Genomic DNA, 42,196 nt, shown 5'->3' with positions numbered 1-42,196 from the left:
CTCACCTCGAATCCCGAGCTTGAATTCGATGGTCGACATCCACTCCGCCGATCCGAGATCCGGGCCGTGCCCCTGTCCATCTCCGGACTGCACGATCTCGTCGACCTTTTCGTACCAAGCGTCGGAACACGGCGGTTCCGGCATCGCCTCAGGACTCTGACTCTCTTGCCCGTAGACGACTCCCGCCGCCAGGATCAAGAACACCAATGGTAGAAGCCGCTTCATGATGCCTCCTTGAGCTCGTTGATTCTCCCGACACCACGCCAAACCGTGGCTCGGATCGAGGGGCGTGTTCGAGCCTGAAAGCCCTAGAGCCCTAGAGCCCTAGAGCCCTAGAGCCCGCAGAATGAATCGATAAGCAAAAGGGTACGAAAGCGCTGGACTCTCTGCAAAGAAGGTCCAGAATCTTCACCACCGCCCCGGCGCCGGTCGCACGCTAGAACGGATTCGTAGCAAACACCGAGAACTCCGGGATGAACCCCCGGTCGTCGACCTTCAGCGCCCCGACGATGGCGTCGGCGATTTCTTGGGGGCGGAGCTTCTTGGGGGAGGCCTCCTGCTGATAGCCGGCCTTGGAACCGAAGTCCGTGAGCACCTCGCTGGGGTTGACCAACATCACCCGCACATTGTGCCGGCGGAGCTCGTCGCGCCAGCATTCCGTCATGCCGCGGAGAGCGAATTTGGATGAGGAATAGGCGGTGCTGCCGCGGCCGCCTTTGAGGCCGGAGGTCGAGGAGATGTTGATCAGATTCCCCGACTCCTGGCGAACGAAGACCTTGGCCGCTTCCCGCGCCATCAGGAAAGCGCCGAAGACGTTGGTGCGGTAGACCGCTTCCAGGTCCGACAGCTCCATCTCCACCAGCGGCGCGAAGACGCCGAAGCCGGCGTTGTTGACCAGGATGTCGAGGCGTCCGTGCTGGTCGACGAACTCCCGAACGGTGCGCACGGCGTCGTCTTCCTTACCCACGTCCCCGACGCTCCAACCGACCCCGATCTCTTCCGCCGCCGCCTCGAGCACGTCCCCCCGCCGGCCGGTGATGACTACGTCGGCTCCTTCGTTCTTGAACGCCGCGGCGATGGCCTTGCCAATGCCTTCGCTGCCGCCGGTGATGAGTGCCTTGGCTGCTTGAAATTCCATATCTTCCAACTCCTTGCTGTGCTGATCTTGGTGTCTGGGCTTGCTCTCTGGGCTTGTGGATTGAGCTCGATGCTGGGGCTCGCTAGGAACTACTTTCCCACCCGCTTCTGCAGGTCCTCCGGGTAGCGGTCCCCGTGAATCTCCACCTGGTCCCGATACGGCGCTAAAGCCTCCCCCACCAACTCCTCGTTGGTGAAGGGACCGTAGACCTCGGCGGTGTCGAAGAAGGTCACGCCGCGGTCGACGGCGGCCCGGAGCAGGCGAAGGCCATCCGCCTTGTCGGGGGTCTTGCCATAGGCAAAGCTCAAGCCCATGCAGCCGAGGCCGAGAGCCGAAACTTCCAAGCCATTGCGACCGAGTTGTCGATGCTTCATCGTCTGCCTCCTCGTTCGAAAGTCTTTTCCAAGGCCCATCAGCCCGCCGGCGCATGGCGCGCCCGCCATTCACCGGGAGGGCTGCCCTCCCAGGAGTGGAAGGCGCGAAAGAAGGAATGGGCGTCCTCGTACCCCAGCAGGTAGGCGGTTTCGTTGAGCTCCAGGGAGGTCTCCAGCAGATAGTGGCGGGCGAGCTCCCGCCGGGCTTCCTGGAGCAACTCCTGGAACGAGCTCCCCTCCTCCGCCAGCCGGCGCTGGAGGGTGCGCGGGCTTATGTGGAGCTCCCGGGCGACCTCGGCGATGACCGGGCGGCGGCCCGCCAGCTGCTGTTTGACCATGCCCTTGACCTGATCGCCGACGGCCCGGGAGGCCAGGGCCTGCTCCAGCTCCGCCTCCAGCTGGGGCACCAAGATCGCCAGCAGGTCGGCGTTGTGGGTGAGAAACGGGCGATCCAGATCGGCCTGGTCGAAGACGATGGTGTTGGTGCCGCTGCCGAGGCGCACGGAGCAACCGAAATGCTGCTCGTAGATCTCCCGTTCCCGGGCTCCATCCCGCAGCTCGATACGCCGGGGCTGAACAACCCCGCCGGTGCCTCGGCGAGCGATACCGGCAACCCAGGCGAAGCAGAGATCCACCAGCACCGGCGGCTCCGTCTCCTCCGCCAGCAGCCAGAGGAACTCCACCCGCGCCTCGTCGCCGCTCTCCGTCAGCTGAATTTCCTCCGGGCAGGTCAGCTGCTTGAAGCGGGAGAGTCGCGTCAGCGCGTCGCGGAAGGAGCGGGCGGAGACGGCGGCGATGGCGATGGGGTTGTAGCGCTCCAGGCGCTCCTCGGTTCCGATCTCCAAACCGATGGAAGGGCGCGGGCTGGCGCTCTCCAGCCCGCGGTAGAAAGCAAAGAGCTCCTCGGTGGAGACCATGACCTTCTCCTGCTCGAAGAGCCTCGGCGGCAGACCGGCATGGCACAAGACCTTCGCCGTCGACACCCCCAGCTCCTCCAGCTTGCGGCGGAGGGAGGTGGCGATGCGAAAGCGAGTGACCATGATGGGTTGCTAGTTCGTCCTGGAGAGGGCTTTTCGCCTCAGGCCGACTGCAGGCTGGCCATGTCGATGACGAAGCGGTACTTGACGTCGCTCTTCAGCAGCCGGTCGAAAGCCTCGTTGATCTTCGTCATAGGGATCAGCTCGATGTCGGCGGTGATGCCGTGCTCGCCGCAGAAGTCGAGCATCTCCTGAGTCTCGGCGATACCGCCGATGAGGGAGCCGGCGAGACGGCGGCGGCCGAAGATGACGCTGAACACGCTCACCGGCAGCGGCGTCTCCGGAGCGCCCACCATGGTCAGGGTGCCGTTGCGCTTGAGCTGCGCCAGATAGGGGTTGAGGTCGTGCTCCGCGGAGACGGTGTTGAGGATGAAGTCGAAGCTCCCCTGGTGCTGAGCCATCTCCTCCTCGTTCTTGGAGATCACCACCTCGTCGGCACCGAGCCGCAAGGCGTCCTCCTTCTTGCTCGGGGAAGTGGTGAAGACCACTACCCGGGCACCGAAGGCGTGAGCAAACTTCACCGCCATGTGACCGAGACCGCCGAGGCCCACGACGCCGACCTTCTGGCCCTCGCCGACGCCCCAATGGCGCAGCGGCGAGTAGGTGGTGATGCCGGCGCAGAGCAGCGGCGCCACCCCCGCCAGGTCCAAGCCCTCCGGCACCCGCAGCACGAAGTCCTGGTCGACCACCACGCTCTCGGAGTAGCCACCGTAGGTGACCCCTTCCAGGTGGGGATCGGGAGAGTTGTAGGTGAAGGTGGAGGGGCCGGAGCAGAATTGCTCCTCACCGTCCTGGCAGGCCTCGCAGGTGCGGCAGGAATCCACCATGCAGCCCACCGCCGCCACGTCGCCGGCCTTGAACTTCGTCACGTCCTCGCCCACCGCCACCACCCGGCCGACGATCTCGTGGCCCGGCACGCAGGGGTAGACGGTGGGCATGGCGTTCTGCCACTCGTCCCGCACCTGGTGCAGATCGGAGTGGCAGACACCGCAGAAGAGAATTTCCATCTGCACGTCCGTCGGCCCCGGAGTCCGGCGGGGGATGCTCGCCGGAGCCATGGGCGATTCGGCGCTGGCCGCGGCGTAGGCGCGGGCCTCAAAGCTCTTGGCTCCCGAAGCGGTGGTGGTCTCGGTATTCTGGGCTGTATCGGTCATAGATTTCCTCCTCAGGTTGATCTTCAGAATAGGGTCTCCCAAAGAGGCCGTCATTAGCAAAGTACGCCAAGCTAGTAACAAAAGGCGTCAAGGGCCCGAAGAATGCGCCAGCGACCGGCCAAAACCTCGTGCGCCAGCCGAGACCGGCCGCGGGGTGGACACCGCCGGCGAGTCTGGCCGCCCGTCCCTCCCCTGTGATCAAATCCGCCCATGCTCTCTTTGGTTGGTCACTGGCGGGGCTTGGTCCTCGTCGCATGCTGGTTGTGCCTGGCAGGCTGCGCGCAGGAGGTACCATCCCATCAGGACCCGCCCACCGAGCCGACTACCGAGAGGGCTGAGGCTGCGCAGGTTGCGTCAGCGGGAACCGAGAGCACCGGCGAATGGCTGGTGGACGTCACCGCGGCTGCCGGCATCGACTTCGTGCACTCCCACGGTGGCAGCGGGGAGCGGTACATGGTGGAGACCATGGGGTCCGGAGGTGGCTTCTTCGATCTCGACGGCGACGGCTGGCTCGATCTCTACCTGGTCCAGGGGGCGCCGCTGCCGGGCTTCGAGGGAACGCCTCCGGGGCCGGATCGGATCTACCGCAATCGGGGTCCGGATGAGGAGACCGGCGGGCTGGCCTTCGACGACGTCACCGACGAGGTGGCCGGGGAGAACGCAGATTTCGGAAGAGGCTACGGCATGGGGGTGTGCTTCGGTGACGTCGACAACGACGGCTTCACCGACGTCTATGTCACCCACTACGGCCCCCACTACAGCACCGACCGGCTGTACCGCAACGACGGCGGCCGGCGATTGGTGGACGTCACCGCGGCCGCCGGCATCGACAATCCGCAGTGGGGAGCGAGCTGCGCCTTCGCCGACGCCGACGGCGATGGCTGCCTGGACCTCTACGTGGTCAACTATGTGGACGCCACGCTGGAGAACCACCGGCGCTGCGAGGAGAACGGCCTCCACGTCTACTGTCACCCCGACGTCTACCGCGGGGTTCCGGACCGGCTCTACCGCAACCGCTGCCAGGGCCCGCCGAGCTTCGAGGACGCCACCGCCGCCCTCGGCCCGCAGGACGCCGCCAGCGCCAAGGGCCTTGGGGTGGTGTGGACGGATTTCGACGACGATGGCGACGCCGACATCTACGTCAGCAACGACTCGACCCGCAACTTCCTCTACGCCAACGAGAGCAGCCCCGGCACGCTGCGGTTTCGCGAGGTGGGCGTCGCCTCCGGCACCGCCTTCAACGATCAAGGGGTCACCGAGGCGGGCATGGGGGTGGATGCCGGGGACGTCGACGGCGACGGCCGCTTCGATCTCTTCACCGCCCATCTGGACTTCGAGACCAACACCCTCTACCGCAACCAAGGCGGCGGTTTCTTCCTCGACGCCACCGCCCAGGCTGCCCTCGCCGCGCCGTCGCTGCGCAAGGTGGGCTTCGGCAGCAATTTCTTCGACGTCGACAACGACAGCGATCTCGACCTCTTCGTCGCCAACGGCCACATCCTGGACAATATCGCCGAGCAGAAGCCCAGCCTCTCCTACGGCCAGCGGGATCAGCTCTTCGTCAACGACGGCAGCGGGCGGTTCTCCCCCGCCGGGCCCGGCGCCGGCAGCCACTTCCAGCGCCGGTGGGTGGGCCGCGGCTCCGCCGCCGGGGATGTGGACAACGACGGCGATCTCGATCTATTGATCACCCACTGCGGCCAGCCGGCAGTGCTGCTGGAGAACCGCATCGGCGACCGGAAGCCGGGGCTGATCCTGGCCTTGGAGAGCCGCCATGGAGGCCGCGACGCCATCGGCGCCAAGGTCACCCTCACCACCGCCGATGGCCGGCGGCTGGTGGAGGAAAGTCGTAGCGGCTCGAGTTATCTCTCCCAGGGGGACCTGCGGGTCCACTTTGGATTGGGTGACAGGACCGCCATCGAAAGCCTGGAGATCCGCTGGCCCGAAGGCGAGATTCAGCGTCTGGACGGCACCGAGCTGGGAGACAATGGGATCCAGGCCATCCGCCAAGAAACCCCATGAAGACCAGGACACCCCATGAAGACCAGGACACTCCATGAAGACCAGGACACTCCATGAAGCACTCGACCCGATGAAGCAAGCCTTCGTCGTCGTCGTCCTGGCCCTCGCTCCCGCCACGATGCTCAGCGGCTGCTCGGACCCTGGGCCGAAAGTCACGGACTCTACGACGGAAGACTCGGCCCGGCCTGCGGCGGATCCGGCTTCTTCGAACCGGCCCGCCCTCGACGCCGCCACCCGGGAACTGCTGCGGGAGACCGCCGAGCTGCACCGCCAGGGTCGTTTCGAGGAAGGGTTGGAGCGTCTTCGGCAGGAGATCGAACGCGATCCGAACCGCCCCCGCCTGCACTACAACCTGGGCGTCTTCCGCGCTTCCCTGGAAGACTACGAGGGGGCCACCGCTGCCTTCGAGGAGGAGCTGGAACGCTTCCCCGACCACGGGGAAAGCCACCGCGCCCTGGCCACCGCCTACACCCGCCTCGGGCGCCTGGACGAGGCGGTGCTGCAATATGAGGCCTGTCTAGGGGACCTCCCCGACGATGCCCTGTGCACCTCGGGTCTGGGACGCAACCTCTCCGCCCTCGGCCGCACCGACGAAGCCCTCCCCTTCCTGCAGCAGGCCGCCGACGAGGCGCAGGACGCCGCCGCCTACGCCGAGCTGGCCCTTCTCCATCGGCGCCGGGGCGACCTCCAGGAATCCGCCCGGGCCTTCTCCCGGGCGCTGGCGGACGACCCACGGCATCTGCCGACGCTGCTCGGCTACGGTCAGGTTTTGAACGCTCTGGGACACCGGCAAGACGGTGCCGCCCTCCTCGATCTTCATCAGCACCTCTCCACCCTGCAGGATCAGCTCGACGCCTTCGAACGCGCCCGGCGCCAGGGCACGCCGCCGGTCCAGGCCTATCTGGACTTGGCCCACATCCATCTGCAGCGGGACGACCGGACGGCGGCCATCGACGCCTACCGGCAGGCTCTCGATCTAGCCCCGGACAATGCCGCCGTGGCTCTGGAGCTGGCGGACCTCTACCTCCAGGGCGGCCAGGCGGTGGCCGCCGAGGCCGCCGTCCGGCAGGCCCTCGCCACTGACCCCCAGGGCTCGGGGCCCCACTTTTATCTCGGCGTGACCCAGGTCTTGACCGGCGAGCGGGAGCTGGCTCAGTCCTCCTTCGTTCGCTCGCTGGAGGCCGGGGACTGGCCGGCCCCGGCGTTCCTGGACCTGGGAGCCGCGTTCCAGGAGGTGGGCGATCTGGAACGGGCCGCCGCCGCCTACCTGGAGGCTCTGCGCCTCGAGCCGGAAAATCCCCGAGTGCACTTCGGTCTTTCCGGTGTGCTCCGCCAGCACGGCGACCGAGAGAACGCATTGAAGGCAGCGCAGAAGGCGGTGGAGCTAGAGCCTTCCTACGGCGAGGCCTGGGCCCTGCTCGGGGTCCTCCGTTCCGAAACTGGGGATCCCGCCGGCGCCGAGGCCGCCCTGCAGCGATCCCTCGAGCCCCGGCGCCCGACCCTGCTGCGGGCCGAGGGCGAGCACCTCCTGCTGGCGGCCCTTCCCAGCGAAACGGCGGACCCGGCCCGAGAGCTCTTCCGGCGCCTACTGACGGAGTATCGGGAAGAACGGCCGTTCCTCGCGCCGGAGCGCAGGGCTCCTTGAGATCGACGGACCTTGCAATCCCCGCAGCCTCGATAAAGCCAGTAGAAAGACAAAGGGCGAAGCCCGCACGCAGCGAGCTCCGCCCCTTGCAGAAGCGTCGGAATCCGCCGGCGGATCAGCCGAGGCGGTGTGCCGAACGGCGCAGCACCACTAGCCCCCCGCCCACCAGCAGCAGCACCAAAGCGGCCAGGCCCATCGGCGACAGGGTCGGGATGGCAACGAGCGGCAGCGGCAGGGTCACGGTATCGGTATCGGTGACCTGCCCGCCGGTAGGAGTCATCCCGTCGGCGGTGGCGACGTTGACCACTTCGCCGGCGTCGATGTCCGCCTGTTCGAGAACGTAGGTCCCATCACAGACCACCGTCTCGCTCACCGACAGGGTGGCGATGGGCTGCCCGCCGGGGCAGTTGATGGGCGTCACCAGCGGGTCGCTGACGGTGACGTTGGAGAGATCCACCGTCCCGATGTTCGTCACTTCGAAGAAGTAGGTAATGGTCTCGCCCACCTGGGCCACACCGTCGCCGTTCTCGTCGTTGAACAGGCCCGTCTTGATCAATTCGAGAGCCGGGGAACCCACCACCGGGATGTCCACCGAGGTGGGATCGTCCTCACCGGGATCGCTGGGATCACCGTTGCCTCCCGGATCCGGGTCCGTACCGTCGTCGGAGACGTCCTGGGTCGGCGTGCCGCCGGGGCTCTCGCCGCTCGCCGTCGCCTGGTTGAAGAACGGTCCGGTGGCCCCGTTGGGGTCGATGCGCACCGTCACCGTGATGGTCGCCGAAGCTCCCACCGCCAGCGTCGAAGCTCCCGCGTTGAGCAGGTTCGGGTCGCCGCTGCCGTTGAAACCGGCATTGGCCGTCAGCGTACCGGTAGCCGCCGGGGCCACCTGAATGCTGTAGGTCACCGGCGCCGGGAAGGTGGTGTCCAGGTCGTCCGTCACCTGCACATTGGAGAGATCCACGTTGCCCAGGTTCTCCACCACGAAGGAGAACGCCACGTCGAAGAGGCCACCGCCGGCGTCCGTCACCGACGTCACCACCTTGGCGACGCCGATCACCGGATTCTCCGTGATGGTCACCGTCGTCGGATCGTCCTCATCCGCGCCGCCGGGATCGCCGTCCCCGTTGGGATCCGGGTCCGTGCCGTCGTCGGAGACGTCCGTTGGGGTCGCGCCGCCGGGGCTGTCGCCGCTCGCCGTTGCGGTGTTCTGGAACGGTCCCGAAGCCCCGTTGGGGTCGATGCGCACCGTCACCGTGATGGTGGCACTGGCGCCGATGGCCAGGGTCGAGGCACCGGCGTTGAGCAGGTTCTGATCCCCGCTGCCGTTGAAACCGGCGTTGGCCGTCAGCGTGCCAGTAGCCGCCGGGGCCACCTGGATGCTGTAGGTCACCGGCGCCGGGAAGGTCGCGTCCAGGTCGTCCGTCACCTGCACGTTGGACAGCGCCACGTTCCCCAGGTTCTCCACCACGAAGGAGAACGCCACGTCGAAGAGACCGCCTCCCACATCGGTGATGGAGGTCAGCTCCTTGGCGACACCGATGATGGGATCTTCGGTGATGTCGATGGGCGTGGGGTCGTTCTCTCCCGGCTCGTCGGCGGTGCCGTCGCCATCCGGGTCCGGATCGGTTCCATCGTCGGAGACATCCGTGGGGGTCGCGCCGCCGGGGCTCTCGCCGCTGGCGGTGGCGGTGTTGGAAAACGGTCCCGGAGCACCGTTGGGGTTGATCCGTACGGTGAAGGCAATGGTTCCGCTGGCGCCCACGGCGAGGGTCGAAGCACCGGCGTTGAGCAGATTCTGATCCGCACTACCGTCGAAACCGCCGTTGCCCGTCAACGTGCCGCTGGCCGTAGGACCGGCCTGAATGCTGTAAGTCACCGGTGCCGGGAAGGTCGCGTCCAGATCGTCCGTCACCTGCACGTTGGACAGCGCCACGTTCCCAAGGTTCTCCACCACCATCTCGATACCGATGTCGAAGAGGCCACCACCGGCGTCGGAGAAGGAGGTCACGCGCTTGGCGAGACCGATGGCCGGTTCTTCCGCCACCGTCACGGTGGCCGTATCCGTATCCATCACCGGCCCCAGCGGGCCGTCACCGGCGGCGGTCACCGTATCCATGAAACCCGCCATCACATTGTTGATGTCGCAGGTGTAGATCCAGGTCTCGTCGGGGGTGAGGATCGAGTCGTTGTTGGTGTCGCCCATGGGGCCGACGAGGGTGTCGCAGGATGGGTTGTCGCTCACTACCACGTTGGTGACCGTGGTCTGACTGGTGACGGTGAAGGTGAAGGATGCAGTTCCGCCCAGCGGCACCGATTGGGTGGCGGGAGCCTTCACCACGGTGATCTCCGGCGCCGGCGGAATACCCAGCTCTACGGGATCGTCCGGGTCCGTGCAGCTGCACTTGGAGTTGGTTCCCGGAAAGGCATCCACCACGGTCGTACAGGTACTGCCGGAGTTGTTGTCCCAGCTGGTGCACACCGAGACGTCGGCACTACCGTCGCCATCGGAATCGATGCAGGCGAAGCGCAGCGGTGGCAGGGTCTTGAAGACCTGAGTGCTGGACTCGATATCGCCGCAGGAATCGCCGTCGTCGTCCCACCACGGACCGCCGGTGATGTCCGGAACGGTATCCGAGTTGGCATCCCCGTAGGTCGGGGTGGTGGTCAGGGGCGGCTCGAGGAAATCGTGGTAGCAATTGTCGCCATCCCGGGCGCTCCCGCCGTCGAGGGCCAGGAAGAGGCCGATGTCATAGCGATCCGGCGAGCCATCGGAGGAAACCAGGGTCTCGAAGACCACCTCCGTCTCCCCCGGAACCCCGCTGACGCAATCCTCGACCACCGAGACCACGGTCAGAGCTTCGATTCGTACATCGTTGGCGGTACAAACCGCCCCGCCGCGATAGTCGCGGACGCAGACGTTGCCCGTTTCTCCTTGCGCGAGAGCGCTCTGGGGCGCCATCAGCAGACTAAGGAGGAGAGCGAGAAGGAGCCTTCGGAGCTTTTTATTATAAGACATAATTTTCCCCTAGTTCGTCTCGTATATCCAGATCCTCATCAGCTCTTTCCAGGCGTCCAGTAGGACTTGGAAAGATTTGCATATCGCACACAAAAAATTCTCTCTAAAGAATATGAAGGAATAACACGAGCATAGAGGTCCCCCCAGACCTTGTCAACGCTTGACATCTTCCCCCAACTTCACTCGGTCCTCATCCACAGTTCTCGGCGACGCGCCAAGTCCACAACAGCCACCCCACGGACAACTCGAGCAGCGGCAGCCCCCACCACTGCCAGGGCGGGAAGACTCCGAATCGGGAGGGGGAATCTCCTCCCGCTTGATCTAAGTCAAGGTGCACGCTCTGGATTTCCGGCAACCTTCGCTGGTCGCCCAGGGACGCCGTTCCCACCTGCCGAGAAGCCAAAACGACCGCCAAGAGCCCAAACCGCTGACCAACGATCCGCCCCCGGAAGGCTACGGAGACGATGAAGACTGAAACCGCCGCTGCAGCACCTGCAGCTTCCGGACTCGAAGACCGTGAACCGGACACCGCTGCCGCGCCGAGGATCCCCGTGGTGATCCCTACCATCACCGAGTCCGGCAAGCAGCCGCGGAGGAAGAAGCCGCGCTTCGGCCCTCGCTTCTTCCGCATCTCCCGCTGGCTCCACGTCTACACCTCGACGGCCCTCTTCGGCCTCCTCGCCTTCTTCTGTCTCACCGGCATCTTCCTCAATCACGGCTGGTACGGCGACGACGACCCGCGCATCACCGTCCATCGGCAGCCGCTGGGCGAGGAGCTACGCCGCCTCCTGCCCGCCGGCGAGGTCCCCGATACCCGGGAGCTCTCCCAGGTCCTGGAGAACCGTCTCGGCCTTGGCGCACCGGCGTCCATCGACGTCGACGTCGAATATGGGGAGGTCGTGGTGAACTACGACGTGCCCGCGGGCTACACCACGGTGCTCTTCGACCTGCCGGCCGGCGAGATGGAAGTCGAGCGCCAGCACGGTTCCGCCGTGGGCATCCTCAACGATCTGCACAAGGGGCGGCACTCCGGCACCGTGTGGAGCTGGATCATCGACGGCAGCGGCGTTCTGATGCTGATCTTCGCCCTCACCGGGATGATTCTCCTCTTCCAGAACAAGCGCATCCGGCGCCCCGGCCTGTGGGCTGCTCTCTGGGGGTTGCTCACCCCCGTCTTGGTCTACCTACTCTTCGTTCCCTCCCACTGAACGTCTTTTAGCCGAAAGCGAGACAAGTATGGTCAAAATGACTCCCTCGAGGGCCCATTGGGGCTGGCTGCCCGTCCTGGCGATGGCGGCGACCATCGCCGCCATCCTACCGGGCCCCCTCGATGCCGCCTCTCCCGCCGTGGAAGCACCGCCGCTGGAGCTGGTGGTGACGATTCCGCAGATCCAAGCGCACCCTTACCACCGCCCCTACATCGCCGTCTGGATCGAGACACCGGAACGCAACGTCGTGCGCAATCTGGTGCTCTGGTATGAGGAAGACACCTGGCTCAAAGATCTGCGCCAGTGGTGGCGGGTCTACGGCCGCTACGAGGGACACGACGCCGAGCAGAAAGGCGTCGACGGCTTCAGCGGCGCCACCCGGCGCCCGAACCAATACACGGTGGACTGGAACGGCCTCGACGACCGTGGCGCGGCGGTGCCCGCTGGACGCTACGTGGTGCGTTTCGAGGCGTCACGGGAGGAAGGCGGCCGATCCTACTTAGAGCTGCCCATCGAGGTGTCGGAGGAAGGCACGGTCACCGCCGCCACCCCGGAGGTCGAAGCCGATGGCGAGCTCGGCCCGATCACAGTTCGAAACCCCGCTTCACGGAAGGAGTCCGCACCATGATTGCCTCGAACCTCTTCTCCATAGAGTTGTCCGCCCCTCCCCGCCGGCGCCCGTGGCAGGCCCTGGCCGCCCGCGGCCTGGTACTTGCCGCCGCCTGTCTGCTCACCGCCTCGGCCTTCGCCCACAGCCGTTGGATCGAGCCCAGCCATACGATCTTGTCGGGAGACGAAGCTCAGGGCGTGACCTTCGACCTCAGCGTTTCCAACGACATCTTCCATCCCGATTTCCCCTTCGGCGGCCCGACCATGAGCCGCAGCCCGCTGAGCCGCGCGGTGCCCACCGTCACCCGGCCCGACGGATCGGTGGACACCTCTGCGGTGCCCGAGCATTTCGCTCGCAAATCGGTCTTCGACGTCGATCTGGCTCAGGACGGCACCTACACCGTCGAGGTGGCCTCGGAGCCGATGTTGCTCACTTTCTGGGGCCGTCCCGGCGACCAGCGGGGCGGCCGCGGCTTCGGCTCCAAGGAGCAGGTGGCGGAGCAGATTCCGGACGACGCCGTCGACATCACCACCCGCCGCATTCACACCCGCATCGTCACCTGGGTGACCCGCAACGCCCCAACGAAGCCGGCGCTCTCCGGCCAGGGCCTGGAGCTCGCCGGCGTCCATCCCAACGACCTCTTCGCGGGGGAGAGCCTGCGTTTCCGCCTGCTCCTGGACGGCCAGGCGGCGCCGGCGGGCACCGAGATCCAGCTGACCCGGGCGGGGACCCGCCACCGCAACGACCGCAACCGGGTCCGCGCCCAGACCGATGCCCAGGGCACCTTCGAGGTGACGCTGCCGGAAGCTGGCTATTACCTGCTGGAAGCGGAGACCGAGACGAAAGGAGCAGGGGGAACGGAGGGCGTCGACAGCGAGACCTACTCCCTCTTCGCCACCCTCGAGGTTCAGCCTCAGTGAGCCCGCGCTAAACCCGAAGGACGGCTGCCTCCAGCGTCAGCAGTCGTCCTTCGCCGATTCCTGCTGCCCAAAAAGAAAAGGGACCGCCGAAGCGGTCCCTTTTCAATTAGCTGATTGGATCGAACCGATCAGAAGGTGTAACGCACACCCACCTTGGCCCGCCAGCGGGAGTTGATGTTGTGGATCTCGAAGAGATCGTCCCGCCCCCGGGTGATGTTGGCGAGGGAGATGATCGGCGTGCCGTCATCGGTGAAGCCCTCGATCTCCCACACCTCCTTGGCGTTGAAGTTCACGTAGCGCACCTGACCGGAATCCGAATCCAGCAGGTTACCCAGGTTGATCAGGTCGAAGGTCAGGGCCAGGTTGCCCGGACCGATGGGCAGCGCCTGCTCCAGGTGCAGATCCAGCGTGTGGCTCCAGGGAGCCAGGTCGGAGTTGCGCTCCACCGAGCCACCGCGGGCCGCGTCGAGCACAGGGTTGGCGCTGATGAAGGCGTCGAGCTCTTCCCAGGTGCCGTTGGTGATCACCACGTCGCCCTCGTTGGCGGGAACCCAGGCCAGGTCGTTGCCATCGGTGCCGTCACCGTTGTAGCTACCACCGAAGCCGAAGTTCACGAAGTCCGAGCCCTGGATCCACGAGAACGGCCGTCCGGACTGGTGGTTGTAGAACAGGGACACGGTGGTCGGGAAGCGGGTGTCGCGGTTGAACCGGTAGGACAGCGAGGCGTTGAAGCGATGCTCCACCTCGAAGTCGGAGGTGGAAACCCCGGCGTTGTTGGGGTCGAAGGCCTCGTTGAAGCGGTAGTTCGACACCGCACGGCTCGAGCTGCCCTCGTTGACCACTTCGGAGTCGTTGTAGGCGTAGGAGACGTAGCCCCAGACACCACCGGAGTACGGACGCTCCAGCTTGACGGCGAAGTTGGTGGCCTCACCCTCGGAGGTGTTGGTGATCAGGAAGGCGTCGCCGCCGTCGTCGTAGAGCGGCCGGCCGTCGAAGGTGGTACCGATCTGAGTCAGAGCGACGTTCTTATAGTCGATCTCCTCGATGGAGTCGGTGTAGACCACCTCCGCCGAAGCCACCAGGTTCCACCAGGGGAGCTGGCGGTCGTAGGCCAGGTTGTAACGCGCCACCTGGGGATACTGGAAGTCCGGCGAGATGAAGTTGAACTCACCGCCGCCCGGATTGTCGAGACCACAGGAGGGGTCCTGGGTGTCGGGATTCGGGTTGAACGGCTGGTTGTTGCAGTCGATGAAGAGCTGGGAGATACCGGTACGGGCGTACTGGTTGGAGATCCAGACGTAGGGAGTACGACCGGCGAAGATACCGGCGCCACCGCGCAGCTGGGACTCGCCGTTGCCCTCGATATCCCAGTTGAAGCCCAGGCGGGGCTGCCACAGCTGCTCGCCGTCGGGGATGTCGTCGGTGCGGAAGCCGAAGCGCTGCTCGGTCACCGGGTTGCGGTCCGGGGAGTCCGGGAAGAACGGCGCGTCCACCCGCAGACCGTAGCTGAGGGTGAAGTTGCTCTTCACCGCCCACTGGTCGCCGAAGTAGAAGCCCAGCTGATTGACGTCGAAGTCCTGGGTCCGGGACTGGCCCGGCGGGATCACCGTGTAGTCGAAGTTGCGGGCGACGCCAGATTCCAGCTGATCCAGGTCGGAGAACTGGTAGGAGCCAAAGGCGTTCTGGATGAACAGGTTCGAGAAGCTGAACAGCTCGTTGTGGGTACCGAAGGTGAAGGTGTGGTTGCCCTTCAGCCAGGTCAGATCGTTGTGGATCTCCAGAATGTCCTGGTCCAGGGAGTTGGCCGTCGAGAAGGGCTCGGTGCCCGCCTCGAACTCGAAGCCCTGCACGTCCTCGACCTCGATCCACGGGAAGCGCACGCCGTCAGCACCGGCGCGCCGGTCCTCGATGGACTGGAAGGCGAGCCGCGCCTCGTTGAAGACGTTGGGACCGAAGGCGCTGTTGAGCTGCAGCACCGTGGAGTTGGTCTTGGTCTGGAAGTCGTAGGTCTCGGTGGGCCACTCGTAGGTGAAGGAGCCCGGCCGGTTGATGTCCCGGGCCGCATCGACGATGTTGTGCCGCGCGGTCAGGTTGTGAGCGTCGCTGAGGTTGAAGTCGAAGCGCAGGAAGTACTTGTCCGACGGATCGTCGCGCAGCTGCTCCGACAGCGGCCCCGGATCGAAGCCATAGTTGTTGATCAGGATGTTGCGGAAGCGGTTGGCCTCGTCCTCCAGGCCGCCGACGCCGGCGCCGAACTGCTGACCGCTGGCACCGTCGATGGACCAACCGGAGGGAGTGACCCGATCCTCGATGTCGGCGTTGACGAAGAAGAAGACCTTGTCCTCGACCAGCGGGCCGCCGAGACGGAAGCCGTACTGATCCTCTTCGAAGTCGCCGAACTCACCCAGGGAGTCCGGGCCGTCGCCGAAGAAGCTCTGGTCACGGGTGTAGTAGAAGACCGAACCGGCGAACTGGTTCGAGCCGCTGCGGGTCACCGCGTTGACACCACCGCCGGAGAAACCGCCGTTGCGCACATCGAAGGCGGCGACCACCAGCTGCAGCTCCTGGATCGCGTCCAGGGAGATCGGGGTGGTACCCGACTGGCCACCGGGGGTACCGGTGTCGGCGAGACCGAAGAGGTCGTTGTTCACCGAGCCGTCGATGGTGATGTTGTTGTAGCGGCTGCTGCGCCCGGCGACGCTGATGGCGTCCGGATCCTCGTTCTCGGAACCGATGGTGAAGAACGGGTTGGTGCGGGCGAAGGCGTTGAAGCTACGGTCCACCGTCGGCAGCGACTCGATGAGCTCGACGCTGACGTTGGACTCGGCGCCGGTGCGGCTGGGGTTGATCAACCCCGTGGACTCACCCACGACGGTGATGGTCTCGGAGACCGAAGACAGCTGCAGCTGGAAGCGCAGCTCGGCGGCCTCACCCAGAGACACGAAGACGTCGGTGGCCTCCTGCGGGTGGAACCCGTCCAGCCGCGCTTCCACATTGTAGGGTCCGCCGATGCGGACGTTGGGAAGACGGAAGCGACCGTCTGCCCGAGTCACGGTGTTATAGCGCGTGCCGGTGGGCTCGTGGACCGCTTCGACCTGAACTCCCGGAAGCGCAGAGCCATCTTCCTGAGCCGTGACGAAGCCGACGATGGACCCGGTGGTCGTTTGCGCGGAAGCAGGGACCGCCAGCAGCAGAATGGCGGCGGCCGCAAGCATGCATCGCAGGATTCTAGTCATTGAATTTCTCCAATCGATTGGTGGGTGAAAGGCGAGCTTTCAAGAACATTGCCGTCCCACCGGCAATGCCATAGCTGTTGGTCGTGGACTTACAACGGTCCTCGTCTCGACTGTCTCGGCGCAAGGCGAGGCCTGTCGAGCGCACTTTGGGTGACCCATTGCGGAAGCCATCCGAGGGACAGACTGCTTCCAGTTCAATTCCAGTGTTTCGCACGGACGAGCCGGTCAGCTCTCGCGATCTGACCGGTCGGCGGGAGTCTAGCTCCTTCTCTTTCGGGAGTCAGTCTAGTGCACCCGCCAGCTCTCTGCTGTGAGGAGATTGTAACACCGGCAAGGCGGTGCCCGAGGCTCCTGAAAGGCCAGAAGGAGGGAGCTGTAGAGCGACAGCGAGCCCCGTAGATTTCAAGCCTCGAGGCAGTGTTCGCTAAACCAGCATGGTAGAAGCAAACTCGCGGACAGGAGCTCTCGCGGTCCACGGAATCCGCTGGTTGGGGAGGGCCCTCCGGAGAGAAAAAATTCTCTCCTACTGGCCAATCCAGAAGGTCACCGGATAGTCTCGACGCAATGTCCAACTGTCCCCGTTGTGGTTTCGAGCTGCCGGCGCCGATGCCGGAATGTCCCCGGTGCGGGGTGATCTTCGCCCGCATGCGGAGCGCCGACGCCTCTCGCCCCCCGGCCAATAGGAAAGACAATACGAATGCCAGTCCGAATGCCAGTCCGAATGCCAGTCCGGATCCCGGCCCGGAGACCAGGCCCGAGATCCATCCGGAGCTGCCCCCGGCGGCGTCCCGGGTCTCGAAGCGCTACGCCCTCTCCCCCCGCTCCCTGGCCATCGGCTTCGGCGTAGCCCTGCTCTTCGTCGCGATCGGGCCGCTGCGCTTCGTCTTCTCGTATTTACTGGTATTGATCCACGAGCTCGGCCACACCGCCACCGCCTGGATCTTCGGCGTCCCCACCATCCCCGCTCTGGACTTCCGCTACGGCGGCGGCGTCTCCATCCACGGCGAGCGCCATCCGGCGGTGGTGCTCGGTGTCGGGATGCTGCTGGCCTGGGGGCTGCGAACGGTCTGGCCCTGGCCGCGCTGGCGGCTGCTGGCCCTGGGACTGACCGGTGTGTGGCTCGGCGCCCTGCTGACGGGCCTCGACGAGGCGATCATCACCGCCATGGGCCACGGCCTGGAGCTGGTGGTGGGCGGCCTCTTCCTCTATCAGGCCCTCACCGGCCGCGGCCTGCGCTCCATCCTGGAGCGCCCGGTCTACGCCTTCGCCGGGTGGTTCGTGGTGCTCTACAATCTGCGCTTCGCGTGGCAGCTGGCCTTCGACCCGATCCACCAGGAGGTCTACGGCCAGGCCAAAGGCGGCGGCCATTGGATGGACTTCAGCCGCCTGAGCCGCGACGTCCTGGACACCGGTCTCGGCACCGTCGCCACCCTCTTCCTCCTCGCCACCGCCCTCACCCCCGCCCTAGCCTGGCTCGCCAGCCGCAACCGCGACCGGCTGCTGGAGTGGTTGTCGAAGGGCGGGCCGGAGGAATGAGCCTTGCGCAGAATCTGGATGCTTGCATTCTGCTGGCATCAGCAGTAAATTGACTTTATGAGCGTTCAGATCACCATCCGCAACGTTGCCGACGAAGTACGGGACGAGCTGGCCGCTCGCGCGGCCCGCTCCGGGCAGTCGATGCAGGAGTATCTGCGAACAGAGCTCGAGCGCCTGGCTAGCCGCCCTAGCGTCGATCAATGGCTTAGCCGTGTGAAGCAGCGCAAGGAGCTGGCACCGAAGACTCTCGATTCCCGCTCGATCCTTGCCCATCGGGATGCGGACCGAACCTGAGAGCGACGGCTACGTCGTCGACGCCTCGGTCCTGGTTTCCGTACTGCTGGACTCAGGAGCAGAAGGGCAGTGGAGCGAAGAGGTTGTCGCCGCCAAATTCCTCGCCGCCCCCCAGCTAGCTGTAGTCGAAACTCTCAACATCCTGAGGCGCCTGGAAGCCGCTCACCAGATCCAGCCGCTGGAAGCAGCATCCGCGCAGTGCGAGCTTCAGGACCTCACCATCGAGCTGCTTCCCATTCGACCCTTCGAGAACCGCATCTGGGAGCTCCGGCACAACCTTACCTGCTACGACGCTTGGTACGTCGCCGCCGCCGAAGTGCTCCAACTAACCTTTGCCACCCTCGACCGCCGGCTGGCCAGTGCCAGCGGGCCCCGGTGCTCGTTTCATCTTCCGGACGAGGCTTGAAAACCGGTTGCCGGGGACTCTTCCCGAGACTACAGCTCGTCCTCTTCGTCCTCAGCCCCGACCAGTGCAGCCGTAGCCGACCGCCGGTGGAGGCATCGGTCTGCCGGACCGAAGCGAGGGATGGGTTATAGTCCAAGGAATGCGCAAGCTCGCGACCAGGATCTTCGTCGTGCTCATCATCTGCGGGATCACCCCAGGTCTGGCGGAGACGGCGGAGAATTTGTGGCACGTGGTCTCCGCCGGGCATCTGGCTCACGCCGCCGAGGCGGGAGCGGATCATGCCCCGGACGGTGACGAGCACGGCTGCTCCGGCACCTTCCATTTGTGCTCCTGCCACGTCACCGTCGCCTCCCAGGCGGCGGTGCGGCAGCCGCGGGTGGGGCAGCTCCTCCCCGCTGGCGAATTTCGCACTCACGGTCTCGAGCTGACCCCCGACCCCCATCTCTCCCGGGTCTTCCACCCACCGCGGAGCTGATCTCTCCACAGCCCGCGTTCCGTCCCCGGCCCCGCCGACTGCGCCCCTATCTCAGGATCCCGCTGGTCCGCCGGCCGGAGTTTCTTAGACCCGCATTGCCCCGGACGGCCCGTCCGAATCCAACCCTCCCGTGCGATTCCAGCACGCTGGAGCCGGCACTCTGGATCCGGACGGCGCTGATCCGTGGGCTGGAGAGCTCATTCCATGGAGAGATTGCAGTTACCGCGCCCCGTTCTCGGGATTTTCCTTCCCCTCGTCCTGGGCCCCATCGTGTGCCTCGCTCTGGCAGGTTGCGGCCCGGAGAAGACCCATCCGGAGTCCCATCCTGAGCATTCCCAGGCTTCCTCCGGGGAGGCCCCCCTAGACCACGAAGAGCACGAAGAAGGCGTCCTCACCCTGTCGGCGGAGAAGCTCGCCGCCGTCGATCTGGTAGCCGCCACGGCGCAGCTGCGCCCCCTCAACCCGCAGCTCGAGACCACCGGTGAGGTGGACTATGAGCAGGACCGGCTGGCCCACGTCAGCCCCCGCATCCCCGGCCGGGTGGCGCGGGTGAACGCCCGCTTAGGCGAGCGGGTCCGAGCTGGTCAGGCGCTGGCGGTGATCGACTCCATCGAGCTGGGGGAGGCCAAGGTGCGCTATCTGGCGGCGCGCAGCCGCACGGATCTGGCGCAGGAGAACTTCGACCGGGAGGAGGCTCTCTACGGGGACGGCATCACCTCCCAGCGGGACCTCCTGGAGCATAAGACAGAGCTCGTGCAGGCCCGGGCGACGAGCCAGGGAGCCCGGGAGACCCTGCGTCTCTACGGCCTGACGGAGGAGCAGATCGCCGCCCTGGAAGCCGGTGACTCCGGCGCCGCCCTGCTGTCGGTGCGGGCGCCCATCGGCGGCCGGGTGGTGAAGAAACACGTCACCGTCGGCGAGCTGGTGATGCCGGAGAAGAACCTCTTCACCATCGCGGACCTGAGCCGAGTGTGGGTGTGGATCGACGTCTTCGAACGGGATATGGCGCTGGTTCACGAAGGTGACGCCGTGGAGGTGCGGGTCGACGCCTTCCCGGACCGCGATTTTCACGGCGAGGTGGTGTACATCGGCGCCGAGGTGGCGCCGGATACCCGCACCGTCCGCGCCCGCATCGACGTCCCCAACCCGGAGCGTCTGCTGCGCCCGGGAATGTTCGCCGCGGTCCGGCTCACGGATCCCCATGGCGGCTCCCTCCAAACACCGGCTCCGGAGGCGCTGGTGGTCCCGGCGGCGGCGGTGGTGCGGGACGGCGAGCGAACGCTGGTATTCAGTCCCCTGGGCGACACCACGAGCGGCTCCCGGGGCGATGCGCGGAAGGTCTCCCGCTTCCGGGCTCTGCCGGTGCAAACAGGCCGGCGGCAGGGTGAGTGGGTGGAAGTGCTGGCGGGCCTCGAGGCCGGCGACGCGGTGATCACCGAAGGCACCTTCGTGCTCAAATCCGAGCTCGCCCGGGAAGACCTGGGCGGCGGCCACAGCCACTGAGAGGGGGAGCCATGATTCGACGCATCATCGACTTCTCCCTCGATCACCGTCTGCTGGTCATCGCCCTCTGGTTGCTCGTCGCCGGCATCGGCGCCCGCGCCCTGCTGCAACTCCCCATCGACGCGGTGCCGGACGTCACCAACGTGCAGGTGCAAGTGCTCACCAACAGCCCCGGGCTGGCCCCGGAGGAGGTGGAGCGCTTCATCACCTTCCCGGTGGAGACCTCCATGTCCGGACTGCCGCGCATCGGCGAGATCCGCTCGGTGTCCAAATTCGGACTGTCCGTGGTCACCGTGGTCTTCGACGAGGGCACGGACATCTACTGGGCCCGCCAGCTGGTCGCCGAACGCCTCACGGAGGCCCGGGAAACCATCCCCGAAGGCTACGGTGAGCCCACCATGGGCCCCATCTCCACCGGTCTCGGGGAGATCTACCAATTCGAGGTACGGGCGGAGAATCCTTGTGCCGAAGGGGCTCCCGACACCGATGACTGCTACACCCCCATGGAGCTCCGGACCCTCCTCGACTGGACCGTCAACTACCAGCTGCGCTCGGTGCCGGGGATCGTCGAGGTCAACTCCTTCGGCGGTCTGCTCAAGACCTTCCAGGTAAGCCTCGACCCCGAGCGCATGACCGCCTACGGGCTGTCCGTGGGAGACGTTCTCGACGCCGTCCGCGCCAGCAACCGCGCCGTCGGCGGCGGCTACATCGCCCACCAGGGGGAGCAGTATCTGGTGCGCGGTGAGGGCCTGGTGGAGGGCTTGGAGGACATCCGCCGCATCGTCCTGGCCCACGACGAGGCGGGAACGGCGGTGACCGTCGACGACATCGCCACCGTCGAGCTGGCACCGATGATCCGCCAGGGAGCGGTGACCCGAGACGGCGAGGGGGAAGCGGTGGTAGGTATCGTCATGATGCTCATGGGAGAAAACTCCCGGGTGGTGGTGGACCGGGTGAAGGAGAAGATGGAGCAGATCTCCACCACCCTTCCCGAGGGCGTCTTCATCGATCCCTTCTACGACCGCACGGAGCTGATTCGGCGCACCATCCACACCGTGGCCAAGAACCTCGCCGAGGGCGGGCTGCTGGTGGTGCTGGCGCTGCTGCTCCTGCTGGGCAGCCTGCGGGGCGGGCTCATCGTCGCCTCCGCCATTCCCCTCTCCATGCTCACCGCCTTCATCGCCATGGAGCGGCTGGGCATCTCGGGGAATCTGATGAGCCTGGGGGCCATCGACTTCGGGCTCATCGTTGACGGCTCGGTGGTGATGATCGAGAACATCGTCCGCCGCCTCCACCACCGCCGCGACGACCTGGCCACGCCGCATCTGGAGAAGGTCCGTGGCGCGGCCCACCAGGTGGCCCGGCCGGTGGTCTTCGCCGTCGGCATCATCATCATCGTCTATCTGCCCATCCTCGCCCTGCGGGGGGTGGAAGGGAAGATGTTCCGGCCCATGGCGCTCACCGTGGTCTTCGCCCTCGCCGCTTCGCTGCTGCTGGCCCTGACCCTGATGCCGGTGCTGGCGAGCCTCTTCCTGCGCCGGGTGTCGGAGCGCGAGCCTCTGCTCTTCCGCTGGGCGCGGCGCCTCTACGTGCCGCTGCTGGACCGCTCCCTGGGACACCGCCGGGTGACCGTCGGGGCGGCGCTGGCGATCTTCGTCGCCAGCCTGCTGCTCACCCCCTTCCTCGGCGCCGAATTCATCCCGCGACTGGACGAGGGAGCCATCGCCATGCAGATCTGGAGGCTGCCCTCCATCTCCCTGGAGGAGTCGAACCGCATCTCCAGCCAGGCGGAACGGGTACTGCTGGAAGAATTCGCCGAGGAGATCGACACCGTGGTCTCCCGCACCGGCCGGGCGGAGATCGCCACCGATCCCATGGGGGTGGAGATCAGCGACACCTACTTGATGCTCCATCCCCTGGACCGCTGGCGCTACGACTCCAAGGAAGCGTTGGTGGAAGCCGTCGAGGAGACCATGAACCGGCGCATCCCCGGAGCTATCTTCAGCTTTTCTCAACCCATCGAGCTGCGGGTGGCGGAGCTGCTCTCGGGAGTGCGCTCGGACGTCGCGGTGCAGATCTACGGCGACGATCTCGAGGAGCTCAAGACCGCGGCGGACGAGGTCGTTGGAGTGCTCCAGGGCATCCCCGGCGCCTCCGACGTCAAGGCCGAGCAGACCACCGGCCTGCCCATGCTGCGGGTGCGCATCGACCGGCCAGCGGCGGCGCGCCTCGGGGTCCACGCCGAGGACATCCTGGAAGTGGTGGAGGCGGTGGGCGGCGCTCCCGCGGGTCTGGTGCTGGAGGGCCAGCGGCGGTTCCGTCTGCAGGCCCGCTTCGCCGCCCCGGTGCGGGAGGATCTGGAGCGCATCCGCGACCTGCGGGTGGCGGCGCCGCCGGCGACTCCCGGGGGACCGCGGCGGCTGGTGCCCCTGGAGGAGGTCGCCGAGGTGACCATCGAGGAAGGGCCGGCGCAGATCAGCCGCGAGCGCATCAGCCGGCGCATCAGCGTCGAGGCCAACGTCCGCGGGCGAGATCTCGGCTCCTTCATCACCGAAGCCCGGCGGGCGGTGGCGGCGGAGGTGGAGCTGCCCACGGGCTGGAGTCTCGAGTGGGGCGGCCAGTTCGAGAACCTGCAATCCGCCTCCCGCCGGCTGATGCTGCTGGTGCCCCTGGCGCTGGCGCTGATCTTCCTCCTCCTCTACTCCACCTTCCGTTCAGGACGGCTGGCGGCGCTGATCTACCTCAACGTGCCCCTGGCCATCACCGGCGGCATCGTCGCCCTGGCGCTGCGCGGCTACCCCTTCTCCATCTCCGCCGGCGTCGGCTTCATCGCCCTCTTCGGCATCGCGGTGCTCAACGGCGTGGTGCTGGTCTCCTATATCGTCGAGCGCAGCGAAGGGAAGGGGTCCCCTCGGGAGGCGGCCCAGGAAGCAGCACGAGAAGGCGCGCTGGTACGCCTGCGCCCGGTGCTGATGACCGCCCTGGTGGCCTCCTTGGGCTTCGTCCCCATGGCTCTGGCCACCAGCGCCGGAGCCGAGGTGCAGCGTCCCCTGGCGACGGTGGTCATCGGCGGCCTGGTCACCTCCACCCTGCTCACCCTCCTGGTGCTGCCGACGGTCTATGCTTGGATCGCTCCGGCGGCACCGCCGGAAGCAGACGGGCCGCAGGAGCCAGCCCCGAAAGCGAGGCGAGAACCATGAGCCACGGTCATCATCACGGACATTCTCACGGCCACAGCCACGGCCACGGAGCCGGGGCCGGCGACGATCGGGGCGGCAATCTGCGCCGTCTGGCCTTCACCCTCGGCCTGGTGCTGTTGTACATGGTGGCGGAGGTGGTGGGAGGGCTGCTCACCGGCTCCCTGGCGCTGCTGGCGGACGCCGGCCACATGCTCTCCGACGCTGCTTCTCTGGGCCTTGCCGTCTTCGCCCTGTGGATCGCCCGCCGCCCCAGCTCGCCCAACCGCACCTTCGGCTACCACCGCACGGAGATCCTCGCCGCCCTGGCCAACGGCATCACCCTGGTGGCGGTGGCGGTGTTCATCGTGGTGGAAGCGGTGGAGCGCTTTCAGAGCCCGCAGCCCGTCGACGGCCAAACCATGCTGTGGATCGCCGTCGGCGGCCTGGTGGTCAACCTCGCCGGCTTGAAGATTCTCCACGGCGGTCAGGGGGAGTCCCTCAACCTGCGAGGCGCCTGGCTGCACGTGCTGGCGGACACCCTGGGCAGCGTCCAGGCCATCGTCGCCGGCGCCCTGATCTGGGCCTACGGCTGGAACCTCGCCGATCCCATCGCCTCGGTCCTCATCGCGGTACTGGTGGTGTGGTCCTCCTGGACCCTGCTGCGGGATTCGGTCAACGTGCTGATGGAGGCCACCCCCCGCCACCTCGACGCCGAGGAGGTGCAGGCGACCCTGGCAGCGGTGGACGGGGTGGTGAGCGTCCACGACCTGCACATCTGGACCATCACCTCGGGCTTCGAGTCCCTGTCGGTGCACGCCTGCATCGAGGACCGCGACCGCGGCGAGATCCTGGACGAGATCCGCGCCATCGCCCGCAATCGCTTCGGCATCGAGCACAGTACGGTGCAGATCGAGGAAGGAGACCCCTGCGACCAGGCCGACTGCGGATGAACCGTGGAGGACGACCGCGGGGGTCGAGAGTCAGGGACCGGTGGAGGACCAGGCCGTGCTGTCCCCGGACTCGAAATTGTCCGAAAAGATCCACTTCCCCGGCGCTTCGGCGTTGGCTTCGTAGGCGCCGCTGTAGCAGAAGAGACCCAGCCGTTCGGCGCCCCGCTGGTCGGTATCCGCGCAGGAGCTGGAGGAGACCAGCAAGAGCGTGTTCTCGCCGTCGGTGGTCAGGGGATGGCTGGGAGTGGGACCTCCGTAGCCGGCTAGGGTGGCGAAGAGATCGAGGGTGGTCGAGACGTCCCCGGGGTGGGTGAGGTTGCAGCCGGTATCCGGCGCACCGCCCACCGGCCGATCGACGTTGAAGCCTTCGGAGGTGAGGGTTCCGGGACGATCGCAGGAGCCTTGGATGACCGAGGCGAAGAGGTCGAGGTCGGAGTCGAATGCCAGATCCACCGAGGAGGTCACCAGCGGCTCCCGAGACTTCAGACTGACGAATTCGAAGCCGATGGCGGAATTTTGTGCCGCCAGCTCCGTGCCACGGTCGAAGGTGGCCACCGACTGGTTCTGACTGAGGGTGGAGTTGCGCAACAACAGCGAGCTGTTCTGCAAGAAGATGCCGCCGCCGTAGGCATCATTGACTCCGGCCTGGCCCACGGTGTTGCGCACAAAGGCGGACTCGTGAATGGAAAACGAACCGCTGCCCAGGTAGAGCCCGCCGCCGCGCATCGAGGTGTCGGCACTGGCGGCGGTGTTGTGCTCGAAGGACGAGCGCTGGATCACCACCGTGGTCGCGCCGCCGAAAAACCCACCGCCGCCGCCGGTGAGGCCGGCCTGTCCGTTGCGCGCCGTGATCCGGTCGAGAACCACGGTGGAATCGGCGCTTTGGATGAAGAACCCAGCCCCCTGCCCCGCCGTCTGGCATCCGTCGAAGGTGACGTCGGTGAGGTCCAGAGAGCCCGGCGTGGTGGGGGCCGCCCAATATAGACAGCCGCCGAAGTCCGCCGCACTGCCGCCCCGAAAGTGGACGTCGGTGAGCTCCAGGGAGTCGGCGCGAAAGAAGTACAGCGAGCCTCCCAACTCCAGGCCGCCGCTGTTCACCGCCGTCCCGCCGTCGAAGGTCATATGCCCGACGAGGTGAACGGCTCCCGCAGATGAGTGAACCTCGAGAATGCGGTCGGTGGCCAGCTGGCGGATCACCGGCCGGGTGTCTGGGCTGGCAGAGAGCATCAGATCCTGAGCCTCGACAATGTCCAAATCCCCGGTCAGCCCCAAGTCCTCCTCCGCCCCGGGAAGGCTGAGCTGGTGAATACCATCCGCCAAAACCACGGTGGACGCGACTCCGTCAGAATTCGCCCGAATCAAGGCTCCCCGCAGCGAACAATCTTCCGGCACCCCATCCAGACAGTCGCTGGCCGTGCCGTCGTCGTCGAGACGATCCACCTGGTAGGCCCCCCCAGGATGGAGACACCGCCATCGAGGGCTGGAAGAGGCTCCGCTTGCACCGCCGCGGGAAGCCAAGCTGCCAGCGCCATGAAGACCCACACCGATAGAAGAGAGCGCTCGGGCTTCGACGCAAAGCGGATGCTATGGACCATTGGGGCCTCCTCAGGCTGTGAGTTCTTGGGCTGAGCTGGCTAGGTTCGGCTTCTTGAGATCAGCTTCTGGGGTTGGGCTGCTAGGGATGGGCTGCTGACGTCCAGCCCCGAGCCCATCCCGGAAAGCCGTGCCTCACCGCACAATCAATAGCATAATGCGCACAAGGCTAATTGAAAACCGGCACTCATCTCATCTGCCCGCGCAGCAGGCAAGTACGGAGGAAGCTCGCAGACCTCCTCGGGGCCCTACCCGAGGGCTTCTTCTTCTGTCTCGGGCGTGCTGTCGCTAGGGGTGAGAAGAGATCAGGGGCTGGACAAGACCCCGTTCACAGCCTTGCTTCACCTGTCTCCAGTCCGCACCTATCCCCAGTCCGGCGCCCTAGCCACGGTCCGGCTCCTGGTAGGAGGACCAATATTCGTCTAGAGCCTCCTGGGCGGGATTGTCGGCGAGGGACTTGTCAGCAGAGCTACAGCCAGCGTATTCGCTCGCCAGATATTGCAGCAGCCGCACCGTCGCCCGCTGCTGGGCCGGGTCGAGGCGGTGGGCGATCTCCTGGGGGGCTGAGCGCAACTCGCGGACCAACTTGTCGTCCACGGCCCCGGGGTCCTCCACATCTACCGAGAGCAGCGCCAAAGCGGGCAGGTAGTAAGCGAGGCCGCCCGGGGAGAGGAAGCTCATGGTGTCCCGCAGGGTGACGCCGTCCGCCTCCTCCAGCACGTCGCTCCAGGAACGTCCCTGGAAGAAGTCCCACGCCTCCTCGAGCTCCGCTCCGCGGCTTCCTGGCTGGCGCTCCAACAGGCCATCGTCCCCGGGGTAGGGGCGGCCCGAGAAGGCGGCCCTCATGGTTCTCCGCAGATTCGCGACGGTTGGAGACTCCGTTGAGAGTCCGGTAGCGGGAGCCCTCGGGCTCCCGTTCAACCGTGTACCTTCCCCCGCCGACGCAGACCCTTCGGGCGCTCTTTCCATATCGGACTTCCCTCCTGGGGCCTGCCTCCTCAGCCCGCAGCTCGGGCTAATTCCAACTCCCCCATCGCCCAGGCCCCGCCGGGGTCAAACCCCGAACTGATGACGTAGTAGGAGCTGCTCCAAGAGCTCAAGAACTTAAATTGACACTTAGGAATCTCTCACCGAGCCTCCCGCACTGTCAAGGTCTCGCAAGCTCTGTTTGACTGCGCGGGAGGGGAAATCACCTCCCTGTCATACCGTGAGGGAGCGTGATCGCGGAGGCTCGGCGAGGTGGGACTGCAGCGGGAGAGCCGGCTTGCCCCCGAGGCAGCCAGGGAGAGGAGAAGATCGGGAAAGGGCCGGAGAACCCGACCCTTGAGGATTGAGATCAGGAAAGACGAGGACTCAACCGCTCCATCGGATCCGCCATCCGGCGGCGATGGAAAAGTCCGGAGAGGCATCGCTGAGCCCCGCGCCGACGGTCAGGCTGAGGCTACGGGCAGCCGCCTTCGTCCCGGCACCGAGGCTGCGATTGAGGGTCAGGCTCGCCTGCAGGGGAGCTTCGGCGCCGTCGATGATCTCGGTGGCGCCAAAGATCGAGGCGAGAGCGGAGTAGCGGCCTTCTGCCCAGCTGCGGCCGAGGCCCAGGCTGTAGCTGAGGCCGTCCTCGAGCTCCAGGTCCGGCAGATCGCCGTAGACCCAATAGCCCAGATCCGCCAACAGCAGGCTACGGCCCAACCGGTTGGCCAGGGTGAGACCGGCGCCATAATCCCATTCGCCGGTCCCGAAGCCGCTGTCCTCGTCGGCCAAGGGGGGCTTGACCGCACCGTAGACTCCGAACCGCGGGCCGGCGGAATCCCCCGCCCTCCGCCAGTCGAGGCGTAGGAGCGGATCTCCGACGCCGGTTTGGTCGAAGTCCAGAGTGTCCGGATCGGGAACCTCCACCACCCCCCGACCACCGCGACCCGAGCCCATGGACGAGCCGCTGCCGGTACCGTCGGTGCCGGAGGAATCGCCATCCTGACCCAGTCGGCGGCCGGAAGGCACGGGAGTCCCGCCGGCGTAGGTGATGTAGGGCGAGTCCTGATCGATGAGCGGCAGGCTCGCCGACAGGGTCCAGGCCCCGGTTTCGTAGGTCAGGCCACTGTAGAGCAGCAGGCTCCGAGTGGTCTCACTGAGGGAGTAGTCGCCGGAAGCGAGCTGCAGCGAGCCGCTGTAGCTCCAATCTCCCGACTGGCCCAAGGCCGGGCCGGCCACAGCCAAGGCCGCTGTGGCCAGCACTATCCAAGCTCGTAGATGAGGTCTCATGGCGGGGCTCCCGAAGAATCACGAGCCGGCGTCCGGCTTGTGCAACCGATCGCGCATGCGGTCCATGGTCTGCAGAGCGTCCTCCAGCGGACCGGTCATGTCTTCGATGTGCTCGCGCAGGCGATCCATGTCTCGCTGCATGTCCCGGTCGCGAGCGAAGTCCGGATCCTGCAAATTCTGGTGGATGCGGTCCATGGCCCGGGTCATGTCCCCGGCCAGAGTCGCCACCGAGTCGCAGAGTTGCATCATCTGCCGATCCCGGTCCCCCATGCCGGCCATCTGGCCACCCATGGCTTGTCCACCCATAGACTGGCCGCCGGCGGCGGGTTTCCCCGTCCCGGCCATCTGTTCCATCATCCGATTTGCTCGCTGCTCCAGGCGCTGCACGCGCTCCAAAGCCTGAGTCATGCGCTCCATCTGGCGCTGATTCATATGCTGAGCCGCCTGCTGTTGAGCCGCCTGCTGTTGAGCTGCCTGCTGCTGGTTCATCTGTTGCTGAGCCCCCTGGGGATCAGCACCGCCCCGGGCAGCTCCACCTTGGGCCGCCACGGTTCCGACAACCAAGAGCAGAGAAAGAACGGAGACCACTAGGAAAATCTTCACTCGGGGAATCATCTCTGGCTCCTTTCCTCGGAAGCTGGAGGAGCGCCACTGTGACGCCACCAACCACTTCCTACCTATTCATTAGAGACAAAGAGCGGGCTGAGAGTTTCACCGAGCCCGAGCCCGAGCTCGGGAGCCAGCAGGCTTCCGCATCGAGTCCGTCGGCACCCCTCCAAGGGTCGCCGGAGAGACGGCTCGCGGCCCGCCGGGGGCCTTTCGTCGGCCTCGAACGGGCTGCTGAAGACAGAATCCTGGGCGTTTCGGCGGTCTCTGCTGCTAAACTCGCGCGACGCCGACCCCAGGCCGGCCCCGGAACAAGCTGCCACCGGTGGAACCCACCCTCTGCCCGGCGGTTCTTGGGTCTCGGGAAATTCCTCGGCGGGGCACCATCGCTGGCACTGAAGTCACGCTGGAAAGCCCCTGGAGAAGTCGATGAGGCACGACGACACCGTGGGCTTCGAAGTGCTCCGCGCCCTGCGGCGGATCCTGCGGCGGGTCTCCCTCCACTCCCGCGAGCTCGCCCGCCACACGGGCCTCACCCTCCCCCAGTTGATCAGCCTCAAGGCCATTGCCGAGAGCGCCGACAAAGAAGTCACCATCGGCTCCATCAGCTCCCGCGTCTCGTTGTCGTCGGCGACGGTATCGAGGATCATCGACCGGCTGGTGTCGAAGGACCTGGTGGAGCGCTACCGTAGCGAGTCGGATCGCCGCAAGGTTTTGCTTCGGCTTACCGAGCATGGAGCCGAGCGGTACCACGCGCTGCCGGCGCCGCTGGATGAGCGGTTCCTCGAACGACTGAAGGACATCTCGGAGCGCGAGCGCCTCTCCCTGCTGGCGGCGCTGGACCGCATCGTCCAGCTGATGGACGCGGAAGCCGAGGATGCGGCACCGATCCTGGTCGAGGGCGTCGAGGTCGAGGACGAATAGCGACTCAGGGGGCGAGGCTCTGCCACCACTTCTCCACCCCCTGCAGGAGCATCTCCACCGCGATGCTGCCGATGAGCAGCGCCACTAGCCGGCCCACCACTTCGACATAGCGCTCCACCAGGTCTACCCGGCGGACGGAGACCCAGTCGTGAAGCACCTTGAATGCCAGCAGCGATCCGATGGCGGCGGTCATGGCCAGCACGATGGCCAGCGCCGCCGGCAGCATCGGCAGCCGCGCACCGACGAGGATGCTGGCGCTCACCGTGCCCGGTCCGATGAGAAAGGGCATGGCCACTGAGCCGGCGAGATGCTTGGCGTCCCCCCGAATCTCGGAGATGCTCTCCGGCCCGTGAAAGACGAAGCGCAGGGCGATGAGCAGAAAGACGACACCGCCGAAGATGAGAAAGGCGGCGAAGCGCACGTGGAGGACGTCGTTGAAAACACGATCCCCCATCCAGCTGAAGGCGATGAACACCGCGGTGGCGATGAGCGATCCCCGGATCAGGACGCTCTGAAAGGTCTTGCGATTGAGCCGCCGGATCAGGCCCAGCAGATAGATGCTCAACAGGAAGGGATTGACCAGGACGAAGAGCAATCCCGCCGCTTCGATCAGCTCGTTCCAGTTCATGCGAGTCTCGAAGCCTTTCTCAGCGCCCCGCCGCGACCGCTTCCGGAGCGCTGGCCAGGGAGTCCTTGGAGAAGGGAGCAACCTCCGGCACCAGTCCCTGGTCCACCGCCAGCTCGGCGAGGAGGATGGCGCCGCCGGCGGCGCCCCGCAGCGTATTGTGAGAGAGCGCCACCATCTGGTAGCCGCCCAGCGGGCACGGCCGCACACGGCCGACGGTGACCGCCATGCCGCCACCGCGGGAGCGATCCACCCGCGGCTGCGGGCGATCCTCCTTCTGAGTCACCACCACCGGAGTCTCCGGAGCGGTGGGTAGCCCACGCTCCTGAGGTTCGGCGCGGAATTCCCGGAGCGCCGCCTCCACCTCCTCCACGGAGGGGTCGCCATCGAGCTCTACCGAGATGCAGAGCAGATGGCCGTCGATCACCGGAACCCGATTGCATTGAGCGCTGACGGTGATCTCCGCAGGATGGATCTCCCCCGATTCCAGAGTGCCGAGGATTTTGCGCGGCTCGTTCTCCAGCTTATCTTCTTCGCCGGAGATATAGGGCACCACATTGTCCACAGCGTGCAGGCTCGAGACTCCCGGAAAACCGGCACCGGAGAGGGCCTGGAGCGTCACCACCCGCACCTGGCGAATACCGAAGGCGTCCTGTAGCGGCTTGAGCACGCAGACCAGGCCGATGGTGGAGCAATTGGGATTGGTGATGATCGCCCCCTCCCCGTGCTTCTGCTCCTCCACCAAGCCCAGATGCTCCGGATTGACCTCCGGCACCACCAACGGCACATCCGGATCCATGCGGTGGCTGCGGGCGTTGGAGACGACGAAATGGCCGGCGGCGGCAAGCTCCCGTTCCGCCTTGTCCGCCGCCGAGGCTTCGAGGGCGGAGAAGAGGATGCGGCACTCCGGTGCCGGCCCCAACAGCCGTACCTCCAGGTCCGCGACGGATTCCGGAATGTCCTGCTCCTGCATCCAGGTCGCGGCCTCACGATAGGGCTTGCCGGCGGAACGCTGGGAGCCGAAGAGGGCCACTGGCTCGAACCAGGGATGGTCCGCCAGCAGGGTGAGGAAGCGCTGCCCCACGGCGCCGGTGGCGCCCAAGACGCCCACCGGAATGCGCTCGCGGGCGCCGTCGGGAGGAGTATTGCTGTGCTCGTGGCTCTGGGTATTCATGATCTTCGTCCTTTCGGGATCGGCCCGCTGGAACCCCCGGCGCTCCATCGACTCTCGAGGCGAGAGTCCGGAGCCGGAGAGTTCCCAATCTTCATCGGCGCACCGAGATGGATATTCGTCTGTTGAAAAAGGCAGAGAAGGGGAAGAACGGCGGTAGCTCCAGCGAGCTACCCGGCCTCCAGCACCCGCTTGAGAAAGGTGCGGGTTCGAGGCTCTTCCGGGTCCTCGAGAATCTGCTGCGGCGGCCCGTCCTCGACGATTCGTCCGGAGTCGAGGAAGAGAATGCGGTCGGAGATCTCGCCGGCGAAGCCCATCTGATGGGTCACCACCAGGATGGTCATATCGCTGCGGGAGAGCTCCCGCACCACCTCCAGAACCTCCCCCACCACCTCCGGGTCGAGGGCCGAGGTGACCTCGTCGAAGAGCATCACCTTGGGATTCATCGCCAGGGCTCGGGCGATGGCCACCCGCTGTTTCTGGCCGCCGGAGAGCTGCGCCGGGTAGGCGTCGGCGCGGTCCTCCAAGCCCACCATGGCCAGCAGCTCCCGCCCCTGGGTCTCCGCCTCCCTGCGGCTCTTGCCCGCCACGTGAACGGGAGCCGCGGTGATGTTGCCCAGGGCGGTCATGTGGGGGAAGAGGTGGAAGTGCTGGAAGACCATGCCCACCTGAGAGCGCACCCGGCGCTGGTGGGCGTCGTCCGCCGGCACCTCGCGGCCGTTCTTCTCCATGGTGTAGAGGCTCTGGCCGTCGATGAGGATGCGCCCTTCGTCCACCGGCTCCAGGCCTTGGACGATGCGCAACACGGTGGACTTGCCGCTGCCGCTGGGGCCGATGAGGGAAACCCGTTCCCGCGGCTGCACCGTCAGGCTCAGGCCGGAGAGCACCTCCACCTCGCCAAAGCGCTTGGAGACATTCTGGATCTCGATGATGGGCTGAGCATCAACGTCCTTGGACCCGGGGGAGTCCTCGGCGCCGGAGGGAGTCGTGGAATCAGGCATGGCGTACCACCAGACGGTTCTCGACCCAGCCCACCAGCCGCGACGACAGAACGCTCACCAGCAGGAAGAGCATGGCGACGAGGGTCATGGGTTCGAGGTAACGGAATTGCTCGGCACCGATGACCCGGGCGGTCTGCAGTAGCTCCGCGACGGTGATGGCGGCGAGCATGGGAGAGTCTTTGAACATGGCGATGAGGTAGTTGCCCAGAGCCGGCACCACCGGCGGCAGAGCCTGGGGCAGAATCACCTTGCGCCAGGTCTGCCAGCGCGAGAAGCCCAACGACTTGGCAGCCTCCCACTGCCCGCGGGCAACGCCGTCGATGCCCGCGCGGTAGACCTCGGCAGTGTAGCTGCTGTAGTGCAGCCCCAAGGCCACGACGCCGGTGAGCAGCGGCGAGAAGGCCGGGCCGATCTTGGGCAGAGCGTAGAACAGGAAGTAGATCTGAATCAGCAGGGGCGTGCTGCGAATGAAATCCACCGCCAGATCCACCGGGCCGGCGACCCAGCGGTTCCCGCGCCGCAGGATGGTCCACAGCAGCCCCAGGGGCAGGGCGATGGCCATTCCCAGCACCGTCGCCAACACGGTCACCCCCAACGCTCGGAAGAGCGCCGGCAGGATTTCCCAGGCGAAGGCCCAGTCGAAGATGGTGGTATTCATACTCTAGAAGCTCGGAAACCGTTCAAGCGAGGGCGGCGTCGCGGCCGCGGGCCAGCCGGCGCTCCAGCCGCCCCATGCCCCAGGTGATGAGCCGCGCCAAGGCGTAGTACAGGATCAAGACCACGGCGTAGATCTCGAGGGTTCGCAAGGTGGCGTCGCGCAGCAGCTGCCCCTGGAAGGTCAGCTCGTGGACGGTGATCAGGGAGGCCAGGGCGCTGGCCTTGAGAAGCTCGATGAGGAGGTTGCCCGCGGGGGGCATCATGGCCACCGCCGCCTGAGGCACCACGATGCGCCAGCGGATCTGGCGCGGAGTAAAGCCCAGGGCCACCCCCGCCTCCCGCTGTCCCGGCGGCACTGCCTGGATCGCTCCACGCACCACCTCGGCGCCGTAGGAACCGATATTCAATCCCAGCACAACGATGCCCGCGGTGATGGCGTCGAGGCGAATGCCCACGAAGGGCAGGGCGAAATAGAACCAAAACAGCTGCACCAGCGCCGAGGTACCGCGGAAGACCTCCACATAACCGGTGGCGACGGCCCGTACCGCAGCTCGCTTCGACAGCCTCCCCAACCCCGCTGCCAGCGCGCACACTACCGCCAGGACAGCCCCGCCGAGGGTCAGCACTACCGTCGCCTGTACCCCGGCCAAAAGGCCCGGGAGCAGGTCCAGGGGAGGGGGAAGGGAATTCACTGGAGACTAGACTTTCTGCTTAGACTTCGTTCTTACTGCGGGATAACCAGTGAGGACGGCGATTCGGGTCGATTCTCGAAGCCAGCCTTGGGTGATCTCAGCTGGCGTTGTCCGGCTGGCACAGGGTCTCGGTGGTGGCGTCCCCCGGCAGCTCGCTAGCGCCGAAGCCGAAGGGTTCCACCAGCTGCCGATGCTCTTCGCTGCCCAGGAAGGCGGCGAGCTCACGATTGACCGCCGCCACCAGCTCCTGATCCGTGGACCGGAAGCCGAAGGCACCGCAGCCCTTCGCCGTCTCGCCGTCGATGACCGGCTGCTGGAAGGGCTCGGCGCGCTCCAGCTGCGGGCTGTTGCGCTTCGCCAACAAGTCCCCGACGGTGAGGCTGGTGCCGGCATAGGCGTCCACCCGCCCCGCCTCGACGCCGGCGATGGCGCTGGGGGCGTCGGGAAAGACCACGACGCGCTCGTCGGGCACGTTCAGATCCCGAGCGTAGCCCCGCTCCACCGTTCCCGCCACCACGCCGAGGGTCGCCGATTCATGGGCGGCGACATCGTTGTAGGAATGCAGGTCCAGGGGATTGCCCGCCGCCACCACGAAGGCCTCACCGATGCAGTAGGTGGGCTCGGAGAAGGCGATCTGCTGGCAGCGCGGCGGCGTGATGTACATGCCGGCGGCGATGAGGTCGAAGCGGCCGGCCTGGAGACCGGGGATCAACGAGCCGAAGTCCGTGAGCACGCCTTCCACCTGCTCCACCCCCAGGTTTCCGAACACCGCGCGAGCGACCTCCGGAGCCTCCCCCGTCACTCGGCCGCTGGCGGTGTCGACATAGGCGTAGGGAGCCTCGTTGGCATAGCCCACCTTCACCACCCCGGTGCGCTGGATGCGCTCCAGGGCACTCTCGTCAGTGGGTGCCGGCTGGCAGGCCAGCTGCCCCACCAGCAGGATGGCGAGACCGATGAGGGGGACCAACACCGCAGCTCCCAACACCCTCGGCCGCCGGCGGCTGCTCGCGGCTTTTTCAGTCTTCATGACGATTGGCGATGAAGTTGGGCCGGGGCGGCAGGCCGCAGAAGGGCGCTACCAGCTTGTTCTCGACGCTGTTGAAGACGGTGAAGCAATTGCTCCGGGGCAGGGGCGTGATGTTCGAGCTCGAACCGTGCATGGTGTTGCACTCGAAGAAGACCACGCTGCCGGCGGGTCCGGTGGCGCCCTCGATACCGCCGGCGTGCACCATCTTGGCCAGATTGTCGTTGTCCGGCACGCCGTATTCCTGCTGCTTCAGCGAGCTCTTGTAGTGCTCCTCCGGGGTCTCGCCGACGCAGGCCAGGAAGTGCTTGTGGGAGCCGGGGATGAGCATCAGCGGCCCATTGAAGGGGCTGTTGTCGGTGAGACTCACGGAGCAGCTGACGGCGCGCATGCGCGGCATACCGTCCTCTACGTGCCAGGTCTCGAAGTCCGAATGCCAGTAGAACTCCTTGCCGCAGAAGCCCGGCTTGTAATTGACCCGGCTCTGGTGGACGTAGACGTCGCTGCCCAGCAGCTGCCGGGCGATTTTCACTACCCGCGGATGCAGGCACAGGCCGCGGAGGATCTCGCTGCTCTCGTGAATGGCGAAGATGCTGCGCACCGCTTTGCTGCTGGGCTCGGTGATCGCCTCCGGCGAGGTCTTGACCTCGTCGCTGGCGCGCAGCCGGTCGAGCTCGTCGATGAACGGAGCCAGCTCGTCGGCGTTGAACATGCGCTCGAAGATCAGAAAGCCCTTCTGCTCATACTGGCGCATGTGCATGATACTTAAGGGGCCGTCGCTCTCGGCGCCCCATACTACGGGGTCTTTGCGCTCCAAGAGCGCCGGCCTGGTACTGACTCTCGATGGATAGAAATCGATGGTCGATTCAGTGGTTGTGGTGGCGGTCGACATGAAGTGGTGTTCCTCCTTCGTGGGAATGATGGATGTGACACCTCGAATGGGCGGGACGAACGGGCGGCGTGAGCCGCCCCGGTCTACAGAACCGTATCAGGCGAGGCAGCCGGCGTCAGGCGGCGCCTCCCCCACCCTGGAGCAGGGGGATAGGCACCGGCCTCGACGTGCACCTCGCAACCGGTGATGGGCGGTGTGAAGACGCAGATCCTACGCATCTGCGTCTTCAACCGCGGAATGTGCTCGTGGTGATCGAGCCCTCCTTACGCCGCGTGGGCCCGCGCCACCGCGTCGAGGCCGGAGGAAATGATGTCGAGACCGGTCTTCAGCTCCGCCTCCGGAGTGGTCAGCGCCGGCAACAGCTTCAAGACTTCGTCCGAGGGGCCGGCGGTCTCGATGATCAGACCGTTCTGGAAGCACTCCCGGGACAGCCGGACGGCGAGGTCGTCCACCAGCTCGACACCCTGAATCAGGCCTCGGCCGCGCACGTCCACCACCAAGTCCGGGTGGTTCTCGGCCATCTCCCGGAGCTGGGTCTCCACCAGCTTCGTCTTGGCCTCGGTCTGCGGGGTCAGGCCCTCGCCCTCCCACAGCTCGAGGGTGGCGGTGGCGGTGACGAAAGCCGGGTTGTGGCCGCGGAAGGTGCCGTTGTGCTCCCCCGGCTCCCAAATGTCGTGCTCCGGCTTCATCAAGACCACCGCCAGGGGCAGGCCATAGCCGCTCAGCGCCTTCGACAGGCACACGATGTCCGGCACGATGCCCGCCTTCTCGAAGCTGAAGAACGGGCCGGTGCGACCACAGCCGACCTGGATGTCGTCGACGATGAGCAGCACGCCGTGGCGCTTCAATAGAGCCGCCAGACGCTTCAGCCACTCATGACCGGCGACGTTGACGCCGCCCTCCGCCTGCACCGTCTCGATGATCACCGCCGCCGGCTTGTCAAAGCCGCTGGAAGAATCCTCCAGCGCGGTCTCCAGGAAGTCCAGGCTATCCACCTCGGACCCCAGGTAGCCATCGAAAGGCACCGGGGTGGCGTTGGCCAGCGGAATGCCGGCGCCGGCGCGCTTGGAGGCGTTGCCGGTAACCGCCAGCGAACCCAGGGTCATGCCGTGGAAGCCGTTGGTGAAGAAGAGCACGCGCTCCCGCCCGGTGACCTTGCGCGCCAGCTTGAGAGCCGACTCCACCGCGTTGGTACCCGTGGGCCCCGGGAACTGCACCTTGTAGGGCAGCTGGCGGGGCCCCAGGATGACCTCGTCCAGGCGCTCCAAGAAGCGCACCTTGGCTTCGGTGGCCATATCCAGGCTGTGGGTGACGCCGTCGCTCTCCAGATACTCCAGCAGGCGCTTCTTGAGCAGCGGATGATTGTGGCCGTAGCTGAGCACGCCGGCGCCAGAGAAGAAGTCGAGGTATTGCTTGCCGTCGACGTCGGTGAGATGAGAACCGCGGGCGGTAGAAAAAACGGTCGGGAAGCTCCGGCAGTAGCCGCGAACCTCCGATTCCATTCGCTGGATGGTCTGTAACATGAGTATCCTCGCTTTGCTTATCGGTAGGGTTGAAACTTGAGTAAAAAGGATCTTTGAATCGTGGAGCCCGGATAAACGTCGACCCCGGGCCGGCAAACCGACCTGGGGGATGTCCCGCGCTGGCCGTTCAGGCTCGGCCAGATCTGGAAAACTGGCTCAGGAGGCCAGTGCTTCGAAGGCCGAGCCCTCGATGGGACCGATGCGGAAAAGATCCTCCGCCTCATGGTCCTGGGGGAAGACCTCCTGGCCCATGAAGTCCTCGACCCGGCACTCGGTATCGAGCTCCCGGGCGAAGCTGCGGAAGAGCTTGCGGGACGGCTCGTTGTCCGGCGTCACCGTGGCCTCCAGATAGCGCACGCCGTCCTCGGCGGTGCGGGCCACCAGCTCTTCCAACAGCCGTCGGCCCAATCCTTGGCCGCGGGCTTCCGGCGCCACCGCCACCTGCCAGACGAAGACCGCCTCCGGATGGGTCGGCGGCCGATACGCCACCACGAAGCCGAGGGGCTCGCCCTCGTCGCTCTCCGCCAACAGGCAGGTGTCGGCAAAGTGGGTGGCCATCAGGACATAGGTGTACGCGCTGTTGAGCTCGAGGGTCCCGGCATCCCCTACGAGACGCCAGAGGTCCGAGCCGTCTTCCATCTGCGGGTGACGAAATCTCATGCGCTGGCGCCTCCTCCCAGCTGGCCGGCCGCGGTGGCCTCCAAGGCGGAGGTGATGAGCTTGCCATGCAGGGCGCGGGTGGTCTGCTCCACCAGCTCGCTCTCCAACAAATAGGTGAAAGAGTGGTCGGAAGCAACGTGACGACCATTGGTGGAACCCACCTGACGGCCGAGCTGCTCGAAGCTGCGCCGATGGTCCTCGGCGTTGCCCAGCCCCCAGCCGATGACGGAGACGGAGCCGAACCCCGTGTCCACCTCGACCCGCGAGCCGAACTCTTCGAAGAGGGTTTCCTGCAGGCCTTCGGCGTCGGCGACGCTCTCCGGCTTGACCAGCATCTCGTGGCGTTCGTTCACCGCACCGCCCAGATAGACATCCGGGCTGCCGCCGGCTTCGAGCACGGCCTTCTGCAGCTCCTCACAGGGCTCCATGGCCACCCGGATCAGCTCCCGGTGACAGGCCACGCCGCGAATCTCCAGCTCACTGCCGCGCTCCGCTTCGAGACCGGTGACGATGGTCCCGGGGGCGTTGCTGAACGTGGAGGCGGCGCGCAGCGGCACGCCCAGGTCGCGGGCGTATTTCACCGCGTCGGTCTTGAGCACGCTGGCGCCGTGGCGGGCGAGCTCGAGCATCTCCTCGTAATCGATGACTTCCAGGGGCTGAGCCTCTTCGACGATGCGCGGATCGGCGGTGAACACACCGTCCACGTCGCTGAAGATTTCGCACCGTTCGGCGTTGAGGGCCGCGGCCAGTGCGACGGCGGTGGTATCCGAGCCGCCCCGGCCGAGGGTCGTGGTCTCTCCCTCCGGCGATGAACCCTGGAATCCGGCCACCACCACCACCTTGCCCTGCTCCAACTCCTCAATGATGCGGGTCGGCTCGACCCGGTCGATCTCGGCGTTGAAGTGGCGATTGCAGGTGATGATGCCGCTCTGGGCCCCGGTGAGGGAGATGGCATCCTGCCCTAGCTCCTGAATGGTGAGGGTGAGCAGAGCCGTGGAAATGCGCTCTCCGGAAGACAGCAGCATGTCCAGCTCTCGGCGATCCGGGGACCTGGAAAGCCCCTGGGCCACCTGCAGCAACTCCTCGGTGGTGTCGCCCATGGCGGACACCACCACGACGATGCCGTATCCCGACTGGCGGGACCGGACGATGCGCCGGGCTACGTGCTGTAATTTATGTTGATCGGCGACGGAACTTCCGCCGTATTTTTGAACCTTGATCTTCATGGTCGTGTCTCCTTGTGAGACAGATCTCAAGAATAGTGTTTTGCTTTTTTCTTAAGAGGTTCCTAGCTTCTTGGAAGGCGGGGGATGCCTTCCTCTCGATGAAGAAGCTGTGAAATCATTGCGGCAGCAATGTGTGCTGCAGCAAGTATTATTGTAAGACCTGCCCCCAGGAATTGCAAGGACCAGGCTCAGATAACTTCAGATATTTGCGATAAGCCTCAAAAAACCCGCCCCCGAAGCCCCCACGGGGCCCCTTGAGGACGGGCTTGTCGGACGGGCCAGTGGCCCCGACCAGAGCCACCGGGACGCCTCTCGCCTGCGAACCTACTCAGGTCTCCTCCGAGACCTACTCAGGAACCAGCGACCTCGATCACTGAGCGGAACCGCACCTTGCCGCTCTTCATGTGCTCGATGGCCTCCGAGGCCTGGGCCAGCGGGAAGGTCTCGATCATCGGCCGAATGCCGTGCTGCTGAGCGAACTCCATCGTGTCGGTGGAGTCGATGGCGGTGCCCGAGGACCAACCCTGCACCCGGCGGTCAGCGGAGATGAGGTCGATGGCGGAGATGGTCAACGGCTCCCCCGCGGCCCCCACCACCATCACCACGCCCTCCATTCCCAGCCCCGGCACCAACGCCGAGATGGCCTCAGCATTGGGCGCCGTCGCCAACAACACCTTCGCTCCCCCCAGCTCCTGGAGCGCCTGCCCCAGATCGCCGGCCTCCGAATCCACGTAATGATCCGCCCCCAGCTCGTGAGCGAAGTCCTTCTTCTCCGCCCCGCGGGAGATGGCCACCACCCGGAAGCCCATGGCATGGGCGAACTGCACTCCCAGATGCCCGAGGCCTCCGAGACCCTGAACTCCCACCAAGTCCCCCGGGCGCGCCCCCGCGTTGCGCAGGGCGTTGAAGGTGGTCACGCCGGCACACAGCAACGGCCCGGCATCGGCAAAGGCCATCCCCTCCGGCACCCGTGCCAGCGCCACCGCCGGTGCCACCACGTACTCGGCGTAGCCGCCGTTCATGGAGAGGCCGGTGATCTGGGCGTTCTCGCAGTGGATGAATCTGCCCCGCAGGCAGGCGTCGCAGCTGCCGTCGTGCCCACCGTGCCAGCCCAGCCCCACGCGGTCGCCGCTCTGGAAGTGCGTTACCCCCTCCCCCACCGCATCCACCACGCCGGCCACCTCGTGGCCCGGAACGCGCGGAAATTGCAGCCCCGGCCACAGGTTCTCGGTGACGAAGAGATCGCTATGGCACACCCCACAAGCGTGCACCTTCACCCGCACCTCCCCACGCCCCGGCTCGGGCATCGGAAGATCCTGCATTTCCAGAGGCTCACCCGCTGCTGGTACGACCATGGCTTTCATCGTTGACTCCTCATGCTGCAATTCTCTGTAGGCTTCTTCGAGGGCGGAGACCAGACGCCCACGCGGAGCGCGCGCCGCCTTCATCACCCCATGCTAAAACACTATTCCCGCCGAGCTGCCGTGGGTCAAGGGCTGCGGAAGCCCCGTCACTTTCCTGAAATCTCGGCACCGATGAAACTTCAAGGCCACAAGCTCCATACTGATGGGCGATAGGAGCTGCCTTCAAAGCCGCACCAGCAGCTCCCCGCAACCGTCCTCCAACCACGATCCCACACCGCTTCAGCCCGCGGCCCGACCCACAATTCTCAAAGGACTCGTTCCCCATGCTCCAAGCCACCGCATCCCCTCACCGCTGGCTCCCCCGCTTCGCCGCCCTCGTCCCCTGTCTCTTCCTGGCCCTCCTCGCCGCCTGCTCACACCCCAAAGCCACCGCCGACCCAACTCCCAATCCCCAGCTCGCCTCTATCGTTCAGCAGGCGCACGCGTGGATCGAGGACCAGCGCCAAACCCACCGCCCCGAAGCCCGCCCCCTCACCAACGAGGAGCTCGAGCTCTACGGCCCCTACTTCCCCGAAGAAGTCCTCACCACCGCCCGCATCCGCACCGTCCCCCGCTTCGAGAATCCCCCCTTCCTCGCCGAGCTCCGCATCCCCGCCGCCAACACCCTCGACTTCCGCCAAGCCTCCGGCCTCGCCCTCATCGACACCATCCTGCTCAACGAATCCCGCTCCAGCGGCTTCTCCCCCCAATTCATCCTCTTCCACGAACTAGTCCACCTAACCCAATACCGCCATCTCGGCCCCGAGACCTTCCTCAAATCCTGGATCGGAGACCTGGTGGTGAATGGACGGAGTTATACCCAGATCCGGCTGGAGGCGCAGGCGTTCGAGCTGGCGAGGCGGTTTGCTGGGGGGCGGGGTGGGGTGTTTTCGGTGGAGGGGGAGGTGCTCATAGAGCAAGAGGCCCAAACCACCGCGCCAGAGCAAGTCGAGAAGAGGTCAAGCTTCCCAAGGCCCCAAGTCAGCCTCCTCGAGGCAAGTGTGGATCGACGAATAGAGCGATTGACACTAAACAACGATACTGCTATTTTTCCCATATTCCCTCTCACCATCAAAGCCGGAAGCATCCGACCGCTCGAATCAATCGCTAAATACTGATAACTAAGAATTATGCCTCAAAAACGCTATCTATTCCACCAGCCAGTAGTCTCCTGCGAAGAAGCAGCGCAAGCGAGAAACATCCCCTTGTCGAGAGAGTTGAAGTCTTTGGTGCTCCGCTC

At 66.0% G+C, this 42,196-nt stretch carries 35 protein-coding genes and 2 pseudogenes; 14 read left to right on the top strand and 23 right to left on the bottom strand.

Going from position 1 to position 42,196, the window contains the following annotated elements:
- From SX243_08670 to SX243_08650, 5 genes and pseudogenes are all read right to left on the bottom strand, one after another.
- Window positions 1–225: hypothetical protein (locus SX243_08670; GenBank protein ID MDY7093029.1), on the bottom strand; the 225-nt coding region annotated here is incomplete at its 3' end.
- Window positions 226–436: 211 nt separating this feature from the next.
- Window positions 437–1,138: an SDR family oxidoreductase gene (locus SX243_08665; protein MDY7093028.1), complete on the bottom strand. Its 702-nt coding sequence runs from the start codon at window positions 1,136–1,138 to the stop codon at window positions 437–439.
- Between the two features lie 137 nt (window positions 1,139–1,275).
- A pseudogene (locus SX243_08660) lies at window positions 1,276–1,512 on the bottom strand (aldo/keto reductase).
- Window positions 1,513–1,550: 38 nt separating this feature from the next.
- A complete protein-coding gene (locus SX243_08655; GenBank protein MDY7093027.1) occupies window positions 1,551–2,552 on the bottom strand; it encodes an AraC family transcriptional regulator ligand-binding domain-containing protein in 1,002 nt (333 codons plus the stop codon).
- A gap of 38 nt (window positions 2,553–2,590) precedes the next feature.
- Window positions 2,591–3,703 carry an NAD(P)-dependent alcohol dehydrogenase gene (locus SX243_08650; GenBank protein MDY7093026.1) on the bottom strand — a complete coding sequence of 371 codons (1,113 nt, stop codon included), beginning with the start codon at window positions 3,701–3,703 and terminating at the stop codon, window positions 2,591–2,593.
- Window positions 3,704–4,090: 387 nt separating this feature from the next.
- Here SX243_08650 and SX243_08645 point away from each other — a divergent pair, with 387 nt between their 5' ends.
- Window positions 4,091–5,725 carry a CRTAC1 family protein gene (locus tag SX243_08645; GenBank protein MDY7093025.1) on the top strand — a complete coding sequence of 545 codons (1,635 nt, stop codon included), beginning with the start codon at window positions 4,091–4,093 and terminating at the stop codon, window positions 5,723–5,725.
- A 70-nt stretch (window positions 5,726–5,795) separates the two neighbouring features.
- Window positions 5,796–7,370, top strand: a complete 1,575-nt coding sequence (locus tag SX243_08640; GenBank protein ID MDY7093024.1) for a tetratricopeptide repeat protein — start codon at window positions 5,796–5,798, stop codon at window positions 7,368–7,370.
- Between the two features lie 115 nt (window positions 7,371–7,485).
- Here SX243_08640 and SX243_08635 read toward each other — a convergent pair whose 3' ends face one another.
- Window positions 7,486–10,329 (bottom strand): hypothetical protein, encoded by a 2,844-nt coding sequence (locus SX243_08635; GenBank protein MDY7093023.1) that lies wholly within the window; start codon window positions 10,327–10,329, stop codon window positions 7,486–7,488.
- A gap of 521 nt (window positions 10,330–10,850) precedes the next feature.
- On the opposite strand from SX243_08635, the gene SX243_08630 reads away from it, so the two are divergent.
- From SX243_08630 to SX243_08620, 3 genes are read left to right on the top strand one after another with little or no spacing between them, the layout of a single operon-like run.
- Window positions 10,851–11,594, top strand: coding sequence for a PepSY-associated TM helix domain-containing protein (locus SX243_08630; GenBank protein ID MDY7093022.1), 744 nt, complete (start codon window positions 10,851–10,853; stop codon window positions 11,592–11,594).
- 37 nt (window positions 11,595–11,631) lie between these two features.
- Window positions 11,632–12,222: a DUF2271 domain-containing protein gene (locus SX243_08625; protein ID MDY7093021.1), complete on the top strand. Its 591-nt coding sequence runs from the start codon at window positions 11,632–11,634 to the stop codon at window positions 12,220–12,222.
- Window positions 12,219–13,124 (top strand): DUF4198 domain-containing protein, encoded by a 906-nt coding sequence (locus tag SX243_08620; GenBank protein ID MDY7093020.1) that lies wholly within the window; start codon window positions 12,219–12,221, stop codon window positions 13,122–13,124. Before SX243_08625 ends, SX243_08620 begins: the two co-directional genes overlap by 4 nt.
- A gap of 128 nt (window positions 13,125–13,252) precedes the next feature.
- On the opposite strand, the gene SX243_08615 is transcribed toward SX243_08620, so the two are convergent.
- Window positions 13,253–16,360: a carboxypeptidase regulatory-like domain-containing protein gene (locus SX243_08615; protein MDY7093019.1), complete on the bottom strand. Its 3,108-nt coding sequence runs from the start codon at window positions 16,358–16,360 to the stop codon at window positions 13,253–13,255.
- A gap of 564 nt (window positions 16,361–16,924) precedes the next feature.
- Between SX243_08615 and SX243_08610 the strand changes: the two genes are divergently transcribed.
- The 7 genes from SX243_08610 to SX243_08580 all read left to right on the top strand — a co-directional run bounded on the left by SX243_08610 (window position 16,925) and on the right by SX243_08580 (window position 24,703).
- Window positions 16,925–17,896: a hypothetical protein gene (locus tag SX243_08610; protein ID MDY7093018.1), complete on the top strand. Its 972-nt coding sequence runs from the start codon at window positions 16,925–16,927 to the stop codon at window positions 17,894–17,896.
- Window positions 17,897–17,953: 57 nt separating this feature from the next.
- A complete protein-coding gene (locus SX243_08605) occupies window positions 17,954–18,190 on the top strand; it encodes a hypothetical protein (GenBank protein ID MDY7093017.1) in 237 nt (78 codons plus the stop codon).
- The gene (locus SX243_08600; GenBank protein MDY7093016.1) at window positions 18,174–18,596 is read left to right on the top strand and encodes a type II toxin-antitoxin system VapC family toxin; all 423 of its coding nucleotides are present in this window, start codon (window positions 18,174–18,176) and stop codon (window positions 18,594–18,596) included. Before SX243_08605 ends, SX243_08600 begins: the two co-directional genes overlap by 17 nt.
- 169 nt (window positions 18,597–18,765) lie before the next feature.
- On the top strand, window positions 18,766–19,071 hold the full coding sequence (locus tag SX243_08595) for a hypothetical protein (protein ID MDY7093015.1): 306 nt from the start codon (window positions 18,766–18,768) through the stop codon (window positions 19,069–19,071).
- A 204-nt stretch (window positions 19,072–19,275) separates the two neighbouring features.
- Window positions 19,276–20,574, top strand: a complete 1,299-nt coding sequence (locus tag SX243_08590) for an efflux RND transporter periplasmic adaptor subunit (protein ID MDY7093014.1) — start codon at window positions 19,276–19,278, stop codon at window positions 20,572–20,574.
- A gap of 11 nt (window positions 20,575–20,585) precedes the next feature.
- Complete coding sequence (locus tag SX243_08585) at window positions 20,586–23,774, top strand: CusA/CzcA family heavy metal efflux RND transporter (GenBank protein MDY7093013.1); 3,189 nt, start codon at window positions 20,586–20,588, stop codon at window positions 23,772–23,774.
- Window positions 23,771–24,703, top strand: a complete 933-nt coding sequence (locus tag SX243_08580; protein MDY7093012.1) for a cation diffusion facilitator family transporter — start codon at window positions 23,771–23,773, stop codon at window positions 24,701–24,703. The genes SX243_08585 and SX243_08580 overlap by 4 nt, the downstream gene beginning before the upstream one ends.
- Before the next feature lie 30 nt (window positions 24,704–24,733).
- Here the strand turns inward: SX243_08580 and SX243_08575 are convergent, their stop codons facing one another.
- The 4 genes from SX243_08575 to SX243_08560 form a co-directional block, all read right to left on the bottom strand.
- Window positions 24,734–26,143: a right-handed parallel beta-helix repeat-containing protein gene (locus tag SX243_08575; GenBank protein MDY7093011.1), complete on the bottom strand. Its 1,410-nt coding sequence runs from the start codon at window positions 26,141–26,143 to the stop codon at window positions 24,734–24,736.
- 534 nt (window positions 26,144–26,677) lie between these two features.
- Window positions 26,678–27,142, bottom strand: a complete 465-nt coding sequence (locus SX243_08570; protein MDY7093010.1) for a DUF6714 family protein — start codon at window positions 27,140–27,142, stop codon at window positions 26,678–26,680.
- Window positions 27,143–27,649: 507 nt separating this feature from the next.
- Window positions 27,650–28,552: a hypothetical protein gene (locus SX243_08565; protein MDY7093009.1), complete on the bottom strand. Its 903-nt coding sequence runs from the start codon at window positions 28,550–28,552 to the stop codon at window positions 27,650–27,652.
- Between the two features lie 18 nt (window positions 28,553–28,570).
- Window positions 28,571–29,167 carry a hypothetical protein gene (locus tag SX243_08560; GenBank protein ID MDY7093008.1) on the bottom strand — a complete coding sequence of 199 codons (597 nt, stop codon included), beginning with the start codon at window positions 29,165–29,167 and terminating at the stop codon, window positions 28,571–28,573.
- A 420-nt stretch (window positions 29,168–29,587) separates the two neighbouring features.
- Here SX243_08560 and SX243_08555 point away from each other — a divergent pair, with 420 nt between their 5' ends.
- Entirely contained in the window at window positions 29,588–30,082 is a 495-nt protein-coding gene (locus SX243_08555) for a MarR family transcriptional regulator (GenBank protein MDY7093007.1), read from the top strand.
- A gap of 4 nt (window positions 30,083–30,086) precedes the next feature.
- On the opposite strand, the gene SX243_08550 is transcribed toward SX243_08555, so the two are convergent.
- The 12 genes and pseudogenes from SX243_08550 to SX243_08495 all read right to left on the bottom strand — a co-directional run bounded on the left by SX243_08550 (window position 30,087) and on the right by SX243_08495 (window position 40,917).
- A complete protein-coding gene (locus SX243_08550; protein MDY7093006.1) occupies window positions 30,087–30,710 on the bottom strand; it encodes a MarC family protein in 624 nt (207 codons plus the stop codon).
- Between the two features lie 19 nt (window positions 30,711–30,729).
- A complete protein-coding gene (gene asd / locus SX243_08545; GenBank protein ID MDY7093005.1) occupies window positions 30,730–31,881 on the bottom strand; it encodes an aspartate-semialdehyde dehydrogenase in 1,152 nt (383 codons plus the stop codon).
- Window positions 31,882–32,048: 167 nt separating this feature from the next.
- Window positions 32,049–32,879 carry an ectoine/hydroxyectoine ABC transporter ATP-binding protein EhuA gene (ehuA, locus tag SX243_08540; protein ID MDY7093004.1) on the bottom strand — a complete coding sequence of 277 codons (831 nt, stop codon included), beginning with the start codon at window positions 32,877–32,879 and terminating at the stop codon, window positions 32,049–32,051.
- On the bottom strand, window positions 32,872–33,537 hold the full coding sequence (gene ehuD / locus SX243_08535) for an ectoine/hydroxyectoine ABC transporter permease subunit EhuD (GenBank protein MDY7093003.1): 666 nt from the start codon (window positions 33,535–33,537) through the stop codon (window positions 32,872–32,874). Before ehuD ends, ehuA begins: the two co-directional genes overlap by 8 nt.
- Window positions 33,538–33,559: 22 nt before the next feature.
- Entirely contained in the window at window positions 33,560–34,228 is a 669-nt protein-coding gene (ehuC, locus tag SX243_08530; GenBank protein ID MDY7093002.1) for an ectoine/hydroxyectoine ABC transporter permease subunit EhuC, read from the bottom strand.
- A gap of 97 nt (window positions 34,229–34,325) precedes the next feature.
- Window positions 34,326–35,255 carry an ectoine/hydroxyectoine ABC transporter substrate-binding protein EhuB gene (gene ehuB, locus SX243_08525; GenBank protein MDY7093001.1) on the bottom strand — a complete coding sequence of 310 codons (930 nt, stop codon included), beginning with the start codon at window positions 35,253–35,255 and terminating at the stop codon, window positions 34,326–34,328.
- Window positions 35,245–36,144 (bottom strand): ectoine hydroxylase, encoded by a 900-nt coding sequence (thpD, locus tag SX243_08520; GenBank protein MDY7093000.1) that lies wholly within the window; start codon window positions 36,142–36,144, stop codon window positions 35,245–35,247. Before thpD ends, ehuB begins: the two co-directional genes overlap by 11 nt.
- Before the next feature lie 83 nt (window positions 36,145–36,227).
- A pseudogene (locus SX243_08515) lies at window positions 36,228–36,398 on the bottom strand (ectoine synthase).
- A gap of 9 nt (window positions 36,399–36,407) precedes the next feature.
- Window positions 36,408–37,667 carry a diaminobutyrate--2-oxoglutarate transaminase gene (ectB, locus tag SX243_08510; protein MDY7092999.1) on the bottom strand — a complete coding sequence of 420 codons (1,260 nt, stop codon included), beginning with the start codon at window positions 37,665–37,667 and terminating at the stop codon, window positions 36,408–36,410.
- Between the two features lie 156 nt (window positions 37,668–37,823).
- Window positions 37,824–38,327, bottom strand: a complete 504-nt coding sequence (ectA, locus tag SX243_08505; GenBank protein MDY7092998.1) for a diaminobutyrate acetyltransferase — start codon at window positions 38,325–38,327, stop codon at window positions 37,824–37,826.
- Window positions 38,324–39,553 (bottom strand): aspartate kinase, encoded by a 1,230-nt coding sequence (locus SX243_08500; protein MDY7092997.1) that lies wholly within the window; start codon window positions 39,551–39,553, stop codon window positions 38,324–38,326. The genes ectA and SX243_08500 overlap by 4 nt, the downstream gene beginning before the upstream one ends.
- A gap of 350 nt (window positions 39,554–39,903) precedes the next feature.
- Window positions 39,904–40,917, bottom strand: a complete 1,014-nt coding sequence (locus SX243_08495; protein ID MDY7092996.1) for an alcohol dehydrogenase — start codon at window positions 40,915–40,917, stop codon at window positions 39,904–39,906.
- A gap of 323 nt (window positions 40,918–41,240) precedes the next feature.
- On the opposite strand from SX243_08495, the gene SX243_08490 reads away from it, so the two are divergent.
- On the top strand, window positions 41,241–42,074 hold the full coding sequence (locus SX243_08490) for a hypothetical protein (protein ID MDY7092995.1): 834 nt from the start codon (window positions 41,241–41,243) through the stop codon (window positions 42,072–42,074).
- The last annotated feature ends 122 nt before the right edge of the window (window positions 42,075–42,196 follow it).

The organism is Acidobacteriota bacterium, from assembly GCA_034211275.1.
Taxonomy (GTDB): domain Bacteria; phylum Acidobacteriota; class Thermoanaerobaculia; order Multivoradales; family JAHZIX01; genus JAGQSE01.
Note: the sequence above shows the minus strand (reverse complement) of the source record. Positions and strands in the feature narration are given on the sequence as shown.

Excerpts from the sequence above, each read along its gene's own strand:
- SX243_08665 (MDY7093028.1), bottom strand. The coding sequence starts at position 1,138 with ATGGAATTTCAAGCAGCCAAGGCACTCATCACCGGCGGCAGCGAAGGC.
- SX243_08655 (MDY7093027.1), bottom strand. The coding sequence starts at position 2,552 with ATGGTCACTCGCTTTCGCATCGCCACCTCCCTCCGCCGCAAGCTGGAG.
- SX243_08650 (MDY7093026.1), bottom strand. The coding sequence starts at position 3,703 with ATGACCGATACAGCCCAGAATACCGAGACCACCACCGCTTCGGGAGCC.
- SX243_08640 (MDY7093024.1), top strand. The coding sequence starts at position 5,796 with ATGAAGCAAGCCTTCGTCGTCGTCGTCCTGGCCCTCGCTCCCGCCACG.
- SX243_08635 (MDY7093023.1), bottom strand. The coding sequence starts at position 10,329 with ATGGCGCCCCAGAGCGCTCTCGCGCAAGGAGAAACGGGCAACGTCTGC.
- SX243_08630 (MDY7093022.1), top strand. The coding sequence starts at position 10,851 with ATGAAGACTGAAACCGCCGCTGCAGCACCTGCAGCTTCCGGACTCGAA.
- SX243_08625 (MDY7093021.1), top strand. The coding sequence starts at position 11,632 with ATGACTCCCTCGAGGGCCCATTGGGGCTGGCTGCCCGTCCTGGCGATG.
- SX243_08620 (MDY7093020.1), top strand. The coding sequence starts at position 12,219 with ATGATTGCCTCGAACCTCTTCTCCATAGAGTTGTCCGCCCCTCCCCGC.
- SX243_08615 (MDY7093019.1), bottom strand. The coding sequence starts at position 16,360 with ATGACTAGAATCCTGCGATGCATGCTTGCGGCCGCCGCCATTCTGCTG.
- SX243_08610 (MDY7093018.1), top strand. The coding sequence starts at position 16,925 with ATGTCCAACTGTCCCCGTTGTGGTTTCGAGCTGCCGGCGCCGATGCCG.
- SX243_08605 (MDY7093017.1), top strand. The coding sequence starts at position 17,954 with ATGAGCGTTCAGATCACCATCCGCAACGTTGCCGACGAAGTACGGGAC.
- SX243_08600 (MDY7093016.1), top strand. The coding sequence starts at position 18,174 with ATGCGGACCGAACCTGAGAGCGACGGCTACGTCGTCGACGCCTCGGTC.
- SX243_08590 (MDY7093014.1), top strand. The coding sequence starts at position 19,276 with ATGGAGAGATTGCAGTTACCGCGCCCCGTTCTCGGGATTTTCCTTCCC.
- SX243_08585 (MDY7093013.1), top strand. The coding sequence starts at position 20,586 with ATGATTCGACGCATCATCGACTTCTCCCTCGATCACCGTCTGCTGGTC.
- SX243_08580 (MDY7093012.1), top strand. The coding sequence starts at position 23,771 with ATGAGCCACGGTCATCATCACGGACATTCTCACGGCCACAGCCACGGC.
- SX243_08570 (MDY7093010.1), bottom strand. The coding sequence starts at position 27,142 with ATGAGGGCCGCCTTCTCGGGCCGCCCCTACCCCGGGGACGATGGCCTG.
- SX243_08565 (MDY7093009.1), bottom strand. The coding sequence starts at position 28,552 with ATGAGACCTCATCTACGAGCTTGGATAGTGCTGGCCACAGCGGCCTTG.
- SX243_08560 (MDY7093008.1), bottom strand. The coding sequence starts at position 29,167 with ATGATTCCCCGAGTGAAGATTTTCCTAGTGGTCTCCGTTCTTTCTCTG.
- SX243_08555 (MDY7093007.1), top strand. The coding sequence starts at position 29,588 with ATGAGGCACGACGACACCGTGGGCTTCGAAGTGCTCCGCGCCCTGCGG.
- SX243_08550 (MDY7093006.1), bottom strand. The coding sequence starts at position 30,710 with ATGAACTGGAACGAGCTGATCGAAGCGGCGGGATTGCTCTTCGTCCTG.
- asd (MDY7093005.1), bottom strand. The coding sequence starts at position 31,881 with ATGAATACCCAGAGCCACGAGCACAGCAATACTCCTCCCGACGGCGCC.
- ehuA (MDY7093004.1), bottom strand. The coding sequence starts at position 32,879 with ATGCCTGATTCCACGACTCCCTCCGGCGCCGAGGACTCCCCCGGGTCC.
- ehuD (MDY7093003.1), bottom strand. The coding sequence starts at position 33,537 with ATGAATACCACCATCTTCGACTGGGCCTTCGCCTGGGAAATCCTGCCG.
- ehuB (MDY7093001.1), bottom strand. The coding sequence starts at position 35,255 with ATGAAGACTGAAAAAGCCGCGAGCAGCCGCCGGCGGCCGAGGGTGTTG.
- thpD (MDY7093000.1), bottom strand. The coding sequence starts at position 36,144 with ATGTCGACCGCCACCACAACCACTGAATCGACCATCGATTTCTATCCA.
- ectB (MDY7092999.1), bottom strand. The coding sequence starts at position 37,667 with ATGTTACAGACCATCCAGCGAATGGAATCGGAGGTTCGCGGCTACTGC.
- ectA (MDY7092998.1), bottom strand. The coding sequence starts at position 38,327 with ATGAGATTTCGTCACCCGCAGATGGAAGACGGCTCGGACCTCTGGCGT.
- SX243_08500 (MDY7092997.1), bottom strand. The coding sequence starts at position 39,553 with ATGAAGATCAAGGTTCAAAAATACGGCGGAAGTTCCGTCGCCGATCAA.
- SX243_08495 (MDY7092996.1), bottom strand. The coding sequence starts at position 40,917 with ATGAAAGCCATGGTCGTACCAGCAGCGGGTGAGCCTCTGGAAATGCAG.
- SX243_08490 (MDY7092995.1), top strand. The coding sequence starts at position 41,241 with ATGCTCCAAGCCACCGCATCCCCTCACCGCTGGCTCCCCCGCTTCGCC.